This is a genomic window from Buttiauxella massiliensis (genome assembly GCF_902500225.1).
Taxonomy (GTDB): domain Bacteria; phylum Pseudomonadota; class Gammaproteobacteria; order Enterobacterales; family Enterobacteriaceae; genus Buttiauxella; species Buttiauxella massiliensis.
This window is the reverse complement of sequence record NZ_LR722654.1, coordinates 1-57671: the sequence shown is the minus strand read 5'-3', so window position 1 is coordinate 57671 and position 57671 is coordinate 1. Positions and strand designations below refer to the sequence as shown.

Genomic DNA, 57671 nt, shown 5'->3' with positions numbered 1-57671 from the left:
AATATTCATCATCCTGAAATCATCTACATGAATACCCATACAAGTCCAGAGGATAGGACCGAGATAGGGGGTATATTAATTAGCATCCTTACTATCCTCTCTGTACAATCACTTCCGACCTGAAGTTCGCTCCAACTAATAACGACAAACCTGCAAAGACAAACTATGACCACAAATCAAACTGAAACACATCGTCGGGAAAACTCTCTCGCCTCGGTTTTACGTAGCCCGCGTTTGCTCGCTCGTGAATCCCTTGCTGGAGTGGTAACGGCATTGGCACTTGTACCTGAAATCATTTCATTCTCAGTCATCGCGGGGGTTGACCCGAAAGTCAGCCTCGTCGCCTCTGTTGTGCTTTGTTTATCCATGTCACTGCTTGGTGGGCGCCCCGCAATGGTGACAGCTGCTGCTGGCTCAGTAGCATTAGTTATCGGTCCAATGGTGCATCTGCACGGCGTTGAATATATTTTCCCGGCGGTGTTGCTGGCAGGGTTAATCCAGATTTTGTTCGGTGTCACAGGGCTTGCTCGTATGATGCGCTATATACCACTGTCAGTGATGACCGGGTTTGTAAACGCGTTGGGCATTCTCATTTTCTTTGCCCAGGTACCACATATTTGGGGGGATAACCCGCTGGTCTGGGGGCTGTTAGCGCTCACCCTGGCAATAGTGCTGTTTCTCCCTCGGGTATTTAAAATGGTTCCGTCGCCGTTGGTGGCGATTATTGTCATTACAGCGGCATTCATTGGGATGGGGTTATCTGTACCAACAGTGGGTGAGGCGGGACCAATGGCTACTGGATTACCCGGACTGACAGAGTTGTTGGTGCCCTTGAATCTGGATACTTTACGAATTATCTGGCCTTGCGCTTTGAGCATCGCCTTCGTTGGCTTAATGGAATCGTTGTTAACCGCCAAACTTGTTGATGAACTGACTGACACACCTTCGAGTAAACGTCGTGAATGTTGGGGGTTGGGAGTATCTAACATATTCGCCGGTTTTTACGGTGGTATTGCCGGTTGCGCCATGATTGGCCAGACCATGGTCAATGTGGAACTTGGCAAGGGGCGGACGCGCATCTCGACAATTGCTGCCGGCCTGGTGCTGTTGCTGTTAGTCACCGGTTTAAGCGAATTGATGGCAAAAATCCCGATGGTGGTTTTAGCCGGAATTATGGTGATTGTGGCGGTGAAAACGCTCAACTGGCACAGTGTTAAACCTGCTACCTTGAAAAGAATTCCATTTCCAGAAACTTTAGTGATGGTAAGCACTGTCGCAGTGACCGTTGCGACCGGGAACCTGGCGTTGGGTGTCGTCGGTGGCGTGGTTTTTGCGATGATCTTGTTTGCTCGCCGTATTGCCCACGTAGTACGCGCGGAAAGAACATTATCTGAAGACGGGCAATCTGTAAGATATACGGTAACCGGGCCGTTGTTTTTTGCCAGTAGCAACGATTTGGTTGAACATTTCCAGTATGCCGACGATCCGCAAAACGTGATTATTGATTTGTCTCAGGCTCAAATTTGGGATGTATCGACAGTTGCCGTGCTTGATGCGATCGAAACCCGCTATCAACGCTATGAAAGCAAGGTACAAATTGTCGGTCTCGATTTACGCAGCAGCGACTTCCACGAGCGGCTGAGCGGCAAAATTTGAATACCACTCACGCGTTAATCCAGATTTATTTGATGAGAAAATGGCAAAACTGTGAATCTGCCGTTACTTTTACAATGTTAAGGCTGCTAGATTAGCCTTAGTTCCAGAGTGAAACGGAGGTGCCAGATAGTTTTGAAACTGATCCTCAAAAGTAAACTGGTGGGTTCGTGGTAGGTTTAATGACCACATTCCCTTGGGGCGCAAGCCATATTTCATCGCTTTAAGAAGCGTAGTATTTACCAGATAACTCGTATCACCTCTCTAAAGGCTGCATTTATGCAGCCTTTTCTATTTGTGGCTCTGACTCGCTTTTCCTTCAATTTCCATACTTTCGAATGCAGTGTGCTGATTGTGTCTCAAACCGTATGGCGGCAAAATAAGTAAAAAATCGTACGCCAATAATACGTTTGAAGGATATGAGCATGGTTAATGCAGCACCTCGTCTGGAAACTGAACGTCTAATTCTCCGCCATTTTACGCTGGATGATTTTCCGGCATTAGCTGCCTGTTGGGCGGACCCAGAAATGGTGAGGTTTATTGGTGGTGGACAACCGCAAGGCCCAGAAATGACCTGGGGAAGATTGCTGCGTTACATCGGTCATTGGCAGGCGATTGGTTACGGCTATTGGGCTGTCTTTGAAAAAGAGACTGAGCGTTATATTGGTTCGTTTGGTTTTCAGGACGCACAACGTGAGTTAACTCCGGCGCTTGAACTTCCGGAAGCGGGATGGTCACTGATTCCCGCTGTGCACGGTAAAGGCTATGCCAGCGAAGCGCTCAACGCGGTTCTGCAATGGGCGGACCGTGAGTTAGCGACACCAGTTTGTTGCATTATTGATGATGACAACCTGCGTTCTATCTATCTGGCTGAGCGATTTGGTTTCCAGTTCCAGCATTTTGTTGAATACCACGGTAAGCAAATCAAAATGTTCATTCGTCCTGCCCGCTAATCATTGCCCCCACTGGTTTATAATTAAGCAATAAATAAACAAAGTGGGGGCGGTATGTATCAGCGAATAGACGGCGAAGAGTGGCGGCATGTGTTTATTGTTGGTGATTTACACGGCTGCCTCTCTGAATTGATTAGCCAGCTTAAACTTCATCATTTTGATTATCATCAGGATTTACTTATCTCGGTGGGTGATCTTATTGATCGCGGTGCAAACAGCCCTGGATGCCTGGCACTGCTCGGTAGTAAGTGGTTTAAAGCAGTGAAGGGCAACCATGAAGCGATGGCTTTAGAGGCGCTCGACGAAGGTGAGGGAATGCTCTGGCAGATGAACGGTGGTGAGTGGTATCGGGAATTGCCAGAACAGCGTCAAAATAATGTGCAGCTAGCCTTACTGAAGTGCCGCGATTTACCGTTGGTAATTGAACTTCATACGCATGACAAGACGCTGGTTATTGCTCATGCAGACTACCCTTCAGGGCATTACAGTTGGAATCAGCCCGTCGATGAACATTTACTGGTCTGGAGCCGGGATAGGCTTAATAAGAATTTACAGGGGCGAGGCGAGGATATCGACGGTGCTGATGAGTTCTACTTCGGCCATACGCCGCTCAAAGAAGTGAGTCATTTTCATAATCAATATTATATTGATACCGGCGCAGTGTTTGGTAATAAGCTGACTATGGTGCAGGTTCAGTAACACTACAACGAGCTGTATTCTTGCGCCGGACGCCAGAAACTATCAATAAAATCTTCCACCGGGAAACAGCCACCGTAGCGTATCCGCTGCTCATCCATAGCGAACAGGCACTGCTGTTCAGTATTAAAGACATCTACCACAATATCTTCGCAGCCGCCGTCCAGGTAGCAAACAAATAAAACCAACGCAAACATGATTGCCTTTGAGTTGCACCGTTTGGCTTAATTGTAGGGGAAGTCACGAGAAGAGGGTAATCAGTGCCAATTAATTAACCCGTCTGGGCGACGGGTCACTTTGAGTTATGCAAGACGCATGACCCAGGCATCAGATTTTTGGTCGTAATGTTGACGGTAGAGGACTGAATGTTCGCCATCGAGGACGGCGGGAATACTTGTTTCATCATCCCAGGCATCAAGTTGCATGCACAGGTCCGGGTCGGATTTACAAGGGATGCTCAACGTGCGGTCCCCTTGCTGCTCGCCATGTAATTCAGCATCATCAATTTCGAAGATGCCTATTCGTACGCTAGTTTTCGTCATCACGCTCTCCTTGGGTCTGGGTACATGTGGTATGACCAGTAAGGTCTCCCACAGTAGAGCGTAGACAAACGTACAAAAACTGCAAACTACATGGCGACTATTTTTTTACGCATCAGCCCCTGGCGGCAAACAGTTTTCCGTCGCGAACCAATTCACGTGGATAGCTATTTTTCAGGCGAGATCCAACTTTTCTTGCCAGACCAAGAGGTTGTCCCTGGTATGTCACGACAACCTCATTTAGCTCGGGGGATACATCTGGGTAAATATCGCGACCGTGATACCACTCGTCCGCTTCAAATTCAGTAAGCGCAAATCCTAGCGGTGAATCGCCAGGCACCAGGGCTATGACGGCTTCATGCTGCCAGCGATAGCCTTTGTTGTATTGCTCAGCAAGGCGTAAACCAATACGTGAAAATCGAACCTGGCCAAATAGCGGAATAATCTCTTTGGGGAATAGCCAGATTTCTTTATCTCTCAACCAAAGTTGTTGGTCATCTTGCCAGGCGATCCCAGACTGTTTTGCAGCTGCGGTCACTTCCGCAGCTTGTTTTCCATGCATTGGTACAAACGGGAATTTCCCCACTTTGTAGCCTGGGGCCGGGAGCGCTTCTACGGATGCAGTTTTGCGCAGGCGCGCAACGAAGAATCCTTCACAATCGTAAATTTGCGGGAAAACATGCAAGTAGCCTTCGGCAGTAATAGCTTTATCCGCCTCCGGGAATAAATCGTTAAGCGGGGCGATTTCCACAGCATCAGGCCACTCATCCAGTAACCACTGGCAAATCTGCTGATTCTCTTCACGATTTAAAGTGCAGGTGGAATAGATCAACGTACCGCCTGGACGCAACGCATGAAAAGCGCTGGCAATCAGCTCACGCTGCGTATCGGCGATGCTGGCGGTGCTTTCTGGCGTCCAGTTGCGCAGGGCGTCAGGGTCTTTACGCACCACACCTTCACCTGAGCATGGGGCATCCAGCAAAATTGCATCGAAACACTCCGGTAGTGCAGCACCAAATACTCGGCCGTCGAAATGCGTCAACGCGACGTTGCTGATACCGCAGCGGCTGATGTTAGCGTGTAGCACTTTAACGCGACTGGCGGAATATTCATTGGCGAGGATTGCACCATGATTGCCCATACGCGCTGCAATTTGCGTGGTTTTGGAGCCTGGAGCCGCTGCGACATCCATAATTCGGTCCGGTTGATTGCCGTCAGCAAACAACGCCGCAACGGGCAGCATTGAACTGGCTTCCTGAATGTAGAACAGGCCACTCAAATGTTCGGCACTACTACCCAGCGGCAGGCTTTCTTCATCATCACGTTCAATCCAGAACCCTTCTGCGCACCACGGAATCGGTGTCAGATGCCAGTCATAAGAGGCGACAAGCGCAAGAAAATCATTGACCGAAATCTTGAGGGTATTAACACGCAAGCTGCGACGCAGTGGCCGCTGGCAATACTCGATAAAGCTCTCGATAGATTGATCTGCCGGGAGTGCATCGCGAATAACATCAAGAAAAGCTTGCGGGAGAAAGGCGGTGTGAGAATGAGCCACTAAGGAAGTCCAGAAAAAAATGAAGGAGGGATGGTAACACAAACGCCCCGGTGAGGCACCGGGGCGAAGGTATTAGCGAGGCAGTGCGGTGCCCCATTGACGCCACTCTTTAGGCTCACTTTGCTCTAACAGGAAATGTTTACCCGTTTCTGCTTTCGGTGCCAGTGGTGTACCAGGCGGCGTGGCGAAGGCGATACCACCGCGGATGAACTGGTTGAAGGTGCCGGTTTTCACTACACCACCCGTCAGACCGAAATCGAGACTATAACCAGAGGCCAGCCAGAATACTGAGCTATCACGCACCAGATGCTGGAAGCGCTTGCTGATACGCAGGCCAACCATCACGCGGTCAGAGAGGTTGCCGAGGGTTAATCCGGTCACCGTACCCACTTCGATACCGCGGAATAGCACTGGCGTACCGATGTTTAATGCGCCCGCTTCAGTCACTTCTACTACGATGTTCAGGCCGTCTGAGTAGCGGGAGTCAGTAATAGAGGCTTCCTGCAATTCGAAGTCACGACGTGCTGCGCCGCGGCCTGGTTCAACGTTGATATAAGGCTGGAGAATAGTATCGAGATTATCCACGCCGGAGGCCGAAATTTTCGGGGTGACGACAGAGAAGCGCGTGCCGCTGCGGGCAAATGTCTCAACAAACTCAGGGTAGAGTACTGCTTTGGCTTCTACTTCACTGCGTGAAGCTGTCAGATTCAGTGACTCAAGTTGCCCTATATTTATGCCCAGATAACGGATTGGCATACCGGCAGAAAGTTTACCAGCATCGAAAGTGTGCAGCGTTATCTGACTGCCTACCGCACGAGCGGCAGTTTCAGAGGCGTACAGCATTCGCTTGTCGCCTTTTTTCAGGCCGACGCTGGCGCCGCTTAAGTTGTCGAAACTGATAGCACCTTTTAAGGCACGCGAAAGAGGGGAAGCCTGAACGGTAAGGCCACTGCCATTGAGTTGCACACGAGCGCCACCCTCGGCCCAGAACACGCTATTGGAGGTCAGCAGGTTACGGTATTCCGGTTTGATATTTACATCAATGTCAAAACTGTTAGCACGAGGACGTACGCTGATGATTTCCCCGACCTGGAATTTACGATAAAGCACCACGGAGCCGGTCTGAATATCTGGCAGGCTGGCCGCGGTTAACGTCAACGTGGTTGTTGGTAGGTCGCTCAGGCTGTTTTCCACCGCCTTTTCAAGGTTGGCATAGAGTGGATAGCTATCTTTCATAGCACCTTTGTTACCTGGAATGACTCTGACACCGCCGTTGACCCATTCGCTGGCGCTGGCACCCAGGAATTCAACGCCATCAATACCCAGCTTTACATCAATACGGCTGTTGACGACGAATTTGCTGTCGCCCTGAATCAAATGCCGATATTCAGGATCAATGGCTGCGGAGAAGGTGACGCCTTTGGCCGACAATTTGCGCTCAAGAATCTGCCCCACCTGCACACCATGCAAAATAATCGGCTGGCCTGCATCAATGCCATAACTTTCCGGTGCCGTCAGGTTCAGGGTCAGAACATCAGGCTGCTGCAAGAGAGTTTTATCGCTCGGGAAAACCACAAAATGGTTTTGCGGTTCACCTTCACCGGGTACCAATTCAAACGTACTTCCCGTTAACAGGCTGCTGATATTCGGGTTGCTGAGGGAAATCTTAGGGCTGCGCAACTCAATGCGCGTCCCGCTCCGCATCAGATTGACCACGCTTGGGTCCACCGTCATTTGGCCGGTTACCGTGCTGCCCGGATTGAGGTTTAGTTTGGTCAGTGTTCCGACTTCAAGCCCTTGATACATCAGCGCAGTTGAACCGGCGTTTAAACCTTGTCCGCTCGGCAAATCAAGATCGATGATTACGCCACGCTGGCTATGCGCCAGATCTTCATACAGGCCAAACTCATCATCAGCTTTGGCTTCGGCTGAGTTTTCCGGCGAGTCAAAGGCGATAGCGCCGTTGACCAATGCCGCCAGGCTTTCTAGCTGAACTTGCGCACCGGAAAGACTGACGTTGGCTTTAACGCCGGATACGTTCCAGAAGCGGCTGCCTTTTTTCACCAGTTTGGTAAAGCGGCGGTCAACCAGCACGTCAATCGTCACGCCCTGCTGGTTCTTGTTGATGGTGTAGTCATACACTCGGCCTACCGGAATTTTGCGGTAATAAACTAGCGACCCACTGTTGAGCGAACCTAAATCCGGTGCGTGCAAGTGAATCATCAGCTCGCCATTGTTAAGGCGATATTTCGGCTGGGTATCGAGCGCGGAGAAGTGATCTTTCGGCTCGCCTTTGCCCGGCATCATGCCGATATAGTTGCCGCCAACCAGCGCATCCAGGCCGGAAACACCCGCAAGAGACGCCTTGGGTGTGACCAGCCAAAACTGGGTATCTTCACGCAGCGCGTCTTTCATATCGCTTTTCACGCTGATTTTTACTTCGATTTTGCTCAGGTTTTTACTGAGGCTGACGCTTTGTACCGTGCCGACTTCAACACCCTGGTAACGTACAGGCGTGCGCCCGGCAACGATGCCGTCAGCCGAAATAAAATCAATGGTCGCAGTCGTGCCGCGTTCTTCCCAGGTCGTCCACATCAGCCAGCCGGCAATCATCAGTGCGATAATTGGCAGTAACCAGAAGGGCGAAATACGGCGTTTAGTTTTAATTCGCGCTTCAGTCGGTGAAGCGGGCATTTCCTGACTCATGTGCGTCCCAAAGTAGTCGGCTATCAAGCCATTCGACTGCAAGAATAGTTAAAATAACCGCCGCGCCAAAATAAAACGCAGCCGGTCCCATAGTAAATGCCAATAGCTGGTCACGATTAACCAGCGACATCGTAAGCGAGATTACGAAGAGATCGAGAATGGACCAGCGCCCAATCCAAGTAATAAAGCGTAGCAGTGTTATCCGCGTCTTAAGCCCTTTCTCACATTTAAAATGAATGCTGACCAGCAATGAAATCAAAACGATAACTTTGATAAAAGGCACCAGGATACTGGCAATGAAAACCACAGCGGCGACGGCAACATTACTGCTGGCGAGGGAAAGAATACCGGAAAGAATCGTATCTTCCTGGCGGGAACCATTGACGTAAAGAATCGAAATTGGCAACAGGTTGGCCGGCAGGAGGAATATTAACGAACCGATTAATGCTGCCCAGGATTTTTGTAAGCTGTGGCGACGACGAGCTCTTAATGGCACATGGCAACGAGGACAACGCCCACGGTTGTCAGGCACCCCAGTGAAGTGGCAGCCCAGGCAAACGCGTAACTGGGGACCCCACGCTCGAGGAGGTCGCTGGGGATAAAAACGAGCCCATAGCTGTTCTACATTAAGGTGAATTAGCGTCAACAAGCTCAGCACCACTAATGCAATAAACGCCACGAGACCTACGCCCGGTTGGATAAATGCAAACTCTCTGACTTTGATACAGGCCACACCGATAGCGACCAGGTAAATATCTAACATTACCCACTCTTTGAGCTTATCAAGCATGAGTAAGACCGGGCGTAAATTCATCCCAAGAATATTACCAAAGTAGAGGTAAGCAATTGAGGCAACTAATGTTGCTGGCGCGCCCACAGCACAGAACAACACCATTGCGGCTGTCAGGGGATCACCCTGGCTAGTCATCTGCCATATGCCCTGGAACAAGTTGGCATCTATTCGCGTACCCAATAAATAGATGCGCACCAGAGGCTCGGAAAAAGCGACAGGCATAAGCAGTAGCATGGCAATTGCCATCGCCGCCAGACGAGTAAGTGACCAGTCGCGTCCATGGTAAACTTTGGCATCGCAGCGTGGGCAATACGCGCTCTGCGAGGATTTAACCGACGGTAACGAGAAAAGTGTATCGCATTGGGGGCAACGCTGATAACGTGCCTGCGGTACAGCATGGCTAATGGCGTGTATTTTCATGTGTTATCGTAAACAGGGAAAACCGCTGGCGCATGGGGTATCTCAATGGGTTATGAAATATTCGTTAAGCGTATAGTAATTCATTGAATGATACACCTTGTGGCATAAGGCATTTAATGCTTATTTTACTATGCTATGCAGTTGAGTAAGACAACATACTATGGTTAATCAATGAACAAAGAACAATTTTACGCGGACTTGAACCGCGATTTCAGTGCGTTAATGGCAGGTGAAACAAGCTTTTTGGCGACGTTGGCAAATACCAGCGCGTTGTTGTTCGAACGTCTCGAAGGCGTTAACTGGGCAGGCTTTTACCTATTAGAAGGCGAGACTCTGGTTCTGGGACCTTTCCAGGGCAAGATTGCTTGCGTTCGTATCCCGGTAGGAAAAGGTGTTTGCGGTACAGCGGCTTCCACTAAAAGCATCCAGCGCGTCGAAGATGTGCATGCTTTTGATGGTCATATCGCTTGTGACGCTGCCAGCAACTCCGAAATTGTCCTGCCGCTTACGGTAAATGGCGAGCTAATAGGTGTTCTGGACATTGATAGCACGGAGTTTGGGCGCTTCACACCTGAAGACCAACTCGGCTTATCTCAACTGGTGACGCAGCTTTCGCTGATGCTTGCCGACACGGATTTTAAAAAATTCTTCACTCGTTAGCATGATAAACAACGGATAACGTGGCATTTGCTGATAGCGTCATTATAATGTCGCCTGTTCATGCCTGCGGATTGTTGGCAACTCCGTTGTAATCAGGAAATTTCATGGAAAATCAACCTAAGTTGAATAGTAGCAAAGAAGTCATCGCCTTTTTGGCAGAGCGTTTCCCACAGTGCTTTAGCGCTGAAGGTGAAGCCCGCCCCCTGAAGATTGGTATCTTCCAGGATTTGGTCGCGCGCGTTGAAGGGGAGATGAGTCTCAGTAAAACTCAACTTCGTTCCGCGTTACGTCTTTACACTTCAAGCTGGCGTTACCTATACGGTATTAAAGTCGGCGCAACCCGTGTTGATCTCGACGGTAACCCTTGTGGTGAACTCGATGAGCAGCACGTAGAGCATGCTCGCAAGCAGCTTGAAGAAGCAAAAGCTCGTGTTCAGGCACAGCGTGCAGAACAGGCAGCGAAAAAGCGTGAAGCGGCTATTGCTAACGGCGAAACCGTTACCGATAAACCTCGTCGCGAACGCAAGCCTCGTCCTGCTCCGCGTCGTCCAGAAGCTACAGAACGTAAACCTCGTGTAGAAAAACCGGCGCCGCAAGCTCCGCGTGAAGAAAAACGCACTCCGGTTACAGACATTTCTGCTTTGCAGGTGGGTCAGGCAATCAAAGTCAAAGCGGGTAATAACGCGATGGATGCCACAGTACTGGAAATTACCAAAGATGGCGTCCGTGTACAGCTGACTTCTGGTATGGCAATGATCGTACGCGCAGAACACTTGCAGTTCTGAAACGGAGGCCAGACCCGGGCATGAACAAATTCTTTAAGCGTACGGCTGTCGCTAGTCTGTTGTTTCTTGCAGGTAGCGCACTGGCCGTCGAAAATATCACGCAAGCTTCTCAAATCCCGCAATTAAAGGAAGAGACACAGCATGCAACGGTGAGTGAGCGTGTAACTTCACGCTTCACTCGCTCGCATTATCGTCAGTTTGACCTGGATGAAAATTTTTCCGCAAAAATTTTCGATCGCTATCTAAACCTTCTCGACTATAGCCACAACGTGCTGCTAGCCAGTGACGTTGAGCAGTTTGTGTCGCGGAAAAAGCAGATTGGCGATGAATTGCGCACCGGTAAACTGGACGTATTTTACGATCTCTACAATCTGTCCCAACAACGTCGTTTTGAACGTTATCAATACGCGTTGAAGGTGCTGGAAAAACCAATGAATTTCATGGGTAACGATACCTTTAACGTTGACCGCAGCAAATCGCCGTGGCCTGCAAACGTTACAGAGTTGAATTCCCTGTGGGATAGCAAAGTTAAGTTTGACGAACTGAGCCTGAAACTGACCGGTAAAACCGATCAGGAAATTCGTGAAACGCTGACCAAGCGTTATCAGTTCGCCATTCGCCGTCTGGCTCAATCCAATAGCGAAGATGTTTTCTCGCTTGCGATGACCGCCTTTGCCCACGAAATCGACCCGCATACCAATTACTTATCGCCACGCAACACAGAACAATTCAATACCGAAATGAGTTTATCTCTGGAAGGTATTGGTGCTGTGCTGCAAATGGACGATGACTACACGGTTATCAACTCGATGGTAGCGGGTGGTCCTGCTGCGAAAAGCAAAACGATTACCGTTGGTGACCGTATTGTTGGTGTTGGCCAAACAGGGAAATCTATGGTTGATGTGATTGGCTGGCGTCTTGACGATGTCGTTGCGCTGATCAAAGGGCCAAAAGGTAGCAAGGTTCGCCTGGAAATCTTACCGGCAGGTAAGGGTACTAAAACACGAGTGGTTACGTTAACCCGTGAACGCATTCGTCTTGAAGATCGCGCCGTCAAATTGACGATTAAAACGGTCGGTAAAGACAAAGTGGGTGTCCTGGATATCCCAGGCTTCTACGTTGGTCTGACAGATGATGTCAAAGTCCAGCTTCAGAAGATGGAAAAACAGAACGTGAAGGGCGTGATCATTGATTTACGCTCTAACGGTGGCGGTGCATTGACCGAGGCTGTCTCACTTTCTGGCCTGTTTATCCCAAGTGGCCCAGTTGTTCAGGTACGTGATAACAACGGTAAAGTGCGTGAAGATAGCGATACTGACGGCGTTGTCTACTACAAAGGTCCACTGGTGGTGATGGTTGACCGTTTCAGTGCTTCGGCTTCTGAAATCTTTGCAGCAGCAATGCAGGACTATGGTCGTGCGCTGATTGTGGGTGAGCCTACCTTCGGTAAAGGCACTGTTCAACAGTACCGTTCTTTGAATCGTATCTATGATCAGATGCTGCGTCCGGAGTGGCCTGCGCTTGGTTCAGTGCAATACACCATCCAGAAGTTCTACCGTATTAATGGCGGAAGTACTCAGCGTAAAGGTGTAACGCCTGACATCATGATGCCTACCGGTACTGAAGAGACTGAGACTGGCGAGAAGTTTGAAGATAATGCCCTCCCTTGGGATAGCATTAACGCCGCTACTTACGTCAAGTCAGGCGATCTGACTCAGTTTGAGCCGCAATTGCTTAAACTGCACCAGGATAGAATAGCAGCCGATCCTGAGTTCCAGTACATCATGAAGGATATTGCTCGCTTCAATGCCCTGAAAGATAAACGTAATATTGTTTCCCTGAATCTTGCTCAGCGTGAGAAAGAGAATCAGGAAGATGATGCTACGCGTCTGGAGCGGATTAATGACCGCTATAAACGAGAAGGAAAAGCACCGTTGAAGAAACTCGACGACCTGCCGAAGGATTATCAGGAACCTGATCCTTATCTCGATGAAACGGTTCATATCGCGCTGGATTTTGCAAAAATGCAGCAAGATAAACCAGCTGAGCAACCCGCTCCTGCTAAGTAACTCCTCCAACGGGCACAAAATTTTGTGCCCGTTTTTTTTACCTCTATCAAGCCGCGTAAATCAACCTCCTCTTAAATGTAAAGTTATGTATTATTAACTACTTGGCAACGATGAATGCTTGAAAATAGCAAGCTTGCCCCTACGATGTGGGGTAACGCAGAATGCGTATTTTTAACCGAGGTAAAAAGAAAATTATGATGCGTATCGGGCTTTTCCTGTTGACCAACCTTGCAGTCATGGTCGTTTTCGGGCTAGTGCTAAGCCTGACGGGGATCCAGTCGAGCAGCGTACAGGGTCTGATGATCATGGCGGTGTTGTTTGGCTTTGGTGGTTCAATCATCTCATTACTGATGTCCAAATGGATGGCATTGCGTTCAGTGGGCGGGGAAGTGATTGAGCAACCGCGCAATGAAACAGAGCGCTGGCTGATGGAAACAGTGCGCCAACAGTCTCAGCAAGCGGGTATCGCCATGCCGCAGGTGGCTATTTACCATGCGCCAGATATTAATGCATTTGCCACTGGTGCACGTCGTAATGCATCGCTTGTTGCTGTTAGCACCGGTCTTCTGCAGAACATGAGCCGTGATGAAGCAGAAGCGGTTATCGCACACGAAATCAGCCATATCGCGAATGGCGACATGGTAACCATGACGCTGATTCAGGGCGTGGTGAACACCTTCGTAATCTTTATTTCTCGTATCATCGCGCAAGTCGCTTCTGGCTTCTTGTCTGGTAATCGGGATGAAGGTGAGAGCAACAACGGCAACCCGTTTGTCTATTTTGCCATTGCGACTGTGCTGGAACTGGTATTTGGTATTCTGGCGAGCATTATCACAATGTGGTTCTCACGTCACCGTGAATTCCATGCTGATGCCGGGTCTGCAAAATTGGTCGGTCGTGAAAAAATGATTGCCGCACTGCAGCGCCTGAAAACCAGCTATGAACCGCAAGAAGCCAGCAGCATGATGGCGTTTTGTATCAATGGTAAGGCGAAGTCTATGAGCGAACTGTTCATGACTCACCCACCTTTGGACAAACGTATTGAAGCACTGCGTAACGGCGAATACCTGAAGTAGTCGTAAAACGTAGTAAAAAAGCGTGCCATCGCTGGCACGCTTTTTTTATGCCTGCGAAGTCGTAGGTTGGGACATGCGTAAACTGCTTACAATGGCGGCGATGGTCGCAAAACTCCCTGCCAGTAAAAGCGATGCATGCGTTCCGTGAATCGCGAAAAGGTTGAACATCAAAGCCACCAGAGCTGCACCGCAACTCTGTCCTAACAATCTAGCCGTGCCTAACATGCCACTGGCACCGCCGCTGCGGTTACGCGGTGCTGAAGAAATGATGGTGTGGTTATTAGGTGACTGGAACAAACCGAAACCAGCGCCGCATAAAAGCATGCGCCAGATGATATCGATATCGGTAGGGTTGTGAGGTAACAAGGCTAAAGCAAATAAACCGAATGCCATAACAACAAGCCCGAGCCCACCCAGCAGCCCTGCATGCACTCGCCCAATCAAATGACCAGCAACCGGTGCCATTATCATTGTTGCAATTGGCCACGGTGTGAGAAGCAGACCCGTTTCGACTTCGCTGCGTCCTAGTGTTGATTGCAGAAAGAAGGGAAGTGAAACCATCGCTAGCATTTGAGCAGCGAAGGAACAAACAGACGTTCCCATAGATAATGAAAATACAGGAATACGTAATAAATCCACGGGTAACAGAGGGAAGGGGAGTTTCAATTGGCGACGAATAAAAAAGAAGCCAATCACAGCTAATGCAACGAGCTCGGAAATGATCAGCCACCCTGACTGCCCTTGGGCAAAACCACTAATTGCCGAGATCAACAGGCCGAACGTCAAGGCATTCATAATCGCACTAGGGATATCGAAGCGTTGTCCCTGCGATTTTTGTTGATTGGGAGGCAGAAAACGAATTGCTAGTAATAGCGCGAGAATACCAATTGGCACATTAATCAAAAACAGCCATTTCCACGACGCGACAGAAAGAATAGCGGCGGCAATAGTTGGCCCGGCAGCTGAGGATACGGCGACAATAAATGAGTTAATCCCCATCCCACGGCCGAGATATTTTTGCGGGTAGATAAGCCTGATAAGAGCAGTATTGACGCTCATTAAGGCGGCACCGCCAAAGCCCTGAAGCACACGAGCAAACGTCAACATGGGCAATGAATTCGACAGCGCACAGAATAGTGATGTCATGCAGAACAGAATTAGCCCGCACTGATATACCCGGCGATAGCCGAAAATATCGCCTAAGAATGACATCGACAGTAACGAAATAATTATCGCGATTTGATAGCTGTTCACTATCCAGATGGATTCTGCCGGACTGGCATTTAGTTCTCGGGCAATAGTTGGAAGTGCTACGTTTGCGATCACGCCATCCAGAACTGCCATTGTGATACCCAACGCAATGGCCAAAATAGCACCATAGCGCTGCGGTATTGGCAGCCCATCAGCAAGGGTTTTATCCATAAGGGAAATTTAACTTCAAGGGTGATTTATTCGAAGAGCAATAATAATAGCACTAAATTTAAGGGATATATCGCAGATTTGTAACGAAATAGAATAGATTTATTGCGATGACATGGTAGTCAACTTATACTAAAAACCAGTTCTGATTTTTATAAAACAAATGCGATCGAGGTGATTTAATGGCTATCGCAGATCTGGATAAACAACCTGATTCTGTCTCTTCTGTCCTGAAAGTTTTTGGCATTTTACAGGCGCTTGGCGAAGAACGCGAAATTGGTATTACTGAATTATCGCAACGTGTAATGATGTCAAAAAGTACCGTCTATCGCTTTTTGCAGACTATGAAATCCCTGGGTTATGTTGCTCAGGAAGGCGAATCTGAAAAATACTCGCTTACCCTAAAGCTGTTTGAGCTGGGTGCGCGTGCATTGCAGAACGTTGATTTGATTCGTAGCGCAGACATTCAAATGCGAGAACTATCGCGTCTGACGAAAGAAACCATCCACTTGGGTGCGTTGGATGAAGACAGTATTGTCTATATCCATAAAATTGACTCTATGTACAACCTGCGCATGTACTCGCGCATAGGTCGTCGTAACCCATTGTACAGCACCGCGATTGGTAAAGTGCTTCTGGCGTGGCGCGATCGCAATGAAGTGCGTGAAATCCTTGCTGATGTGGAATATAACCGCAGCACTGAGCGCACTATCATGAGTACTGACGAATTGTTAGACGTTCTGGATACCGTGCGTGAGCAGGGTTACGGTGAAGATAACCAAGAACAGGAAGAAGGTTTACGCTGCATCGGCGTACCTGTTTTTGACCGATTTGGTGTCGTTATTGCTGGTTTGAGTATTTCATTCCCAATACTTCGTTTTTCTGAAGACAGACTTCATGAATATGTAGCGATGCTTCATGACGCAGCGCGAACTATTTCTGAACAAATGGGTTATCACGAATATCCATTCTGATGAAATAGAAAACGCCGCTATTTAGCGGCGTTTTCTTTATATGTTCCTAGTTTCCTGTATCGATAACTTCATCACTTTTACGCAATACTGGGCAATCGCTAAGTCCGATAATTCCACTACTGGTATGAACAAATTGTGCTGTGGTGACATTTCGAGCAGTTAGGTATTTGCATTGAAGCCCCATACCTGCAGCATTTTCATGACTTCCAATCAAAACTCCATATCCAGAGAGGAGTAAACCGATCCACAAAAGCGCTATTACAATAATAGTGCGGATCACAATACGCATAGGTACCTCTTATTATTAAGTAATTAGACTTCTAAGCGTAGCGGATTGCACTGTAGTAGCAATGTGATGATTCTTAAATAATATACGTGAGAGTTATGTGTCGTTTAGGCTGTCTATGCCAGACTTTACAATAAATAGGAAAGAGGTGGAGAGAGTAGTGAGAAAGTACAGATGGCTTATTCTGATTGCGGTTTTTTTCGTCTGCCTGCTGCTATGGACCCAAATGGTCAACGTAATGTGCGATCAGGATGTACAATTTTTCAGCGGCATTTGTACAATTAATAAATTTATTCCCTGGTAGTGTGTTTTTATCCACATAGTGCTTACCTTAAGACCCGGCAGGTGTAGAATAGCGCGTTTTGCTGAGGTGGTAATATGAACGAATTAAGTGTTGGCGCGTTGAATATCGTGTCCCTGACAGTTTCCCTGGTGGTACTGGTTATCGGCCTCGTAATGTGGTTCTTTGTTAACCGTGCGAGTAGCCGCACCAATGAACAGATTGAGCTTCTTGAAGAGTTGCTGGATCAGCAAAAGCGGCAGACTGCTCTGTTACGACGTTTGTGTGAAGCGAACGAGCCTGAAGTAGCTAAGGAAGAACCAGAAGTAACAAAGGAAGATGACGAAGTGGAAGACGATTTTATTCGTCTGGTCGCTGAGCGTTAATCCGGATAAACCTGTTTGTGTTGCTGTGGAGTGACCATGCGGTGGAAAAATCCTTGGTTTGATCCCCTAAAATCTCATCACCTAATCGACGGTTTTCGTAATCTGGAGTCAAGCTTACGAAAACCGGGTGATGTTGAACGTTGGCGAAAAGAGCGAAAAGCGCAGGGATTGCCCCATCCTCCGAGTAATGGTTATGCCGCTTTCACTGAACGTTGGTGGCAAAAGGCTGAACTCCAGGGTAAGGATGATCGGCTATGGTGGTTAGGGCATGCAACGGTATTGCTGCGTATCAATGGTCTATATTTATTGACCGACCCCGTGTTGTCCCAGCGAGCTTCCCCATTATCGTTTGCAGGTCCTGAGCGTAGGACTCCATCCCCAATTCATATCAATGAATTGCATCAACTTGATGCCGTTTTGATTTCGCATAATCATTACGATCACCTGGACCGTTCCACCATTCTACAGATTGTCCGTTGTTTCCCCGATACTCATTTCTTTGTCCCGTTGGGCTTAAAACATTGGTTTACCCGTCGAGGTATACGCCATGTGACTGAGCTTGACTGGTGGCAGAGCATTACCCTGCAAGGAATGACTTTTACAGCGGTGCCGGCACAGCACTGGAGCATGCGTTCATTCTGGGATCGTAACCGGAGTTTGTGGTGCGGGTGGATTATAGAAAGCAGCCACTTAAGGATATGGTTTAGCGGCGATACGGGCTATACAGCAGGAATTGCTGATATTGCTTTGTTCAGAGGCCCCCTGGATGCGGCATTGATACCAATAGGTGCTTATTCTCCGCGCTGGTTCATGAGTAGCCATCATATGGATCCGCAGCAGGCGGTTACGCTTTGGCAGCAGTTGGGCAGGCCTTTTACGGTTCCTATCCATTGGGGGGTATTTGAACTGGCTGATGAATCACTGGACATGCCACCGCAAGAGCTACTAACCGCACTTGATGATGAAGGCGAGGAAAGCCGACTCTTTTCGCCGTTGTGTATTGGTCAAAGTTCACACTTATTTAAAATTAAGATTTAAACATTATTAAAAAATTTTAAGACGCTATTACGAGCTATCTTTTGGTTACTTTATTACATCGAAAATATAGCGAAACGTTTTATTGCCTCATCATGAAGCAAGGGTTGATTAAACTTTCATTCTTTTGGTGCAATATAATCAGACAACCGCTCAAGGTTTATTCATTTTTCCATTCTCGCTATTTCTGATACCAATTCTATTGTTTTCGTAGCAATGTGAGGTTGTTCATTTTTTGCATAGCTATGCTAAAAAAATCATAAGCATAATGCCGATGATCTCGACTTTTTCGCACTTCACCTGGACGAAAAGATATCTTTGGGCTATGGTAAAAACGTTGTCTGCGGTCGTCATATAAATGCACGGAATCATCTTTGTTTACTGTTAATCTATGCACAAATTGTGCATTTCATTTTCATTACAATATGAGTTTCGGAATTTGTGCGACAGATCGATACACACCGAAAAATGGCTTGCCATTGATTGCGTTGTATGTGATAACACGTTGGGTTAAACGAGGTACAGTTCTGTTTATGTGTGGCATTTTCAGTAAAGAAGTTCTGAGTAAACACGTTGTCGTTGAATACCGCTTCTCTGCCGAGCCTTATATTAGTGCCTCATGCAGTAATGTCTCTGTTTTAGCTAAGTTATGCCTCCGGGCAAAGAAAACAATCTAAGGAATTTTGCAAAATGGCAAAGATTAAAGGTCAAGTTAAGTGGTTCAACGAGTCTAAAGGTTTTGGCTTCATTACTCCTGCTGACGGCAGCAAAGATGTGTTCGTACACTTCTCTGCAATCCAGGGTAACGGCTTCAAAACTCTGGCTGAAGGCCAGAACGTTGAGTTCGAAATCCAGGACGGCCAGAAAGGCCCTGCAGCGGTTAACGTAACTGCTATCTAATTCGTCTGAATTAGACCTGGCGCGAATAACGCCAAATTTTGATGAAAGCCTCGCTCTTGTAGCGGGGCTTTTTCATGTCTGAATGTTGACCATTATTTTTCTATGTGTTTCTGGAAAGCTCTCCCAGTTATGTCTTGTAGCAAAGCAGCGCATCTTGTAGCACTGTTCCTGTCTGGTTAGTTTCCCCATTATGTTTAAATTTTCAATCGCTTAGTTGTCGTTAAGGATTGAATGTGAGAAAAACCGCCCCTGGAATCGTGGGTAACTTTATTCAGTGGCGTTTTGCTCTTCTTTGCATCGCTATCTTTATGTGTCTGGTGTTCTTGCTGGGACGTGTTGCCTGGTTGCAAATCATCTCACCCGAAAATCTGGTTAAGCAGGAAGACATGCGTTCTTTACGTGAAGAACCCATTGTCGTACCTCGTGGAATGATAGAAGACCGCAATGGCAGACCGTTGGCGGTGAGCGTGCCGGTAAAAGCAATCTGGGCTGACCCGAAAACAGTAATGGAAAAAGGTGGCGTGCAAATCAGTAGCCGCTGGCAGGCCCTGGCAACAACCTTACACATGCCACTTAATGAAATTGCTGCACGCATTCGCCGTAATCCAGCCGATCGCTTCATTTACCTCGCCCGCCAACTTGATCCACAGCAAGCGCAATACATCGAGAGCCTGAAACTGCCAGGAATTTCATTACGGGATGAATCACGTCGGTTTTATCCCGCAGGCCATGTTGCAGCAAACTTGCTCGGTTTTACCAACATTGATGATCAAGGTATTGAAGGCATTGAGAAGAGTTTTAATCGCCAGTTGACGGGCAAAGCGGGTGAGAGACTGGTTCGTAAAGACAGGCATGGGCACGTCATAGAAAATATCACGGAAACTGCAGCAAACCCTGCTCACAACCTCATGCTAAGCATTGATGAACGACTGCAAACGGTCACGGAAGACGCACTGAGTAACGCTGTCTCCTGGAATAAAGCTGAGTCAGCCGCAGCAGTTATCCTGGATGTTAATACTGGCGAAGTATTAGCGATGGCGAGTTGTCCGACGTTTAACCCAAATAATCGTGATGGTGCCACGCTGAACGATTTCCGTAATCGGGCAATTAGCGACACTTTCGAGCCAGGTTCAACCGTTAAACCGATGGTAGTCATGACCGCGCTGCAGCAGGGGATTGTTCAACCTGATAGCGTGGTGGACACCCATCCTTATACCATTGATGGTCACCGTATACGCGACGTGGGTTACTACCCGCAACTTACGCTGACAGGAATCCTGCAAAAATCGAGCGACACAGGGGTTTCACGCCTTTCTCTGGCGATGCCAATCCAAAAGTTGTTGGATACCTATAAGAACTTCGGTTTTGGAATGCCAACAGGATTGGGGCTGACAGGGGAGAGCAGTGGCCTGTTACCGCACCGTAAGTTCTGGGGAGAGTTGGATCGCGCCACATTTTCCTTTGGTTATGGTTTGATGGTCACACCTCTGCAACTAGCGCATGTTTACGCCACTATCGGCAGCTATGGCATTACCCGCCCACTTTCTATTACCCGTGTTGATCCGCCTGTAGTTGGGCAAAGGGTGATGTCTGAAACCATTGCCCATCAGGTTGAACATATGATGGAAAGTGTGGCACTGCCTGGCGGAGGCGGGATTAAAGCCGCAGTACGTGGCTATCGAGTTGCCATTAAAACCGGAACGGCCAAGAAAATTGGCGATGATGGCAAATACATCGACAAATACATTGCCTATACCGCAGGTGTCGCTCCTGCGAGTAATCCGCGCTTTGCGCTGGTGGTGGTAATTAACGATCCGGAAAATGGCGCTTACTACGGCGGTGCAGTTTCGGCACCGGTCTTCAGCCAGATAATGAGCGATGTATTGCGTCTGGAGAATATTGAACCTGATGGTTTGCCACAAGGGGATACCAATTTAACGGTGTTAAATAAGGCTGTTGTCGAGGGTCCGGCAGGTTAGTGGCTTTTCGAAGCGGGGCGTAAGCGGTACACTTGCGCCCTTTACGATTGCCTGGAGTTCTTATGTCTTATCTTTGCCCGCTTTGTCATGCACCGCTTGATCCCGAGGGGAAGAGCTTTGTTTGCCCGCAAGGCCACCAATTCGATAAGGCAAAAGAGGGATATGTGAATTTGCTGCCGGTTCAGCATAAGCGTTCAAAAGACCCGGGCGATAGCAGCGAAATGATGCAGGCCCGCAGAACATTCCTTGATGCCGGGCATTATCAGCCGCTGCGCGATGCTATCTGCCTTATTTTAGAACAGGCTGCCCCGGCTACTTTGTTGGATATTGGCTGCGGGGAAGGGTATTACACTGCTGGTTTTGCACAGATTGTCGCAAAACATGGAGGAATGACCTGGGGATTAGATGTTGCAAAAGTAGCGATTCGCTACGGGGCAAAGCGCTATCCGCAGGTGCAGTTCTGTGTGGCATCAAGCCACCGTTTGCCGTTTGATGATAATAGTCTGGATGCCGTGGTGCGTATTTTTGCCCCGTGCAAAGCTGAAGAGCTAGCGCGGGTGGTGAAACCCGGCGGCATCGTCATCACCGCCACGCCGGGCCCACGTCATTTAATGCAGCTGAAAGGTTTAATTTATGACAATGTGGTGCTGCACAGCACCGAGTCCGAGTCTTTACCTGGTTTTATAGCAGAACAGACGCAGCGCATTGGCTGGCCGATGACGTTACAGGGAAATGAAGCGGTTGCGCTATTACAAATGACGCCGTTCGCCTGGCGTGCCCGCCCGGAAGTGTGGCAGGCTTTGACGGCTGAAACGGCATTCGCTTGTGAGACAGATTTTGTCATTCGCGTCTGGCGACGCGAATCATCAGTTTAATGCGCTAAAGTGGCTGTAAAGAATCTGACAACCAATCCCAATTAGCACCACACCGCCGAGGATCTCGGCGCGCTTACCGAGCAGCGGGCCGATAAAGCGGCCCAGCATCATACCCAGCGTGGACATAATCATGGTCGCGCAACCAATAGCCAGTGCGGTTTCGATAATATTAACTTGCAGGAAGGCAAGACCAACACCCACTGCCATAGCATCAAGGCTTGTGGCGATCGCGGTGGTCACTAATAACCAGAAACCATGGCGCTGTAATTTTGGTGCTTCTTCACCATCGTCGCCACGAATTCCCTCATAAACCATGCGGATACCAAGGAACACCAACAGAACAAATGCCACCCAATGGTTCCAGTCGAGAACGACCTGACTTGCCAAAAGCCCAAGGCACCAGCCGATCAACGGGGTGATGGTTTCGATGACGCCAAAGATAAGTCCGGTACGTAACGCTTCGGAAAACTTAGGTTTATGGAGAGAGGCACCTTTCCCGATTGATGCAGCAAAAGCATCCATCGACATGCCAAAAGCGAGAATAATAGTAGCGGAGAGATTCATGCAAATGCCTCAGTTGGGAATATCCATATACACGTCAACCATCCCCAACTTAAATGATGGTTACGTGCCTATGGTCTCGCCTACTCAGTATTTGAGTCGTACATGCCACGTTATAAATCTTGCTTAAACAAGTAACGAGTATGTTGACATGTACATTTTCGCAATCGCGAAAATCGGCTACTCCCCAACGACGGGCGCAACCTTAACATATTCTTTAAAGATAAAACAATAATTGAAGCTATTATTCTCAACGCTTAAATGATAACGATTTTCATTATCTTTAATTGATAATAAAATCGTTAAAATAAGAGCACACTAATTGTGCGAAATAGCAGCGGCTATATTTTAGAGATCGTACAAAAAATATAGGAATATAGACTTTGCTATGTTGTTAACCTATTGAGTCACAACCATTAACTTATAAATCTTCTCAAGGTCATCAATGTTTTTCACCCGGATGAGCAAGCGGCGTTGTTCTAATTGCAACACCAGAACACCATCCTCAGATAAATTCATTTCTTTAATTCGGGAATATAAAACCCATACATTTGCGAAGAAGAAACCTTCTGTTTTAAACAGTAATTTAGGTTGTCTAATCCACGAAATATAAATAGCAATGAGTGCCAGCGCAGATAATAACCAGGTGGTGACCGGAGCGCCGCCAGAGGTGACGTTGTTGTAGATGAGGATAGCAACCAACCCGAAGAAAATGGTTGCGTCGATACGGTTGCGCCGCAGAAGGGGAACTTTTAGCAGGGTTTTGCCTTTGAGCTTATCCATGATGAACTCATCGTAAACCGCCCAGGCAAGCAACAGCACAATAAATACCAGCAGAACTACATCCGTCAAAGTCATAACACTACCTTCACTCTAAACAATAAAAAACCGGGGCAAGGGCCCCGGTTCGTATCCCAAACTAATTACAGACCTAGCAGGCCGATAGCATAACCGACAATACCAATAACGAAGAAGCCCATGATGATCCACAGCGCGTTGACTTTCTTACGCAGCAGCCACATACAAGCAAACGTTAACAGCAGTGGCACAAGACCCGGCATCAACTGATCAAGAATAGTTTGAACAGTGGTCACTTTCACAGCGCCAGTCTGGTCGGTAATCTTCGACACGACTAGCGGTATATTAACGTGTGTCCACTTGTTAACCAGCGCCCCCATGACAAACAGGCCGAGAATTGACGCCCCCTCAGTCAGTTTTTGCAGGAAGCCGCCGCCCATATCCTTAACGATATCGATCCCTTTACGGTAACCGTAAGCGACACCGTAATAACGAGTCAGCAAACGCACAGCGTTAAACAAGATGAAGAACAACAGTGGGCCAAGCAGGCTACCGCTCATTGCGATACCAGCACCAAGTGCTGCAAATACTGGACGTACGGTACCCCAGAAGATAGGGTCGCCTACACCAGCCAGCGGCCCCATCAAACCAACTTTGATACCGTTAATGGCACCATCGTCAATCTCTGCACCGTTTGCACGCTGTTCTTCCATCGCCAGCGTAACGCCCAATACAGGAGCCGCAACGTATGGATGGGTGTTAAAGAATTCCAGGTGACGCTTAATTGCTTGTTTACGAGCATCGTTATTTTCAGGATACAGGCGTTTAATTGCCGGAATCATTGAGAAGCAGAAGCCCAACGCTTGCATACGTTCGAAGTTCCAGGAACCCTGGAAGAGGTTTGAACGCAGGAACACGCCACGAATATCACCTGGGGTGAGTTTCTTCTCGGTAGTCGTTGTTTTGGTGGTATCAACCATTTCGCTCACCTATTAATCTAATTCGTTATCGAGATCGTTAGCACCGGCAGCAGGTGCTGGAGCACCGGCAGAACGGTTGTATTTCGGGCTCAACTGGATGTACAAAATTGCCATCACAGCACCAATCACACCCAGTGCTACCAGGTTGAAGTTGGTGAAAGCCGCGGTAACGAAGCCCAGATAGAAGAATGGCATCAGGTAGCCTGCGCGCATCATGTTGATGACCATCGCATAACCCACAACAACAATCATGCCACCGGCGATGTTCAGACCGCTGGTTACCACTTCAGGAATGGCATTCAGCAGGTTCTGTACTTCACTAGTGCCGACGGAAACTGCGACGATAACGGCAGGGATTGCGATACGCATTGCTTGCAAGAACAGGGAAGAAACGTGAATCCAGGAGAGCGCCGATAGGTTGCCACTTTCGGCGGCCTTATCTGCTGCGTGCTGGAAGCCCACTGTAATAGTACGAACGATAATGGTCAGTACCTGGCCTGCTGCTGCCAGTGGAATGGCCAGAGCGATACCAGAACCGATGCCCTGATGCCCGGCTATAACCAGTATGGTTGAAATAATTGACGCAAGTGCTGCATCGGGAGCAACTGCCGCACCAATGTTCATCCAACCCAGCGCGATCATTTCAAGCGTACCACCGATAATAATACCGGTTTTCATATCACCGAGTACCAGACCGATTAAGGTACAGGCGACCAGCGGACGGTGGAACTGAAATTCATCGAGCACCGACTCCATACCGGCAATACAGGCTACGACAAACACCAGCACAATCTGAAGAGTGGTAATCTCCATTGTACTTCTCCTTAAACGTATGACTTATGTGTGAAAACTGAGCAAAACGTAGAATTAAGCAAATCACATCAGTAATTAGCTTTTCACCTTCGCGATCAGATCCATCATTTTCAATTTTTGATCGGTTGAAACTTTACGGGCTTCGAGCTCAATGCCGCGCTCGTTAAGTTTCTTGAAGGCTTCAATATCTTTTTCATCGACAGAGATCGCGTTGTTAACCTGGGTTTTACCCTGGCGGAACGCCATACCACCGATATTGACTGACTTAATGTCTACTCCACCTTCCACGACGCGTTCAACATCGGTTGGGTTGGTGAACAGCAGCATCACACGGTCGCCTGCATATTTCGGGTTATTCCACACGCGAATCATTTTAGCGACGTCAACGACGTGAGCTGTCACACCCGGAGGAGCAACTTGCGTCAACAGTGTTTTACGCACGGTATCGGCTGCTACTTCATCGCTGACAACAATAATGCGTGTGACGTTAGTTTCTTTGGTCCAGCGGGTTGCAACCTGGCCATGAATTAAACGGTCATCTATACGTGCCAGACCGATATTCATGTAGTCCTTCGGACCCATTGGCTTGAGCGGTGCTGCGGCTTTAGGTGCAGCAACAGGCGCAACAGGTACAGCCTTTTCAACAGGTTTAGCTTTCAGGGCTTTAACCCCTTCACGACCTGTTTCAACAGCGATTGCCACTAACTCATCAAAGGAAGGGTTATCATCACGAGCCATCAGGGTTTCAACCAGCATCGGAATATTGACCCCGGCGACGACCTCGTAATGCTCTTTATCGACGACAATACGGCTGGCTGCATTAAACGGGCTACCACCCCAAGTATCGACAAGAAACAGCACACCTTTGTCGGTGTTCAGGTTTGCCAGTTGAGCGTTATATTTTTCAATAAGAGTTTCGGCGTTTTCACCGGGAACGAAATCTATCCAGCCAACGTTTTCTTGTTCGCCCAATAGCATTTCTGCGGTTTTCAGCAATTGTTCTGCTGCCCAGCCATGCGTGCCTATGACAATAGCAATAGTCACTTGCTACCTCCTGTGTTGGTATAGCCACACCCTTAAAAGGTGTTTTGTAGATTATCCGTTTCTCAAGCGAATCGATTCAGATAACGGTATGAGTAAAGATGTGTAACTTAAGACCGATTTATTTTAGTCAGTGAAAAAAATATTTTATGTGATGAAGATCCGTAATTTAGGTTTGCTAACAACTTAATGATTCGCCGGGCAAATAATGAACGAGGTCAATGACAGTAAAATTGCAAAATCAGGTAAATCTTTGCAAAAGGGTATTTTGCTCTGATATTGTTTGCATCTCGTTTAATTGCTTAGGAGTAAAGGGCAGTAGCCCACCGTATGGACCGTCATCGACGTCTTTTCAATTTCAGGTCTGAAAACTCAGTCCTTCACATTGGCGTTTCACGCCCCGTTAATACCTCAATTTGCCTCTTTGCGTCCGCCTTGCGCGCGATGCCGATGAGTTATTCCCAAAGCAGGAGCTTGTCATGGAACTCTTAATGGATCCCCAAATATGGGTGGGTTTACTGACGCTGATTGTGCTGGAAATAGTGCTGGGTATTGATAACCTGGTCTTTATTGCCATCCTTGCGGACAAACTTCCACCAAAACAACGAGATAAAGCCAGACTTATCGGTTTATCCTTGGCTTTGGTGATGCGACTGGGCTTATTGTCGTTAATTTCATGGATGGTGACGCTAACGCAACCGCTGTTCAGTGTTGGCGAAATGACGTTCTCCGGGCGCGATCTCATTATGCTATTTGGTGGCCTGTTCTTGTTGTTTAAGGCAACGACGGAGCTACATGAGCGGCTGGAAAACCGCCAGCATGATGATGGGCATGGCAAAGGTTACGCCAGTTTCTGGGTTGTGGTTTTACAGATTGTTATACTGGATGCGGTGTTTTCACTGGATGCGGTTATTACCGCGGTGGGCATGGTAAATCACCTGCCAGTGATGATGGCGGCAGTAGTTATCGCGATGGGTGTGATGTTGTTGGCGTCCAAACCGTTAACGAATTTTGTTAACCAACACCCTACGGTCGTCGTGCTGTGCCTGAGCTTCTTGTTAATGATTGGTCTGAGCCTGGTAGCAGAAGGTTTCGGTTTCCATATTCCGAAAGGTTACCTGTATGCGGCAATTGGTTTCTCGATAATCATCGAGTTTTTCAACCAGATTGCGCGCCGTAACTTTATTCGCCATCAGTCAAATGTGCCGTTACGTGCCCGTACGGCTGATGCGATTTTGCGTTTGATGAATGGCAAACGCCAACAGCGTTCGTCAAATGAAGACAACAAAACCATCACGCCAATTGAAGCAGAATCTTTTGCTGAAGAAGAGCGTTACATGATTAACGGTGTGCTGACTTTGGCATCTCGTTCGCTACGCAGCATTATGACGCCGCGTGGTGAAATATCATGGGTTGATGCCGATAAAACCACCGCTGAAATTCGTGAGCAGTTACTGGAGTCACCGCACAGCTTGTTCCCGGTTTGTCATGGGGAACTTGATGAAATCATCGGCATCGTGCGTGCCAAAGAGTTGCTGGTAGCGCTGGAAAACGGTGGTGATGTGGTTTCTATTGCTGCACGTTCACCTGCAATTGTGGTTCCGGAAACGCTGGACCCGATTAACTTGCTGGGTGTGCTTCGTCGTGCTCGCGGTAGTTTCGTTATCGTTAATAACGAGTTTGGTGTGGTTCAAGGCCTGGTAACACCGCTGGATGTTCTGGAAGCTATCGCCGGTGAATTCCCTGATGCCGACGAAACACCCGAAATCGTGCGTGATGGCGATGGTTGGTTAGTTAAAGGTTCAACCGACCTGCATGCGATTCAGCAGCATCTTGATATCAACAATCTGGTGAATGATGAGGAAGACATTGCCTCTATCGCCGGTTTGGTTATCGCGGTGAATGGCCAAATCCCTAAAGTGGGCGATGTTATTGAACTGGCTCCGCTACGCATCCAGATTGTGAAGGCCAACGATTACCGTGTGGACTTGGTTCGTGTGGTAAAAGAACGCTCTGAACATGAAGACGAAGAAGAGTAAATTAGCGTAGCGGGATAATGGGAATAACGTGACCATTCCTGCGTGGGGGCGGCGTGCTGCTCCCCAGCCAGCGCGGAAACTCTTTCAAAGGCATTGGCCGCGCATACAAAAATCCTTGTAGTACATTTACGCCGTGGTTACGCAGATACTCTGCTTGCTGCGGCGTTTCAACACCTTCCGCAACTAAACCAATTTCTAACCGCTGCGCCAGCGCAATAATAATGTCAGTTACTGTCGAATTGACCGCGTCGGTCCCAATCGCTGCAGTAAACGACTTATCGATTTTCAGCACGTCTGGATTTAATGTTTCGAGATAAGCCAGTGAACTTTGACCTGTACCGAAATCATCTATAGCCAAATCGACTCCCATGCGATGTAAATCGCGTATCACCCGAAGATCGACATCTGGTAAGGCATCACGCTCCGTAAGCTCAAGGGTCAGTTTCTGTATAGGGTGGACTGGGAACCAGTAGTGGCGCAAATCTTCGATAATCTCGCCATTATGGAAATGACTTGCCGCGATGTTGATCCCGATATTGAAATCAGGGGCTTTCGGAAAGATATCAAGATTACGTACTGTTTCTGAAAGTACAAATCGTGTTAGTGGTGCTATCAAATTTTGCTGTTCAGCAAGTGGGATAAATACATCAGGTGAAATCCAGCCCTGGCGGGGATTATTCCACCGCAAAAGTAACTCCACGCCAACACATTGAAGATTACGTGAGCTGACTAGCGGCTGGCAAAAAACTTCGAACTCATGTAAGGCAAGCCCAAGATTAATCTCCCAGGAAAAGCTCATTCGGTTCGCGGTGGCAAGCCACGTTATATAGCCAATCAACATGCTTAAGATCAGTGCCAGCGGCAGTTGCGTTGGCATATTTTGTAATGCCAACTGACTGGAGGATGGGCCAATAATAGTGACGGAAAAAGGAAATATATCGGATTCCAGTTCATGGCTGACTTGCCCGTCGTCAACGGTAATTCGGGGCAGTAACCCTTTCCCATATTCATAATGCGAACCGGCGACATTTAACATCGCACGGGAGACCCAGGGGCGTCTGGGTTCAAGCATAAATCCCGATAGCAACTCAATATTAATAATTTGCATAACACCTTCATGCTGACTATTGCGCAGAGGATGCCAGGATAGAAGAATCGGCGTGCCTTTAAGTAACGTATGGTCTATCGAGAGGAATAAGAGTGGTAATGATGATGGCAAGCGGGGTTGCACCAGATCAATGGGTATTGAGCGTGGGCCAAAAATACTTGAGCAATAAAAGATATCATCCTTAATTAGGCCAATATCGCGTACTGTTTGCATACGCGCCACTAATTCCCGCATCCTCAGTTGCGCGGCTTCACATGATAACCCTATTAGCTGCATCGCATCTTTGCTTGCTAAATCAAGCGGTATCAGAACGTTTTCAAGTGAACTGACAGCTCGTTGGTTAAATGCGTGCATACGTTGTTCATTCGAATCACGATCGGCAATGTAGCGCGCACTGAGTGTCAGCAGCAGCACTAATACGGCTAACGCAACGCAGACAATCAATCGTCTGCGGCGATAATCTCTTAATATGTGTTGTGCCGTCTGCATCCGCGACCACCTTGTTTTGAACCGCGACCGAAATCGGCACACAGAACATTCCAAGTGTAGTGGGGGATCGGACATCCGAAGGGAAAATCATACTTTTAGATGAGCGCTAATGGAGTCTTTCGTGCAAGCGCCGCAGACACGACGCTTGCTATTTTAGTGAATATTTAAACAAACATTTGGCTTATCAGACTCAGATGAGTTTTAACCCCCACTTTCATAGCATCTTCATCCAAAAGGAAGTGTGGATTGTGGACATTCCAAACAGCGCCTTTGTCGGGATTTCTACAACCGACGAAAATAAAGCATCCCGGAACATGTTGCTGATACGAAGAGAAATCTTCACTCCCAAATAACGGTGTTGTTACCGTGTGCAGCGTTTGAGGCGGGAAATTTTCTTCGATAACTTTGCGCGCAATCTCGCAGGCAGAAGCATGATTATTCCCGACGGCATAACCCGCTTGCCACTGAATATCAAAACTTGCTCCGTGAGCGGCAACAACCCCTGCAATCACTTGCTGCATGAGTTGCGGAACCTGTTCACGCACTTTTTGGTTGTGTGTACGCAGTGTACCGGCAAGATGGGCACTATTCGGGATGACATTGTAGCTTTCACCCGACTGGAAAGTGGCGATGGTTAATACTGGTGCGTGCAGAGGGTCGAGCTTGCGGGCAACAATTTGCTGCAATGCGCTGACAATTTCTGCACCGATAACAATTGGGTCAATACACTGGTGCGGCATTGAGCCATGACCGCCTTTCCCGGTTATCACAATATCGAAATTATCGCTTGATGCGCTGAACACGCCTTCTTTCAGTGACAAGGTTTGCGTGGGCTTATCTGGCATCACATGCAGGCCAAAGATGTATTCGACATCTTGCAGCACGCCCAAATTTACCAGCTCTTGAGCACCTCCCGGCGGCACTTCTTCTGCATGCTGGAAAATAAAACGTACCGAGCCTTTGAGCCTGTCCTGGAAATGACACAGCACTTTTGCCGCACCCATTAACATCGCCGCATGGGCATCATGCCCGCAGGCATGCATCACACCTGGTTTACATGAGGAGAAAGCTTCGCCGCTCTCTTCCTGAATCGGCAGGGCATCAATATCCGCACGTAGCGCCCATACTGGGCCAGGGAGTTTTCCCTTCAATTCAGCCACAACGCTGTTTGGTGTCAGACGACGCAACTCAAGCGGCCCAAAGCTTGCTAACTCTGAGGCGATATAATCAGCGGTGGCTTGCTCCTGAAAAGAGAGATCCGGGTTGGCATGAATATGCTGGCGCCAGCGAGAAACGTCATGGGCCACTTCGTCAGTCAGAATATCGATATTGAAAGTCATAATAGCTCCGTTATTCGGTCACAGTGTTCAGCGCGGTTCTTTTTGCCATCAATGGTAAGACGGCTAGCGCTGCGCAGATCATCGACAAGGAAAGGAAGATAAACGTGGTGTAGTAGTCCTGGCTTGTGCCAATGAGGTAGCCCATCACGATAGGAGAAACAAAACCGCCCAGGGTGCCACCGGTATTAATCAGGCCAATCGCGGCCCCCATGGTTTCTACCGGCAGGCGTTTCATCGGCAAGGTGAAAGCCGTGACAAAACTGCCCATCAAAAAGACTTGTCCAAGAAACAAGAACACACTGGCGGTGACGGGCGAAGGCATGTGGTAAATGGTGAAGATGCACAGAGCACTGGCTATAGAGCAGGCAACAATCACCAGTGGCTCGCGTCCCTGAAAATATTTACCGACCAACCAACCGGTGCCAAGCGATGAAATCCAGATACCTACGCCTCCGGCAGCAATCACAAGCCCTGAGGTTTCAAGCGGCATATGGCGCTGTTGTACCAAAAACTTTGGTAGCCAGGCCATCAAACCATAACTTGGAATATTGATGCAGAAGATAGAAACGAATAGCAGTATCACGGTTGGATTTTTCAACAGCGTGCGATAACTGGTGGTAGAGGTGGCTTTCGTCGTGACGGGTGGTTTACTCACCAGCATAAAGATAACTATGGCAACTGCGCATGCCATCAAACCGAGCCCGGCAAACGAGCCGCGCCAGCCAATATGCGTTAATGCGCTGACTGCCACCATCGGGCCAATGGTCATTGCAAGCCCGGCGGATGAGAGCAGGATTGATTGGGCGAATGTTCGTTTTTCAACGCTAAAGTTACTGACCACCGCTTTGGCGCAGGAACATGGGTATCCAGAATGACCGATTCCCGCCAGGAAGCGGAAGACTATCAACATACCAAAGCTTAACCCCAGAACACCGAAACAAAGCGCAAATCCACCGAGCAGGCAGAGTGAAGCAACCAGCATGCTACGAAAACCAATGCGGTCATTTAGCCAGCCTGCCGGTATCTGAAACAGTGAGTAAGAGAGGAAGAAAATGCCGGTGATGTACCCTAGTTGCTGTGTGGAGACGCCAAACTCTTTTTCGATAGGCAATAATGCGAAGCCCATCACCGTTTTATCTATATAGACAATGACATAGCCCAGAAATAACAGGAAAATCATCAAGGAGTGACTTTTTTTCATCGTGCGGACCCTTATGCGGAATTCCGTTCCAGGAGCGAATCGCCCCGTTGGTTGCAGCGTTCATATGGATAACTCTGATAGCTATATAAGCAGTGCGGGTATTCTCGCAAAAGATGCAATTTTGTTTGGGGTGATGCTTTTTATTGATAGGGGTGTGCATGAAGTATTTGCCGAAAATGCAGCAGTTACATGTCTTCAGACAAGTGGTGCGCAGCCGCAGCATCCGTGGAGCTGCGCGAGTAATGGGGCAATCTCAGCCAGCGGTGAGCAGGACATTACGAGAGCTGGAGCAAACTTTATCAGCGCAACTATTTCTGCGCGGAAACGAAGGCATCACCTTAACCGAGGCAGGAGAGGCATTTTCCCGTCGGGCTGAGTGGATTCTGGAGGAACTACAGCGTGCGGCCGAGGAAGTGGAACAAATTAACCACTTTTCACAAGGCAAACTGACCATTGGTTTTTCATCATTGATTGCATTAAGTGTTTTTCCGGCCGTAGCCGACAGCTTTAAATCACGCTTGCCGCAAGCAAGTTTGCATATCAAAGAAGGGCAACTGACAACATTGCTGCCGCTGTTACAACAAGGAGAGCTCGATCTGGCTATTGGGACAATCAATCCTGCCAAAGTGCCTGAAGATGTCATTGTTGAGCCGCTGTTTAGTGCGCCTTTTTGTGTGATTGCCCGGGGTGGGCATCCACTGGAAGGGGCCACATCGTTGGCTGAATTGCGCAGGGCAAAGTGGTTGCTGCCGGAAGCAAATATCGGTTATTACCAACAGTTGCAAGATGAACTCAATGAGTTTTATGGCCAGATGCATGAAGCACCGATTCGAACAGATTCAGTGATTTGTGGGCTCAATATGGTCCTGCATTCGGATTATTTGACGATAGTCGCCCGAGCGATGAGCACACCATTATTCTTACAAGACCGGCTGACCGTATTACCAATAACGACGCTGCCGTCGGCACAGTATTGCGTTATCTGGTCACAGAAGTCGGACTTAACAGCAACTGCGCGGCAATTTTTATTAGCGCTGCGTCAGCAGTGTCAAAATTACCCGTGGTAGATTTGGCAGAGTAGGTTGGCCCTCTTTGCAGAGGGCCAGAAAGGATTAGTCACACTGTACTTTGATTGCCAAGCCGCCACGTGAAGTTTCACGATATTTGGCGTTCATGTCTTTGCCTGTCTCGTACATGGTCTCGATAACCTTATCGAGAGAGACACGCGGTTCACTGGTACGGCGCATCGCCATACGAGTAGCATTAATCGCTTTTACCGAGGCAATGGCGTTACGTTCGATACAAGGCACCTGAACCTGGCCTGCAACCGGGTCACAGGTTAAACCCAGGTTATGTTCCATACCGATTTCCGCGGCAACACAAACTTGCTCTGGGCTTGCGCCTAAAATTTCAGCAAGACCTGCGGCAGCCATAGAGCAGGCCACGCCTACTTCACCCTGACAGCCGACTTCTGCACCAGAAATAGACGCATTCATCTTGTAGAGCGCGCCAATTGCACCTGATGCGAGGAAGTAGCGGATATAGGTATCCGGGCTGACTGACTCGATAAAGTGGTCATAGTAAGCAAGAACAGCAGGAACGATACCGCAGGCACCGTTAGTAGGTGCAGTTACCACACGCCCACCAGCAGCGTTTTCTTCGTTAACGGCCAGCGCAAACATGTTCACCCAATCGACCACATTCATTGGGTCGTTAGACAGTTTATCGCTAGAAACCAGCATACGGCGCAATGCAGAAGCACGGCGTGGCACACGCAATGGACCAGGCAGAATGCCTTCGGTGTTCACACCACGGTCGATACAGGCACGCATGGTCTGCCATACGTTGGCAAAATACTCTTCAATTTCTTTACGGCTATGCAAAGCCAGCTCGTTCTGCATGATCACGCCGGACAGAGACATGCCAGTTTCTTTGCAGTGCTTAAGCATCTCTTCGGCAGAATTGAACGAGTAAGGCACGACGATTTCGTCGGTCGCTTCTTTGCCGAAATGTTCTTCATCAACGATAAAACCACCGCCGATGGAATAGTACGTTTTGGTGTAGATCTCTTGATCGCCACTGAACGCGTGAATAGTCATGCCGTTTTCATGCAGCGACAGGTTGTCGTTGCGGAAACACATACCTGAATCTTTCGGGAAATCGACTTCATGTCGTCCCTGGGCCAGCCACAAACGACCACGGGTTTCAACATCACGGATAAACGCCGGGATTGAATCAATATCGACGGTAGCAGGTTCGTTGCCTGCAAGACCCATGATAATAGCGATGTCGGTATGGTGCCCTTTACCTGTCAGCGACAGGGAACCGTAAACATCGACAGCGATACGCGTCGTGCTTTCCAGTAATCCTTTTTCGACCAGATCATCGACAAACAACTTACCGGCCTTCATCGGACCGACGGTATGGGAACTGGATGGCCCAATGCCGACTTTGAACATGTCGAATATGCTAATCACACAAAACTCCTTCCAAGGCACCAGATAAATAAAATTTGCTGCTGCAAAATCGCAGTCAGCTAGTTTAAAAATTTATTGCTCACTGTAGTAAACTATTCACATGAATTAAACTAATGGTTAACTGTAACTTGACTAATCCGGCCTGAAAATGCGGTTGTCGGGGGATAAGTCCAGAGTCATTCACCATTTCTTTTACCCATGATGCAAATAAGGGAATAAAACCTCAGCAAGACACTCTGCTAAATATAGCTGTTTTTACAGGATTAAAGAGTGATCAGGGTTCCACACTTATCTGCAAGGCTAATTCACGGATGATTCCGGCCGTCATGCCCCAGACAAAATAGTGCTGATACCAGGAAAGCCAAACCCTGTGGGCGTTGCCACGACGGTGAATATCCAGCGGATGGTAACGGCCAAGTGTAAGGGCCTCCATCAATGGCATTTCAAATACTGCCGCGACTTCATCCTCGCTGGCGTGGTAGGGCAAGTTGGGCGGAATAATGCCTACAACCGGCGTGACCTGAAATCCCGTAACGCTATCAACCGGTGGCAAAGTACCAATCACTTCGACACTTTCAGGAGAAATGGCGACTTCTTCCCAGGCTTCGCGCAGCGCGGCCGCAATTAACGACTCGTCCGTGTCATCAACCGCCCCACCGGGGAAGGCCACTTGTCCGGCATGTTTGCGCATCATGGCAGAACGCTGTGTCAGCAGCAGTCCGGGTTGCGGGCGGCGGACGATAGGGATCAATACGGCGGCCTGGCGTTTATTACCGCTCATCCGCGTTGCTGGCGGTTGTAGCAGTTGAAAACGCGATAAAAAATCGTTCATGGTCAAGGAGGAACCAGACATTCATCAACTCTCTAATTGCGGCAGAATACGATTAACTTTATCAAAGGTTTCCTGATATTCCGCAGATTCAACACTATCGGCAACTATGCCACCACCTGCAGAGCAGTACAGTTTGCCGCCTTCGGCAGTGAGTGTCCTGATGGTAATACTGGTGTCCATATTGCCGCAGAAGCTCAGATATCCAATGCTGCCACACCAGGCATTGCGCCGTTGCGGCTCCAGTTCTTCGATGATTTCCATGGCGCGGACTTTTGGTGCCCCGGTAATAGAACCACCCGGGAAGCACGCACGCAGTAAATCTGTTGCCTGTAGATGTTGTGGCAACTTTGCAGTGATCGTACTAACGAGGTGATGAACTGCCGGGAAGGGCTCGACAACAAACAGTTCTGGTACTTTTACGCTGCCTGGCACGGCAACCCGGCCAATGTCATTCCGCAGTAGATCGACAATCATCAGGTTTTCGGCCCGATCCTTTGGCGAGTTGGCAAGTTTTTCAGCTTGCTGCGCATCGTCAATCGGATCGGCAAGGCGCGGCAAAGTGCCCTTAATCGGGCGTGTTTGGATATTCTTGCCTTCGAGCAAAATAAAACGCTCGGGAGACAGGCTAAGAATTACGCTTTCAGGCAGACGAATAAAGGCACTAAATGGCGCACGATTAGCGGTGTTCAGTTGTTCGAATGCTTGCCATTCATCACCTTGATAACAGGCGTTAAAGCGTTGCGCGAGATTGACCTGGTAACAATCGCCGCTTTTGAGATATTCCTGTACCTGCCGGAATTTAAGTCCATACTGCTCGCGGGTCATACTCGAGCGCCACGCGCTCGTCAGGCGAAACGGCTCAACAACCGGAGCTATTTGCGCTTCCAGCCAGTTAAGTCGTGCAGAACATTCACCCCAGCAAATAAGTGTGAGTTTTTTTAGTTTATGGTCGGCAATCAAAGCCCAGTCATAAATGCCAATTGCCATGTCCGGAGTGTTGAGATCGGCCTGTGCAATTTCTGGTACTTTTTCGAAATGACGACCCAGATCATAACCAAATAATCCCAACGCACCGCCTAAGAAAGGTAATTCCGGGTGAGTTGCTGGCTGGTAGCCAAAATTGTCCAGCGTTTGCTGCAACAGTTGTAGTGGGTCGCTATGATGAGTCGAGCTGACTCCTCCCACGCAGATTGTCGTTTGAGCACCATGGGTTACTAAAGTTGCACGCGGCTCGGCCACCAGAATATCAAAGCGATTATGGGGATGTTCAGCAAAGCCGGAATGCAGCAGCATCGCCCATGGTTGCTGTGCAATAGCTTTGAAAGTGTGTTGAACGGCATTCGAATGCCATGGCAAAGTGCGAAAAGTTAGAGTTTGCAACGTCATAAACCACAACTAAAAAAGAGACAGATCATCCTGCTTACCTGGAAACCCTCTGGAATCAATGAAAGCAGCGTGAAATAATTAACCCAGGCAATGTAACAGGAGTCGAAAATGTTTTCAGGATTACCCTCATTATCCCACGAGCAACAGCAAAAAGCCGTTGAGCGAATTCAGGAACTGATGGCTAACGGCATGAGTAGTGGTGAAGCCATCACTATGGTCGCAGCAGAAATTCGTGCCAATCATACCGGTGAAATGGTCGCAGTCCGTTTTGAGGATGATGATGTCGGCGACGCAGAAAGTGATGAAGAAAACGAAAATGACGACGAAGAAGAACACTATGTCGATCATTACGAAGAAAATGACGACGATAAGTAACGCGGGCCGAAACCCGCATTTCTTCACACTGCCGCGATAATCTTAATTTCTACTTTGTAACGCGGGTTCATCAATTTTGCCTGCACGGTACAACGTACCGGTGCATGACCCGCAACAACCCACTCGTCCCAGGCTTTATTCATGGCTGCAAAGTCAGTACTTTCTGGCAGGAAGATCGTGGCATCAAGAATTTTACTCTTATCGCTGCCTTGTTCGAGCAGCATTGCGTCAATCTGCGCAAGGGTGTTTGCGGTTTGTTCGTAAGCATCCGCATCCAGATTTTCCGGCACACCGGTGTAGTACAGGGTGTTGTTATGAATCACTGCATCTGACCAACGTGCTTCCGGTTTTATACGCACAATACTCATCACTGTTTCCTTTTCAGCTCACTTATATTTGCGCTACAGCCTGCCACAATCTGCAGATGGCTTCCACAGGCTTGCTGGATTAACACCGCTCACACTGACATAATCACTGTCAATAAACCCAGGGGGTATTGTGACAGACGATTTTGCAGCAGATGGCCAACTCGCCACGGCGATAAAAGGTTTTAAACCGCGTGAACCGCAACGCCAGATGGCACAAGCCGTCACTAAAGCTATTACTTCCGGACGAGAGCTGGTGGTGGAAGCAGGTACAGGCACCGGTAAAACCTACGCTTACCTGGCCCCGGCTCTGCGTTCAGGCAAAAAAGTCATTATCTCGACTGGATCAAAAGCTTTGCAAGATCAGCTTTTTTCCCGTGATTTACCCACCGTTGCAAAAGCACTCGATTTCAAAGGGCGGCTGGCGCTACTTAAAGGGCGATCTAACTATTTGTGTCTTGAGCGCCTGGAGCAAAATGCGTTGGCGGGTGGTGATCTTCAAGTCCAGACGCTGAGCGATATCGTTAAACTGCGTGGCTGGGCGATTGAAACCGTTGATGGAGATATCAGCACTTGCGCAAGTGTTGCTGAAGACTCAGCCGTTTGGCCAATGGTCACAAGTACCAACGATAACTGTCTTGGGCAAGATTGCCCGCTCTACAAAGATTGTTTCGTAGTTAAAGCGCGTAAAAAAGCCATGGATTCGGATGTGGTGGTAGTGAACCACCATCTCTTTCTGGCCGATATGGTGGTGAAAGAGGGCGGTTTCGGTGAACTTATTCCCGAGGCCGAAGTGATGATTTTCGATGAAGCGCACCAAATCCCCGATATCGCCAGCCAATATTTCGGCCAATCAGTCTCAAGCCGCCAGTTGCTCGATATAGCCAAAGACATCTCAATTGCCTATCGCACAGAAGTGCGTGATGCGCAGCAATTGCAAAAAAGCGCTGACCGTCTGGCGCAGAGCACACAAGATTTTCGTCTGCAAATGGGCGATCCCGGCTATCGCGGAAACTTACGTGAATTACTGGCTGAACCGTCAATTCAACGGGCCTTGCTGCTACTTGATGACGCGCTTGAACTTTGCTACGACGTCGCAAAACTTTCACTTGGCCGCTCCGCATTATTGGATGCGGCATTTGAGCGGGCAGTGATTTTACGCGGGCGTATCAAGCGACTCAAAGAGGTTGATACACCCGGCTATAGCTACTGGTATGAATGCAATGCGCGTAACTTCACACTTGCTCTGACACCGTTGTCGGTGGCCGATAAATTCCATGAAGTGATCAGCCAGAAAGCAGGAACCTGGATCTTCACTTCGGCAACGCTTTCAGTAAATGATCAACTTAGCCACTTTACTGAACGTCTGGGGATCGCTAACGCAGATACGCTGTTACTAGCCAGTCCGTTTGATTACGCCAGCCAGGCATTATTGTGTGTGCCACGCGGGCTACCGACCCCCAACCAACCGGCAGCTGGCAGGCATCTTGCCAAAATGCTCAAGCCGCTAATTGAAGCCAACAATGGTCGTTGCTTCATGCTGTGCACATCTCACTCGATGATGCGCGATTTAGCAGAACAATTTCGCGCCACCATGACGCTGCCAGTTTTACTGCAAGGTGAGACCAGCAAAGGACAGCTATTGCAGCAGTTTGTCGATGCCGGTAATGCCTTGCTGGTGGCAACCAGTAGCTTCTGGGAAGGCGTTGATGTGCGCGGTGATGCGCTCTCCCTAGTGATTATCGACAAACTGCCGTTTACCTCACCTGACGATCCGCTGCTGAAAGCGCGCATGGAGGATTGCCGTCTGCGTGGTGGAGATCCCTTTGAGGATGTGCAACTTCCTGATGCTGTTATCACCTTAAAACAGGGCGTAGGCCGCTTAATTCGTGATGTCGATGACCGCGGTGTGTTAGTGATTTGCGATAACCGTCTGGTGATGCGTCCCTACGGTGCAGTATTCCTCAATAGCCTGCCACCAACGCCGCGCACGCGGGATATAAATCGGGCAGTTGAGTTTCTTAACTTCCGTCCGGCGCAGTAATTTGTGCCAGGCTATGGTATGATGCGCGCCGATTTTTGACCCTACTTATTACCGCCAGAGGTTGGCAAATCATGCGAATTTTAGCCATCGACACCGCGACAGAAGCTTGTTCGGTTGCCCTGTATAACGAGGGGACTTCCTGTGCCCGTTTCGAACTCTGCCCACGTGAACATACCCAACGCATATTGCCGCTTGTCCGCGAAATTCTCAATGAAGGGGGCGTTGGTCTGACCGCATTGAACGCCCTTGCTTATGGCCGTGGTCCTGGTAGTTTTACCGGCGTGCGCATAGGTATTGGTATTGCGCAAGGGCTGGCCTTGGGTGCTGAATTGCCGATGATTGGCATATCAACACTTGCCACCATGGCGCAAGGTGCATGGCGTGTGACGGGCGCTACCCGTGTGCTGGCCGCAATTGACGCACGTATGGGGGAGGTTTATTGGGCTGAATATCAGCGTGATGAAAATGGTGTCTGGCACGGTGAAGAAACTGAAGCGGTATTAAAACCTGAAGCGGTTGCTGAGCGGTTGAAACAACTACAGGGTGAGTGGGCTACTGTTGGAACGGGTTGGCAGGCCTGGCCGGATATGGCTCAGGGCAGTGAACTGGTCATCCATGATGGAGAAGTCACCTTGCCTGCGGCGGAAGATATGTTGCCTTTGGCGATTCAGGCATTGAATGCCGGACAGACAGTTGCGGTTGAACATGCCGAACCGGTTTATCTGCGCAATGAAGTGACCTGGAAGAAACTGCCTGGCAGAGAGTAGTTCCCGACGTTTTCGTGAAGCGAAATTGCGTTAAGGAGAAAGGATATGGCTGGTTTACATGTCAGGATTGTTACCCGGGTTTTAGCCATCGCGGCAGTCATTGTGCTTAGCGGTTGCGTCAGCATACCTGATGCCATAAAAGGCACCAGCGCCATGCCTCAACAAGATTTAGTCCGGGTGATGAATGCACCACAGCTCTATATCGGGCAAGAAGCACGCTTCGGTGGGCGAGTGGTGAATATTGATAACAAGCAGGGCAGAACAAGGCTGGAAATTGCCACCGTTAATCTCGATGAAGGTGCGCGTCCGGAGTTAGGTGAGCCTTCCAAAGGGCGTATCTACGCGGATGTAAACGGTTTCCTCGACCCTGTAGACTTCCGCGGTCAGTTGATAACCGTGGTTGGCCCAATTACTGGTGTAGTTGAAGGTAAAGTGGGTGAGAGTGCGTACAAGTTTATGGTGATGCAGGTGAATGGCTATAAACGCTGGCGTGTCACTCAACAAGTGGTAATGCCACCACAACCGATAGACCCGTGGTTCTGGGGCGGGCCGTATCCTTATCGTGGTCGTTACGGCTATGGCGGTATGTGGGGCGGCGGATGGTATAATCCAGGCCCTGCACAGGTGCAGACAATCGTAACTGAGTAACAAATTGCTTTACTGAAACGAAGAGGCAGCGGCATGTCCGCTGTCTCTTCGTTTTATCATGGAATAAAAATAATTAGTGATGCGCTTCGCAACCTTAAATCAGTCTAATTAATAAACTGGTACGCTGAGTTAATATTATGTTAACGGCGTGTTTATATATTGGGGTTGTGATGACGACGAATATTAAATTCAGAGGTGGATCCTTGAAGAAGGTTTGGCTTAACCGCTACCCAGCTGATGTTGCGGCTGAGATAAATCCTGACCGTTATCAGTCCCTGGTTGATATGTTTGAGCAAGCAACGGCACGTTACGCCGATCAGCCTGCATTCATGAACATGGGCGAAGTGATGACGTTCCGTAAACTGGAAGAGCGGAGCCGTGCGTTTGCTGCGTATTTACAACAGGGTCTGGGCCTGCAAAAGGGCGACCGTGTTGCGTTAATGATGCCGAACCTGTTGCAGTATCCGGTCGCGCTGTTTGGTATTCTGCGCGCGGGTATGGTGGTGGTGAATGTTAACCCACTTTACACACCGCGTGAGCTTGAGCATCAGCTTAATGACAGCGGTGCCAGTGCGATTGTGATTGTCTCGAACTTCGCTCACACCCTCGAAAAAGTAGTCGAAAAGACCCAGGTTAAGCACGTTATTTTGACGCGTATGGGCGATCAGCTCTCTGCGGCAAAAGGTACGTTGGTTAACTTTGTTGTTAAGTACATCAAACGTCTGGTACCGAAATACCATCTACCTGATGCCATTTCATTCCGTAGTGCTTTGCAACATGGCTACCGTCTTCAGTACATCAAGCCTGAAATAATCAACGATGACCTCGCATTCCTGCAATATACCGGCGGGACGACGGGGGTTGCCAAAGGGGCGATGCTGACACACCGCAATATGTTAGCGAATCTTGAACAAGTTAGAGCGGCCTACAGCCCGCTACTATTTGAACGCAAAGAGCTGGTTGTTACCGCATTGCCGCTCTACCACATCTTCGCTCTGACGATGAACTGCCTGCTATTTATTGAACTTGGCGGACAGAATTTGCTAATTACCAACCCACGTGACATTCCGGGGCTGGTTAAAGAGTTGGCTAAATATCCATTTACCGCAATGACTGGTGTAAACACGCTGTTTAATGCGCTGCTGAACAACAAAGAATTCCAGCAGCTCGATTTTTCAAGCCTGCACCTTTCCGCGGGTGGCGGTATGCCTGTGCAGCAAGTGGTAGCCGAACGTTGGGAAAAACTAACAGGGCGCTTCCTGCTTGAAGGGTACGGTCTGACCGAGTGTGCCCCATTAGTGAGCGCCAATCCCCACGATATGGATTACCACAGCGGCAGTATCGGTTTGCCAGTACCTTCCACCGAAGTAAAACTCATCGACGATGAAGGTGAAGAAGTCCCGGCAGGAGAACCAGGGGAGCTGTGCGTCAAAGGTCCACAGGTGATGTTGGGTTACTGGCAACGTCCGGATGCAACGGATGAAATTCTGCAAGACGGCTGGTTGCGTACCGGTGATATTGCGGTGATGGATGACGAGGGCTTTATGCGCATCGTCGATCGCAAAAAAGATATGATTCTGGTCTCAGGCTTTAACGTCTATCCGAACGAAATTGAAGATGTCGTTATGCAACATAGTGGTGTGCTCGAAGTTGCCGCTGTTGGTGTTCCGAGCGGTGCTTCTGGTGAGGCGGTAAAAATCTTCGTCGTGAAAAAAGATGCATCGCTCACCGAAGAAGCGCTGATTGTTTTTTGCCGCCGCCATCTTACTGGCTACAAAGTGCCTAAGCTGGTGGAGTTCCGCGAAGAGCTGCCAAAATCGAACGTTGGCAAAATATTACGACGAGAACTACGTGACGAATCGGTCAGTAAAGGCAACAATAACGCCTGAGCTCCGAGTCAGTCGCCCTAACGCCGGTTCAGCCGGCGTTTTTTATGGGCGCAAACCTAAGAGAACTGAATTTGACTTACCAAATGATTACTACCGACGAAGGCCTGGCTACCGTTTGTGAGGCTGCACGTCAATTTCCGGCTATTGCGCTGGATACTGAATTTGTTCGTACTCGGACATACTACCCGCAACTGGGTTTGATCCAGCTGTACGACGGGGAAACCGCTTCACTTATCGACCCGCTGACGATTTCTGATTGGTCGCCATTCAAAACGTTGTTGCAAGACACTGCGGTGATTAAATTCCTGCACGCTGGCAGCGAAGACCTTGAAGTGTTCCTCAACGCGTTCGGCATGTTGCCTGACCCGTTTATTGATACACAAATTCTGGCGGCCTTTAGCGGGCGTCCACTCTCTTGTGGTTTTGCCACCATTGTTGAGTCGTTTACCGGGATTGCGCTGGATAAAAGTGAATCCCGCACCGACTGGCTGGCACGTCCTCTGACTGAACGTCAGTGTGATTATGCTGCCGCTGATGTACTCTATCTGTTGCCTATTGCGCACAAGTTGATGGAAGAGACACAAGCCGCGGGCTGGATGGAAGCGGCCCTGGATGAATGTAATCTGATGGCCTCACGTCGTCAGGATGTTCTCGACCCTGAAGAAGCCTGGCGTGAAATTGGTAACGCATGGCAGTTAAGAACGCGCCAGTTAGCTTGCCTGAAAAAACTGGCATCGTGGCGTCTGCGTAAAGCGCGTGAGCGTGATATGGCGGTTAACTTCGTCGTACGCGAAGAACACCTCTGGCAGGTTGCACGCTATATGCCGGGATCGTTAGGTGAACTTGAACATCTTGGCCTGAGCGGCAGTGAAATTCGTTTTCATGGTAAAACGCTGTTGGGGTTGGTTGTTGAGGCCCAGGCGTTATCTGATGATGAACTACCTGAACCACTGACTAATCTGGTTGATATGCCGGGTTATCGCCGCGTATTTAAAGCTATCAAAGCGCTGGTTCAGCAGGTGAGTGAAACTTGTGGTTTAAGCGTAGAGTTACTCGCTTCACGCCGACAAATTAACCAGTTGCTGAATTGGCATTGGCAATTAAAAACCCAGACTACACAGCCGGAATTAATCAGTGGCTGGCGTGGACGTGTAATGGGTGAAGCTTTAAAAACGTTGCTAGCTGATTTTTAATATTTGCTGAAGGTTACTGGGAATAATTACAGGGTTTTTACCAGGTGATAATTGAATATACCCACTAACCTTTAAGAATAGTCTGCATTAAAAATTGTCATTGCGTAAAAATAAATAAGCCTCCGGGATAATTCCAGGAGGCTTATTACGTAAAATGTATTACGCGGATTTGGTTGTTGCTTCCTGAGTTTCTGGCAATGTGACGTTAAGCTCCAGAACAGAAATATCGTCATCCTTTTGATCGAGAACGACTGTTAACATCTCAGGATCGATTTTTACATATTTGCAAATGACTTCCAGAATATCGCGTTTTAGCTGCGGCAAATAATGAGGTTCACTATCACCACGGCGACGCTCTGCGACGATAATTTGCAGACGTTCTTTTGCAATGTTGGCTGTGTTCTTTTTCCGTGAGAGAAAAAAGTCTAGTAATGCCATAACTTATCCTCCGAACAGGCGTTTGAGGAAGCCTTTCTTCTCTTCTTCAATGAAGCGGAAAGGGCGATCTTCGCCAAGCAGACGCTCAACAGTATCTGCATAAGCCTTACCAGCGTCAGCCTCCTGGTCAAGAATGACCGGCTCACCCTGGTTTGAAGCACGCAGCACAGATTGATCTTCAGGAATAACTCCGACCAATGGAATGCGCAGTATTTCCAGCACATCTTCCATGCTTAGCATGTCGCCGCGGTTTACACGGCCCGGGTTGTAGCGAGTTAACAGCAGGTGTTCTTTAATTGGCGATTCACCGTTTTCGGCACGACGAGATTTTGAAGAAAGAATGCCGAGGATGCGGTCTGAATCGCGCACTGATGAAACTTCAGGGTTAGTCGTGATAATTGCTTCATCAGCAAAATATAGCGCCATTAATGCGCCTGTTTCGATACCTGCAGGTGAATCGCAAACGATAAACTCAAAGTCCATATTTTTCAGATCTTCGAGTACCTTCGCCACACCTTCGCGGGTAAGGGCATCTTTATCGCGGGTCTGCGATGCTGGAAGAATGTAGAGTTGCTCGGTGCGCTTATCTCGGATCAACGCCTGATTTAATGTGGCATCGCCTTGAATAACGTTAACGAAGTCGTATACCACGCGGCGCTCGCAACCCATGATTAAATCCAGGTTACGCAGGCCAATATCAAAATCGATAACGACGGTTTTTCTTCCCTTTTGGGCCAAGCCCGTAGCGATGGCCGCGCTGGACGTGGTCTTACCGACGCCCCCTTTACCCGACGTAACAACAATAATGCGTGCCATAAAGGAATTCCTTGTTAAAAGGGCTTAATTCAAAGATTGAACGGAGAGAGCACCGCTCGCCAAACTCAGGCGCGCCGCTTTCCCATAATAATTGGCTGGTATTTGTTCACTTAGCCAGTATTCTCCCGCTATTGAGACCAGCTCAGCAGCAAGATTAGTACAGAATATTTGTGCATCACGATCGCCATTGGCGCCCGCCAGAGCACGGCCACGCATCATGCCGTAAACATGAATATTACCATCTGCTATAAGTTCTGCACCGGCACTGACGTGATTGGTGATAATCAAATCACAGTTTGGCGCATAAATGCGCTGACCGGAACGAACCGGGGCATCAATCAAACGCGTTTTTGTGATCAGATTAACAATTGGTTCTACTGGCGCCGCAACCTCAGCGGGAGTGGCCCTGGAACGCGAATTCTTTTCTTTCCCTTCAGTCAGAAGTGGCAAGCCAGCGAGTTCAATTTCCCTCTTCAAAGCTTCGTCTTTACAACCACTTATACCGACTACTCGCAAACCGGAAGAAACTACCGCTTGCTGGACTTTCTTCCAGTTAACTGAACCATCGAGGCTGGCAACATTCACCACCACTGGTGCATTTTTCAGAAAGGCCGGAGCCTGGGATACTTTGTCCTGAAGGGCCTGGAGAATGACTTCGGGTTGTGCATCATGTAAATGAAGCACTGATAAGGTAAAACTGCTGCCTTTTAACTCGATTGGCGTGTTTGACATCCTGGCCTTACTCAATTCAGTTTTAATCCCCACCTGTGTGGGACGATATTCCGAAGTACATCTGGCATGTTATAGTCACAGATATATTCAGGCAAGCCACCATCTGGCGAAAATAGAGTAAAAAAAATGTTTTGTGTGATCTACAGAAGTAGTAAACGTGACCAAACTTATCTTTATGTCGAAAAAAAAGACGATTTCTCACGCGTACCTGAAGAATTGATGAAAGGTTTTGGTACCCCACAATTGGCAATGGTATTACCGCTTGATGGGAGTAAAAAACTGGCTAATGCTGATTTTGATAAAGTAAAACAAGCTCTCAAAGATGTTGGCTATTATTTACAATTGCCACCACCGCCTGAAAGTTTGTTAAAAATGCATCTCGAAAACAGTCCGAAAAAATAAGTTTCAGACTACTGCCAAATCTTTCCTGAACATAAAGGTAGATGATATTTAGAACAAATAACCGCGGGGAAAAAGATGAACACTCCAGCAATTTGTTTAACCGTCATCACCTTTATGTTGACTAGTTTTAGCGCGCTATGTTCTGACGAGCAGGCGCAATCCATTGTTAATCCCTCAGTTGCGACGCAGCCAGAGACTACACCTGCGCCTACAACGCTTGCGCAGCAAGGGCGAAACCCCGCCGAATTCCCAGCCTTTGTTGAGACACTAAAAGAACAAGCCCGCCTCCAGGGAATTAGCGATAGCACCATCAGCAACGCATTCGCTAGCATTCATTTTGTTGATCGGGTCATCAAATCCGACCAGAGCCAGCTCGAAAAGAAAATCATGCTGGATGAGTATTTGTCTCGGGTCATTACGCCACAAAAGATTGAACAAGCACGCGCGCAGTATCAGCAGCACCGAAATGAATTAGAAGCCATCAGCAATCGTACTGGCGTACAAAGTCAGTACATCGTTGCTTTGTGGGCGATGGAAAGCCATTTTGGTGAAATTCAGGGTAAAGAGGACATTATTTCTGCGCTGGCAACGCTGGCATTTGAAGGGCGGCGTGAAGCGTTCTTTACCAAAGAGCTGATGGCTGCATTAAAAATTCTCGACCAGGGCCATATTACCGTGCAAGAGCTGAAAGGTTCATGGGCGGGGGCAATGGGGCAAAGCCAGTTTATGCCAAGTTCCTATTTGCGCTATGGCGCGGATGGCGATGGTGATGGGAAAGTTGATATCTGGACTAACACCAGTGACGTTTTTGCTTCAACCGCTAATTATCTGGAGACTGAAGGCTGGAAGGCGGGCGGAGAATGGGGCAGAGAAGTCACGCTTCCCGAAGGTTTCGATAGCACGCTTGCCGGAACCAAAACAGATCAGGGTAAAACAGTCAGCCAATGGCAAAAATTAGGAATCACGTTAAAAGACGCAACCAAACCACCTCCACCTACGCAAAAAGCCTGGATTATCACGCCTGATGACAATTTGGGGCGCTCGTTCCTTGTCTACAATAACTTTCGTACCATCATGCACTGGAACCGCTCTTACTACTTTGCGATAAGCATCGGTACTATGGCAGATGCGATTGCACAATAACTCTTACACGTCGGTATTCAGCCGCGATTTTTTTCTCTAGTATCAAAGGTAATTAACACAACGACGCAGAGGAAAGGCATGTATCAGCATCATAACTGGCAGGGTGCGCTGCTGGATTTTCCGGTCAGCAAAGTAGTGTGTGTAGGCAGTAACTACGCAAAACATATCAAAGAGATGGGCAGTGCAACGCCGGAAGAGCCGGTGTTGTTTATTAAACCCGAAAGCGCGTTGTGTGATATTCGCCAGCCGCTGGTTCTACCCCAAGGTCTGGGGTCGGTGCATCATGAAGTTGAGCTTGCGATTCTGATTGGATCTACGCTTAGACAGGCTACAGATGAGCATGTTACTAAGGCCATTGCAGGATATGGTATAGCGCTTGATCTCACGCTTCGTGACTTGCAGGGGAAATTAAAAAAAGCGGGCCAACCCTGGGAAAAAGCGAAGGGGTTTGACAATTCCTGCCCGATTTCTGGGTTTATTCCAGCCAGCGAGTTTAACTGCGATGCGCAAAATACGCCTATTGCATTAAAGATCAATGGCGAAGTTCGCCAGCAGGGCAGTACTTCAGACATGATCCATAAAATCGTGCCTTTGATTGCTTATATGAGCCGCTTTTTCACCTTGCGAGCCGGTGATGTGATCCTGACCGGAACACCGGAAGGTGTGGGGCCGCTTGTGAGTGGCGACGAACTCGAAGTCAGCTTCGCAGACCGCAACTTGACCACCCGCGTTCTATAATCAATTTGCCGCCTGAGGGCGGCAAAACTTGCATCTGCGGCTCAGACTGTTTATAAGGTGCGCTTGTTTTTTTATTACCGGACAAACATCATGACTACAGCACCGTTCTGGCAGCGCAAAACTCTTGACGAAATGAGTGACACAGAGTGGGAATCACTTTGTGATGGCTGCGGCCAGTGCTGTCTGCATAAATTGATGGATGAAGACTCGGATGAAATTTACTTCACCAACGTCGCCTGTAAGCAATTAAACATCAAAACTTGTCAGTGTAAAAACTACGAACGCCGCTTTGAGTATGAGCCAGACTGCATCAAGTTGACTCGTGATAACTTGCCAACCTTTGAGTGGTTACCGCACTCATGCGCGTACCGCCTATTGGCTGAAGGCAAGGACTTACCGGTATGGCATCCCTTGTTGACAGGTTCAAAAGCCGCAATGCATGGTGAACGCATTTCTGTGCGCCATATTGCAGTGAAAGAGTCAGAAGTGACTGACTGGCAAGATCATATATTAAACAAACCTGAGTGGGCAGACTAAACCACCAGCTTCGAGAAAGATCACAAAAATAAATCGTACAAAACGAAATCTTTATGATACGGTGTTCTTTCAATAACAAATAAAAGTAGGTTTTTATCCAGTATTTAACATTTAAGTGTCCGTCATGTGGCGGTTCACAGTATCGCACCTCCCCTTACGATGTCCGAGAAACAAATCCCCATGGCGCTGTTTGTATCTTCTGTAAATCAGGGATGCACCTTCTTCATCGTCCGATGAGTGCGATTCATCAATATAGTGTAGCTGCTCGCTAAGAGCGAATTGCGCTGGTTTTGCTTTCCCCACTTCTGCACTGTTAACATTCAGCCTCCATAACGGAGGAATAATGAAAAAAATAACATTACTAATTGGGGCAATCATCCTCAGCGGCTGTTCATCGCCTGAGCCCGTGGCACCTAAACCGCCGCAGGTTATCGGCATGCCGAACCCTGCGTCAGTTTACTGCAAAGACAAAGGCGGTGAATTGAGAACGGTGAAAACCGATCTGGGTGAGCGTGGCGATTGCATATTGCCAAGTGGCGAGCGAATAGATCAGTGGACGCTTTATCGTCGCGACCACTAATAATAAAAAAAACCGCCGAGGCGGTTTTTTTATTTCTGCAAGATGAGATTAGCGGCCGAACAGATCGCGACGTTTTGGCTTGAAAGGTTGAGCAACTAACACCAGAACGGCAATCAGCAGGAAGACAGCAAAAATCCCCACTAACCACTGCACCATATCCAGCGACAGAAATGCCCACTGACGTACAGAACAGTCACCTGTTGCCACAAACACTGACGGCATCCACTTATCAAGCGGCAACCAGCTAGGGAAACGTGCTGCAAAGTCACAAGTCACAAACGGGGAAGGGTGAAGCTGAAGCATGGTGTGTTCCCACGCTAATTGCAGACCTTTCCCTGCACTGTAGATCCAAAGCGCAATTCCGGCATAACGCAGCGGTGTTTTAGGCGCAATGGCACCGACTATCCCTGCACCCATAATGCCAAACAGTGCGCAACGCTCGTAAATACACATAACACAAGGTTTCAGCATCATTACGTGCTGGAACCACAATGCCACTATTTCCAGGGCAAAGGCTGTTAATGCCAGTAGAAGCCAGGCACCGCGCCCACGGGAGCATTGGTTTAAATATCGCAACATAATCAGTATCCCTGCAGCATGCGTTGAGTCGGCAGTGTAAACGAATTCGATTTCTGCGCCAGTACGCACATCAAAATAACACGCTAATTGAATGTTATTCAGACAAATAAGGTAAACGGGCGCTATACCGCCCGTTAGAATAACTTAATGCGGTATGGCGTTCATCAACGGTGATGAAATCCAGCCGGCATGCAGCATCCATTCGGTTGCGGGTACCAGGCTAAATTCAACACCTAACAATCCAACGATGGTCAATACCAGCGTATACGGTAGAGCCATCAGCACCATACGGCCATAAGAAAGCCGAATCAGCGGTGCCAGCGCGGATGTGAGAAGGAATAAGAAGGCTGCCTGGCCATTTGGTGTAGCAACTGACGGCAAGTTAGTGCCGGTGTTAATCGCCACTGCCAGTAACTCAAACTGCTTGAGGTCAATAATGCCGCTGGTTAGTGCAGTTTTCGCTTCGTTGATATAGACGGTGCCGACAAACACGTTATCGGAAATCGATGAAAGGATGCCGTTAAATAAATAGAACAGCGCCAGTTGCGAATGTGGTTCGGCCTGCAATACAAACTGAATAACAGGTGTAAACAGATGCTGGTCAATTATCACGGCGACTACGGCAAAGAACACGGTAAGCAGGGCGGTAAACGGCAGCGCTTCGGTAAAGGCTTTGCCTATCTGGTGCTCATCAGTCACACCACATAATGAGGTGGCAAAAATAATCACTGATAGGCCAATTAACCCTACTTCGGCTAAATGGAGTGCCAGAGCAATCACCAGCCAGAAACCAATCAGTGCCTGAACGATCAGTTTTACACGATCCTGACGGGTGCGTTTTTGCGCACTTTTAGTGTCGTAGTCTTGCAAAATCCCACGTACCTTTTCTGGCAGTTTCTCACCGTAACCGAGTATTTTAGTGGACTCCAGCAATACACAGGTGAGTAAGCCGCAGATAAGAACCGGAATGGTCACCGGAGCCATACGCAGGAAGAAATCGCCAAAGTGCCAGCCAGCATTTTTCGCAATAATCAGGTTTTGCGGCTCGCCGACCATCGTCATCACACCACCCAGCGCGGTGCCCACACCGGCATGCATCATCAGGCTACGTAGAAAAGCGCGGAATTGCTCGAGTGTGCTGCGAGTGTCGGAATCAAGTTGGGTGTCATCCTGAATACCATCTTCAAGATCACCAGCCGACGCGACGCGGTGGTAGATGTCATAGAAGCCAACCGCCACGCTGATGATAACAGCGACAACGGTAAGAGCATCGAGGAAGGCCGATAAAAATGCGGCTGCGATACAAAATGCGAGGGAGAGCAGAATCTTTGAGCGAATGCCGAGCAGGAGTTTGGTAAACACCAACAGCAGGAGCTGTTTCATGAAATAGATGCCCGCAACCATAAATATCAGTAGCAGCAACACTTCAAGATTTGATGCAATTTCTGTGCGTACATGGTCTGGCGTTGTCATTCCAATGAACACGGCTTCAATAGCCAGCAACCCGCCAGGTAGTAGCGGATAACATTTCAGAGCCATTGCCAGAGTGAATATAAACTCGGCAACCAACATCCAGCCTGCAACGAATGGACTAACGAACCAGAATATTAAAGGATTTATGACTAAGAAAGTCAGTAAAGTCAGCTTATACCAATTAGGTGACTGACCTAAAAAGTTGCGAAAAAGCGCACGCCCCGTAGACATTTCCATCGTAGAATTTTCATGCTCCAGTTATCCGTAATATCTCACAGTGCTGGCGAGGTGATGCTTTCTCCCCAAAACTTAAAACAGAAATATTTCGGATAAAGATAAAGTTGCGTCAATTGAGTTGTTTCAGGTTACCTGCGCATAAGATATCAATCAAGGTATAGGAATATTCTTTGGTTGTGCGATGCTCTGCAAAATTAAACCATGATTCCAAATTTGGCGGCCCTCGCTGCTACCTGCGCCGCATGGCATCTGGTATGATGAGTCTCTTTAGCAAAACCTGTGTAATGGAAAGCATACTATGGTCATTAAGGCGCAGAGCCCGGCGGGTTTCGCGGAAGAATACATCATCGAAAGTATCTGGAATAACCGCTTTGCTCCGGGAACAATTCTTCCTGCTGAGCGTGAGTTATCTGAGCTAATCGGTGTGACCCGTACCACATTGCGCGAGGTGCTTCAGCGCCTGGCGCGTGATGGCTGGTTAACGATTCAGCATGGCAAGCCGACCAAAGTGAATAACTTCTGGGAAACCTCCGGTTTAAACATTCTGGAAACTTTGGCGCGTCTCGATCATGACAGCGTGCCGCAGTTGATTGATAACCTGCTGTCAGTGCGAACTAACATTTCCACTATCTTTATTCGTACTGCTGTTCGCCAGCATCCGGATAAAGCGCAAGAAGTGTTGGCTACCGCAAACAGCGTTGAAGATCACGCTGATGCGTTCGCTAAGCTTGATTACAACATTTTCCGTGGTCTGGCTTTTGCTTCCGGGAACCCGATTTACGGGCTGATCCTCAATGGAATGAAAGGGTTGTATACCCGCATCGGGCGTCACTACTTCTCAAGTCCGGAAGCGCGCAGTCTGGCGTTAGGTTTCTACCATCGTCTGGCGGAAATTTGCCAACAAGGTTTGCACGATCAGGTATTTGATACTGTTCGTACCTACGGGCGTGAAAGTGGTGAAATCTGGCATCGGATGCAGAAAAACCTACCGGGTGATTTGGCAATGCACACCCGTTAATCTGGCCATGTCATCACCATCTGTAAAATGAAAAACGCTTCCTTTGGGAAGCGTTTTTTTATGCTTACAAGCTATTGAGTCGCGGTGGGCAACGTTCCAGTAACTCGACGCTGCCATCTTCGTTTTGCTGTTCAAGCGTTACGTCAAAGCCCCACAAACGATGTACATGCTTGAGAACTTCGCGACGCCCTTTATCTAGCGGAGCACGGTTATGCGGGATATAGCGCAACGTCAGCGAACGGTCGCCGCGTAAATCAACGTTCCAGACCTGAATATTAGGTTCAAGGTTACTGAGATTGTACTGTGCAGAAAGCTCAGCACGAATCTTGCGATAACCCTCCTCATTGTGAATCGCCGCTATTTCCAGATAGTTATTGCGGTCGTCATCCAGCACGGTAAACAGGCGGAAATCACGCATCAGTTTTGGTGATAGGAACTGGCTAATAAAGCTCTCGTCTTTGAAATCACGCATCGCAAAATGCAGTGTCTCTAACCAATCTTTACCCGCAATATCCGGGAACCAATAGCGGTCTTCTTCCGTTGGCGACTGGCAAATTCGCTTGATGTCCTGGAACATGGCAAAACCGAGTGCATACGGGTTGATGCCGCTGTACCAAGGGCTATTGTACGGTGGCTGGAATACCACATTGGTATGGCTATGCAGGAACTCAAGCATAAAGCGGTCAGTCACTTTTCCTTCATCGTACAGATGGTTAAGGATGGTGTAGTGCCAGAACGTTGCCCAGCCTTCGTTCATCACCTGTGTCTGTTTTTGTGGATAGAAGTACTGGCTGACCTTACGCACAATGCGCAAAATCTCACGCTGCCAGGATTCCAACAACGGCGCATTCTTCTCCATAAAATAGAGCAGGTTTTCTTGCGGCTCAGAAGGATAACGACGCGCTTCAGCGACCGTTTTTTCTTCTTCACGACGTGGCAACGTGCGCCACAGCGTGTTCACCTGGCTTTGCAGATACTCCTCGCGGCTTTTCTGCCGGGCAGTCTCTTCTTGCAGCGAAATTTTTTGCGGGCGTTTATAGCGATCAACACCGTAATTCATCAGCGCATGGCAGGAGTCGAGCAGGCGCTCCACTTCGTCCACGCCATAACGTTCTTCGCACTCAGTAATGTATTTACGCGCGAAAATCAGGTAATCGATAATCGAGCTGGCGTCAGTCCAGCTACGGAACAAATAGTTGTTTTTGAAGAAGGAGTTATGCCCATAACAAGCATGCGCAATCACCAGCGCCTGCATAGTGATGGTGTTTTCTTCCATCAAATAAGCGATACACGGATTGGAGTTGATCACAATCTCGTAAGCCAGGCCCTGCTGACCATGCTTATACAAGCGCTCCGTTTCAATGAATTTCTTACCAAACGACCAGTGCGGATAGTTAATCGGCATCCCGACGCTCGAATACGCATCCATCATTTGTTCGGAGGTAATCACTTCAATTTGATGAGGATAAGTCTCCAGCCGATAGAGTTTGGCAACACGGTCTATCTCTGCGAGGTAGACATCAAGCAGCTCGAACGTCCAGTCAGGTCCATCACTTAGACGTTTAGAATCCTTTGTGGCGGAATCAGTAACAATAGCCATCAGCGCGCCCTCATTGTTGGCGGCTCTCTCTGGATGGAAAGCCTCACTTTCAAGAATAGACAACTCCTGAAACTTAGCAGCGGCAAGCAAAATTTTTTCGACGCGATTAACGTATTTCAATGCCCCGCGTTTAACTCAATAGGCAGCATAATATTTTGTAGAAAATATTTTACCAGGCAGGAGATTCTAATTATCGATATGCGGCGATAACGGGGCAGGATGTGAGGAAAGTCACTATAACAAAGCCATATGTTGAATAACATTTTCATCTGAGTTATCAATTTGTAATCAGAAGATTATTCTTTTAGCTAAATGGTGGAATGGATATGCGAGTTGTGGTGCTGGGTAGTGGTGTAGTGGGTGTCAGCAGCGCCTGGTATTTACGCCAGGCAGGGCATGATGTCACTGTTATCGACAGGGAGCCGGGTCCTGCTCAGGAAACCAGCGCGGCGAATGCCGGGCAAATTTCACCGGGCTACGCTGCCCCATGGGCGGCTCCCGGTGTGCCGCTTAAAGCGATTAAATGGATGTTCCAGCGCCATGCACCGCTCGCTATTAGCCTTGATGGCACGCAATTTCAGCTTAAGTGGATGCTGCAAATGCTGCGCAATTGCGATATGCGCCACTATATGGAAAACAAAGGTCGCATGGTGCGCCTTGCGGAATACAGCCGTGATTGCCTGAAGGAATTGCGCCACAGCACCAATATCCAGTACGAAGGCCGTCAGGGTGGCACGCTACAACTGTTCCGTACCGCCCAGCAGTATGAAAATGCCGCCAAAGATATAGCAGTACTCGAAGATGCGGGTGTGCCATATCAATTGCTTGAGGCAAGCCGTTTAGCCGAAGTTGAACCCGCCCTGGCTGATGTAGCTCATAAGCTCACGGGCGGCTTGCGCTTGCCGAATGATGAAACTGGCGACTGCCAGCTGTTTACACAAAACCTGGCTCAGATGGCAGCAGAGGCTGGCGTTGAGTTCCGCTTTAATACTTCGGTTGATCGTCTGTTGTACGAAGGCCAAAGCATTTACGGCGTGCAGTGCGGCAAAGAAGTCGTAAAGGCCGATGCTTACGTCGTTGCTTTCGGGTCATACTCCACCGGCCTATTGAAAAATATCGTTGATATTCCTGTCTATCCACTCAAAGGTTATTCGCTGACTATCCCCATTGCTGATGAGCAAGGCGCACCTGTTTCGACTATTCTCGATGAGACATACAAAATTGCTATCACGCGTTTTGACAAGCGTATTCGCGTTGGCGGGATGGCAGAAATTGTCGGTTTCAACACCGAGTTGCTGCAACCACGTCGCGAAACCCTGGAAATGGTGGTTCGTGATTTGTACCCGCGCGGAGGGCATGTTGAGCAAGCTACGTTCTGGACGGGTCTGCGCCCGATGACGCCAGACGGCACGCCGATAGTCGGGCGCACGCCGTTTAAAAACCTGTGGCTCAACACCGGCCATGGCACGCTGGGTTGGACGATGGCCTGTGGCTCGGGCCAGATGCTCAGCGACTTAATTTCAGGAACAACGCCCGCCATTCCCTTTGACGATCTCGCGGTTGCGCGTTACTCCCCAGGTTTTAGCCCGACGGGCTCGCAGCGTTTGCATAACGCTCATAATTAAATTTAAACAAGGAGAGGACAATGCCCCGTCCTGTTGTTGCGACGCTGAATCTTAGCGCGCTACGTAACAATTTAAATGTTGTTCGCCAGGCCGCTCCTCATTCGCGTGTCTGGTCGGTGGTTAAAGCGAATGCGTACGGTCATGGAATTGAGCGTATCTGGTCGTCGTTAAGGGAAACCGATGGTTTCGCGATGCTTAATGTTGAAGAGGCGATCCTGCTGCGTGAGCTAGGTTGGAAAGGACCGATTTTGATGCTGGAAGGGTTCTTCCATGCCGACGAGTTGCCGCTATTTGACCAGTATCGTTTGACCACCAGCCTGCATAGTAACTGGCAGGTAAAAGCTTTAGCTAATGCCAAACTCAATGCACCGCTGGATGTTTACCTGAAGATGAATAGCGGAATGAACCGCCTCGGGTTCAGCCCTGACCGCGTGCATTCTATCTGGCAGCAACTGCGTGTTATCCCGAACGTCGGTCAACTTACGTTGATGGCGCACTTTGCTGATGCAGAACAACCTGATGGCATTGTTGAACCAATGAAGCGGGTAGAGCAGGCGGCTGAAGGTTTAGATTGCCAGCGTTCACTCTCCAATTCGGCGGCAACGCTGTGGCACCCGGAAGCGCATTTCGACTGGGTGCGTCCAGGGATCATCTTGTATGGCGCATCGCCGAGCGGGCAGTGGTGTGATGTTGCCACCAGCGGCCTGCAACCGGTCATGAGTCTACAAAGTGAAATTATTGGCGTTCAGAATCTTAAACCGGGCGATACAGTGGGTTATGGCAGCCGTTATCGGGCAAGCGGTGAACAGCGCATTGGTGTAGTGGCCTGTGGTTATGCCGATGGTTATCCGCGTATCGCGCCGACGGGCACGCCAGTGCGCGTTGACGGCGTGCTGACTCACACTGTTGGTGCCATTTCCATGGATATGTTGACCGTAGATCTCACGCCTTGCCCGAATGCCGGGATTGGTAGTCCGGTCGAACTGTGGGGCAACATGGTGAAAATTGATGATGTGGCTCATGCCGCGGGAACGGTGGGATACGAATTAATGTGTGCTCTAGCGCCGCGCGTACCAGTAGTTACAACATCCTGATTATTGTTGCATTAACGCTCTTTAGCACATCGGTATTGGTATGGCGGGGAAGTTACATTACCCCCCCCATTTTTTTTTTTTTTAACTTCTTTCCTTTTCCCCCGCCCACCCCTTTTTTTGTCTCTTTTACACATCTCCCCGCCCCCGAGACCGCACCAGATCTCGTATGCCGTCTTTTTCTTTTAAAAAAAAAAAAAAAAAACAAGTACTCGCAACGCCTCCCGACTCACCCTCTAACACACATGTCAACACCCCCTTCATAGTCCAATCC

At 48.7% G+C, this 57671-nt stretch carries 56 protein-coding genes, 1 pseudogene and 1 riboswitch; of the genes and pseudogenes, 32 read left to right on the top strand and 25 right to left on the bottom strand.

Features of this window, described 5'->3' with window-relative positions:
• The first annotated feature begins 165 nt into the window (after nt 1-165).
• From GC128_RS12485 to GC128_RS12475, 3 genes are all read left to right on the top strand, one after another.
• A complete protein-coding gene (locus GC128_RS12485) occupies nt 166-1656 on the top strand; it encodes a SulP family inorganic anion transporter (RefSeq protein WP_151994571.1) in 1491 nt (496 codons plus the stop codon).
• Between the two features lie 422 nt (nt 1657-2078).
• Nucleotides 2079-2606, top strand: coding sequence for a GNAT family N-acetyltransferase (locus GC128_RS12480; protein WP_151994570.1), 528 nt, complete (start codon nt 2079-2081; stop codon nt 2604-2606).
• A 54-nt stretch (nt 2607-2660) separates the two neighbouring features.
• On the top strand, nt 2661-3305 hold the full coding sequence (locus GC128_RS12475; RefSeq protein ID WP_151994569.1) for a metallophosphoesterase: 645 nt from the start codon (nt 2661-2663) through the stop codon (nt 3303-3305).
• A 2-nt stretch (nt 3306-3307) separates the two neighbouring features.
• Here the strand turns inward: GC128_RS12475 and GC128_RS12470 are convergent, their stop codons facing one another.
• From GC128_RS12470 to yebS, 5 genes are all read right to left on the bottom strand, one after another.
• Nucleotides 3308-3499: a YdfD/YebW family protein gene (locus GC128_RS12470; protein WP_064511919.1), complete on the bottom strand. Its 192-nt coding sequence runs from the start codon at nt 3497-3499 to the stop codon at nt 3308-3310.
• A 105-nt stretch (nt 3500-3604) separates the two neighbouring features.
• Nucleotides 3605-3844, bottom strand: a complete 240-nt coding sequence (locus GC128_RS12465; protein ID WP_034455162.1) for a YebV family protein — start codon at nt 3842-3844, stop codon at nt 3605-3607.
• 112 nt (nt 3845-3956) lie between these two features.
• A complete protein-coding gene (gene rsmF, locus GC128_RS12460; protein WP_151994568.1) occupies nt 3957-5399 on the bottom strand; it encodes a 16S rRNA (cytosine(1407)-C(5))-methyltransferase RsmF in 1443 nt (480 codons plus the stop codon).
• 72 nt (nt 5400-5471) lie between these two features.
• Nucleotides 5472-8105, bottom strand: a complete 2634-nt coding sequence (locus tag GC128_RS12455; RefSeq protein WP_151994567.1) for a PqiB family protein — start codon at nt 8103-8105, stop codon at nt 5472-5474.
• A complete protein-coding gene (gene yebS, locus GC128_RS12450) occupies nt 8074-9318 on the bottom strand; it encodes a membrane integrity lipid transport subunit YebS (RefSeq protein WP_151994566.1) in 1245 nt (414 codons plus the stop codon). Before yebS ends, GC128_RS12455 begins: the two co-directional genes overlap by 32 nt.
• A gap of 171 nt (nt 9319-9489) precedes the next feature.
• Here yebS and GC128_RS12445 point away from each other — a divergent pair, with 171 nt between their 5' ends.
• The 4 genes from GC128_RS12445 (at nt 9490) to htpX (ending at nt 13908) form a co-directional block, all read left to right on the top strand.
• Nucleotides 9490-9978, top strand: a complete 489-nt coding sequence (locus tag GC128_RS12445; RefSeq protein WP_151994565.1) for a GAF domain-containing protein — start codon at nt 9490-9492, stop codon at nt 9976-9978.
• Nucleotides 9979-10082: 104 nt separating this feature from the next.
• On the top strand, nt 10083-10763 hold the full coding sequence (proQ, locus tag GC128_RS12440; RefSeq protein WP_151994564.1) for an RNA chaperone ProQ: 681 nt from the start codon (nt 10083-10085) through the stop codon (nt 10761-10763).
• A gap of 20 nt (nt 10764-10783) precedes the next feature.
• Complete coding sequence (gene prc, locus GC128_RS12435; RefSeq protein WP_151994563.1) at nt 10784-12832, top strand: carboxy terminal-processing peptidase; 2049 nt, start codon at nt 10784-10786, stop codon at nt 12830-12832.
• Nucleotides 12833-13026: 194 nt separating this feature from the next.
• On the top strand, nt 13027-13908 hold the full coding sequence (htpX, locus tag GC128_RS12430) for a protease HtpX (protein ID WP_034457026.1): 882 nt from the start codon (nt 13027-13029) through the stop codon (nt 13906-13908).
• A 45-nt stretch (nt 13909-13953) separates the two neighbouring features.
• Here htpX and GC128_RS12425 read toward each other — a convergent pair whose 3' ends face one another.
• On the bottom strand, nt 13954-15330 hold the full coding sequence (locus tag GC128_RS12425; protein ID WP_151994562.1) for an MFS transporter: 1377 nt from the start codon (nt 15328-15330) through the stop codon (nt 13954-13956).
• Nucleotides 15331-15509: 179 nt separating this feature from the next.
• On the opposite strand from GC128_RS12425, the gene kdgR reads away from it, so the two are divergent.
• Nucleotides 15510-16301, top strand: a complete 792-nt coding sequence (gene kdgR, locus GC128_RS12420) for a DNA-binding transcriptional regulator KdgR (protein WP_151994561.1) — start codon at nt 15510-15512, stop codon at nt 16299-16301.
• Nucleotides 16302-16347: 46 nt separating this feature from the next.
• On the opposite strand, the gene GC128_RS12415 is transcribed toward kdgR, so the two are convergent.
• On the bottom strand, nt 16348-16590 hold the full coding sequence (locus tag GC128_RS12415; protein ID WP_034455179.1) for a YobH family protein: 243 nt from the start codon (nt 16588-16590) through the stop codon (nt 16348-16350).
• Nucleotides 16591-16747: 157 nt separating this feature from the next.
• Here GC128_RS12415 and mgrB point away from each other — a divergent pair, with 157 nt between their 5' ends.
• The 7 genes from mgrB to rlmA all read left to right on the top strand — a co-directional run bounded on the left by mgrB (nt 16748) and on the right by rlmA (nt 22042).
• Nucleotides 16748-16891 carry a PhoP/PhoQ regulator MgrB gene (gene mgrB, locus GC128_RS12410; protein WP_072009397.1) on the top strand — a complete coding sequence of 48 codons (144 nt, stop codon included), beginning with the start codon at nt 16748-16750 and terminating at the stop codon, nt 16889-16891.
• Nucleotides 16892-16965: 74 nt separating this feature from the next.
• Nucleotides 16966-17253, top strand: coding sequence for a YebO family protein (locus GC128_RS12405; protein ID WP_151994560.1), 288 nt, complete (start codon nt 16966-16968; stop codon nt 17251-17253).
• A 36-nt stretch (nt 17254-17289) separates the two neighbouring features.
• Nucleotides 17290-18291, top strand: coding sequence for an MBL fold metallo-hydrolase (locus GC128_RS12400; RefSeq protein WP_151994559.1), 1002 nt, complete (start codon nt 17290-17292; stop codon nt 18289-18291).
• 530 nt (nt 18292-18821) lie between these two features.
• Nucleotides 18822-18965, top strand: coding sequence for a DUF2627 domain-containing protein (locus tag GC128_RS12395; RefSeq protein ID WP_072009398.1), 144 nt, complete (start codon nt 18822-18824; stop codon nt 18963-18965).
• Between the two features lie 13 nt (nt 18966-18978).
• The gene (gene cspE / locus GC128_RS12390) at nt 18979-19188 is read left to right on the top strand and encodes a transcription antiterminator/RNA stability regulator CspE (protein ID WP_001062678.1); all 210 of its coding nucleotides are present in this window, start codon (nt 18979-18981) and stop codon (nt 19186-19188) included.
• A gap of 233 nt (nt 19189-19421) precedes the next feature.
• On the top strand, nt 19422-21167 hold the full coding sequence (gene ftsI, locus GC128_RS12385; RefSeq protein ID WP_151994558.1) for a peptidoglycan glycosyltransferase FtsI: 1746 nt from the start codon (nt 19422-19424) through the stop codon (nt 21165-21167).
• 62 nt (nt 21168-21229) lie between these two features.
• Nucleotides 21230-22042 (top strand): 23S rRNA (guanine(745)-N(1))-methyltransferase, encoded by an 813-nt coding sequence (gene rlmA, locus GC128_RS12380; RefSeq protein ID WP_151994557.1) that lies wholly within the window; start codon nt 21230-21232, stop codon nt 22040-22042.
• On the opposite strand, the gene mntP is transcribed toward rlmA, so the two are convergent.
• From mntP to manX, 5 genes are all read right to left on the bottom strand, one after another.
• Nucleotides 22034-22606 carry a manganese efflux pump MntP gene (gene mntP / locus GC128_RS12375; protein ID WP_151994556.1) on the bottom strand — a complete coding sequence of 191 codons (573 nt, stop codon included), beginning with the start codon at nt 22604-22606 and terminating at the stop codon, nt 22034-22036. The genes rlmA and mntP overlap by 9 nt on opposite strands.
• Nucleotides 22607-22616: 10 nt before the next feature.
• Nucleotides 22617-22804, bottom strand: a riboswitch (yybP-ykoY riboswitch).
• 198 nt (nt 22805-23002) lie between these two features.
• On the bottom strand, nt 23003-23461 hold the full coding sequence (locus tag GC128_RS12370) for a DUF986 family protein (protein ID WP_151994555.1): 459 nt from the start codon (nt 23459-23461) through the stop codon (nt 23003-23005).
• Between the two features lie 65 nt (nt 23462-23526).
• On the bottom strand, nt 23527-24381 hold the full coding sequence (locus GC128_RS12365; protein WP_034495941.1) for a PTS mannose transporter subunit IID: 855 nt from the start codon (nt 24379-24381) through the stop codon (nt 23527-23529).
• A gap of 12 nt (nt 24382-24393) precedes the next feature.
• On the bottom strand, nt 24394-25194 hold the full coding sequence (locus GC128_RS12360; RefSeq protein ID WP_151994554.1) for a PTS mannose/fructose/sorbose transporter subunit IIC: 801 nt from the start codon (nt 25192-25194) through the stop codon (nt 24394-24396).
• A gap of 75 nt (nt 25195-25269) precedes the next feature.
• On the bottom strand, nt 25270-26238 hold the full coding sequence (manX, locus tag GC128_RS12355; RefSeq protein ID WP_064511860.1) for a PTS mannose transporter subunit IIAB: 969 nt from the start codon (nt 26236-26238) through the stop codon (nt 25270-25272).
• A gap of 476 nt (nt 26239-26714) precedes the next feature.
• Between manX and yoaE the strand changes: the two genes are divergently transcribed.
• Nucleotides 26715-28274 carry a CNNM family cation transport protein YoaE gene (gene yoaE, locus GC128_RS12350; RefSeq protein WP_064511859.1) on the top strand — a complete coding sequence of 520 codons (1560 nt, stop codon included), beginning with the start codon at nt 26715-26717 and terminating at the stop codon, nt 28272-28274.
• A 1-nt stretch (nt 28275) separates the two neighbouring features.
• Here yoaE and GC128_RS12345 read toward each other — a convergent pair whose 3' ends face one another.
• The 3 genes from GC128_RS12345 to GC128_RS12335 form a co-directional block, all read right to left on the bottom strand.
• The gene (locus GC128_RS12345; RefSeq protein WP_151994553.1) at nt 28276-29871 is read right to left on the bottom strand and encodes an EAL domain-containing protein; all 1596 of its coding nucleotides are present in this window, start codon (nt 29869-29871) and stop codon (nt 28276-28278) included.
• A gap of 164 nt (nt 29872-30035) precedes the next feature.
• Nucleotides 30036-31211, bottom strand: coding sequence for an amidohydrolase (locus GC128_RS12340; protein ID WP_151994552.1), 1176 nt, complete (start codon nt 31209-31211; stop codon nt 30036-30038).
• A 10-nt stretch (nt 31212-31221) separates the two neighbouring features.
• Nucleotides 31222-32412 carry an MFS transporter gene (locus GC128_RS12335; RefSeq protein WP_151994551.1) on the bottom strand — a complete coding sequence of 397 codons (1191 nt, stop codon included), beginning with the start codon at nt 32410-32412 and terminating at the stop codon, nt 31222-31224.
• A gap of 158 nt (nt 32413-32570) precedes the next feature.
• On the opposite strand from GC128_RS12335, the gene GC128_RS12330 reads away from it, so the two are divergent.
• Nucleotides 32571-33479, top strand: a complete 909-nt coding sequence (locus tag GC128_RS12330) for a LysR substrate-binding domain-containing protein (protein ID WP_151994550.1) — start codon at nt 32571-32573, stop codon at nt 33477-33479.
• Between the two features lie 45 nt (nt 33480-33524).
• Here the strand turns inward: GC128_RS12330 and sdaA are convergent, their stop codons facing one another.
• The 3 genes from sdaA to pabB form a co-directional block, all read right to left on the bottom strand.
• Nucleotides 33525-34889 (bottom strand): L-serine ammonia-lyase, encoded by a 1365-nt coding sequence (gene sdaA, locus GC128_RS12325; protein ID WP_151994549.1) that lies wholly within the window; start codon nt 34887-34889, stop codon nt 33525-33527.
• 274 nt (nt 34890-35163) lie between these two features.
• Complete coding sequence (locus GC128_RS12320) at nt 35164-35742, bottom strand: CoA pyrophosphatase (protein WP_151994548.1); 579 nt, start codon at nt 35740-35742, stop codon at nt 35164-35166.
• A 3-nt stretch (nt 35743-35745) separates the two neighbouring features.
• Entirely contained in the window at nt 35746-37107 is a 1362-nt protein-coding gene (pabB, locus tag GC128_RS12315) for an aminodeoxychorismate synthase component 1 (protein WP_151994547.1), read from the bottom strand.
• Between the two features lie 108 nt (nt 37108-37215).
• On the opposite strand from pabB, the pseudogene GC128_RS12310 reads away from it, so the two are divergent.
• Nucleotides 37216-37389 (top strand): annotated as a pseudogene (locus tag GC128_RS12310) (YoaH family protein); the annotation flags it as partial.
• A gap of 116 nt (nt 37390-37505) precedes the next feature.
• On the opposite strand, the gene GC128_RS12305 reads toward GC128_RS12310, so the two are convergent.
• Nucleotides 37506-37850: a RidA family protein gene (locus GC128_RS12305; RefSeq protein WP_064511850.1), complete on the bottom strand. Its 345-nt coding sequence runs from the start codon at nt 37848-37850 to the stop codon at nt 37506-37508.
• A 130-nt stretch (nt 37851-37980) separates the two neighbouring features.
• Between GC128_RS12305 and GC128_RS12300 the strand changes: the two genes are divergently transcribed.
• From GC128_RS12300 to rnd, 5 genes are all read left to right on the top strand, one after another.
• Nucleotides 37981-39891 (top strand): ATP-dependent DNA helicase, encoded by a 1911-nt coding sequence (locus tag GC128_RS12300; protein ID WP_151994545.1) that lies wholly within the window; start codon nt 37981-37983, stop codon nt 39889-39891.
• 71 nt (nt 39892-39962) lie between these two features.
• Complete coding sequence (tsaB, locus tag GC128_RS12295; protein WP_151994544.1) at nt 39963-40658, top strand: tRNA (adenosine(37)-N6)-threonylcarbamoyltransferase complex dimerization subunit type 1 TsaB; 696 nt, start codon at nt 39963-39965, stop codon at nt 40656-40658.
• 45 nt (nt 40659-40703) lie between these two features.
• Nucleotides 40704-41306: a Slp family lipoprotein gene (locus GC128_RS12290; protein WP_064511847.1), complete on the top strand. Its 603-nt coding sequence runs from the start codon at nt 40704-40706 to the stop codon at nt 41304-41306.
• A gap of 203 nt (nt 41307-41509) precedes the next feature.
• Complete coding sequence (gene fadD / locus GC128_RS12285; protein ID WP_151994543.1) at nt 41510-43195, top strand: long-chain-fatty-acid--CoA ligase FadD; 1686 nt, start codon at nt 41510-41512, stop codon at nt 43193-43195.
• A gap of 71 nt (nt 43196-43266) precedes the next feature.
• Nucleotides 43267-44388, top strand: coding sequence for a ribonuclease D (rnd, locus tag GC128_RS12280; protein WP_226812116.1), 1122 nt, complete (start codon nt 43267-43269; stop codon nt 44386-44388).
• A 159-nt stretch (nt 44389-44547) separates the two neighbouring features.
• Here the strand turns inward: rnd and minE are convergent, their stop codons facing one another.
• Genes minE through minC form a run of 3 tightly spaced genes read right to left on the bottom strand, consistent with a single transcriptional unit; the run spans nt 44548 to nt 46374 of the window.
• A complete protein-coding gene (gene minE, locus GC128_RS12275; protein WP_034455225.1) occupies nt 44548-44826 on the bottom strand; it encodes a cell division topological specificity factor MinE in 279 nt (92 codons plus the stop codon).
• Nucleotides 44827-44829: 3 nt separating this feature from the next.
• On the bottom strand, nt 44830-45642 hold the full coding sequence (gene minD / locus GC128_RS12270) for a septum site-determining protein MinD (protein ID WP_064511844.1): 813 nt from the start codon (nt 45640-45642) through the stop codon (nt 44830-44832).
• Between the two features lie 24 nt (nt 45643-45666).
• Nucleotides 45667-46374, bottom strand: coding sequence for a septum site-determining protein MinC (gene minC / locus GC128_RS12265; RefSeq protein ID WP_151994542.1), 708 nt, complete (start codon nt 46372-46374; stop codon nt 45667-45669).
• A 126-nt stretch (nt 46375-46500) separates the two neighbouring features.
• Between minC and GC128_RS12260 the strand changes: the two genes are divergently transcribed.
• The 6 genes from GC128_RS12260 to GC128_RS12235 all read left to right on the top strand — a co-directional run bounded on the left by GC128_RS12260 (nt 46501) and on the right by GC128_RS12235 (nt 49774).
• A complete protein-coding gene (locus GC128_RS12260; protein WP_034455230.1) occupies nt 46501-46776 on the top strand; it encodes a YcgL domain-containing protein in 276 nt (91 codons plus the stop codon).
• Nucleotides 46777-46851: 75 nt separating this feature from the next.
• Nucleotides 46852-47919, top strand: coding sequence for a lytic murein transglycosylase (locus GC128_RS12255; RefSeq protein ID WP_151994541.1), 1068 nt, complete (start codon nt 46852-46854; stop codon nt 47917-47919).
• Nucleotides 47920-47997: 78 nt separating this feature from the next.
• A complete protein-coding gene (locus GC128_RS12250; protein ID WP_151994540.1) occupies nt 47998-48657 on the top strand; it encodes a fumarylacetoacetate hydrolase family protein in 660 nt (219 codons plus the stop codon).
• A 90-nt stretch (nt 48658-48747) separates the two neighbouring features.
• Nucleotides 48748-49194 carry a YcgN family cysteine cluster protein gene (locus GC128_RS12245; protein WP_064511840.1) on the top strand — a complete coding sequence of 149 codons (447 nt, stop codon included), beginning with the start codon at nt 48748-48750 and terminating at the stop codon, nt 49192-49194.
• A gap of 95 nt (nt 49195-49289) precedes the next feature.
• Entirely contained in the window at nt 49290-49466 is a 177-nt protein-coding gene (ymcF, locus tag GC128_RS23365) for a cold shock small protein YmcF (RefSeq protein ID WP_134183199.1), read from the top strand.
• Between the two features lie 71 nt (nt 49467-49537).
• Nucleotides 49538-49774: a putative hemolysin gene (locus GC128_RS12235; RefSeq protein ID WP_151994539.1), complete on the top strand. Its 237-nt coding sequence runs from the start codon at nt 49538-49540 to the stop codon at nt 49772-49774.
• A gap of 48 nt (nt 49775-49822) precedes the next feature.
• Here GC128_RS12235 and dsbB read toward each other — a convergent pair whose 3' ends face one another.
• Both dsbB and nhaB read right to left on the bottom strand, forming a co-directional pair.
• Nucleotides 49823-50353 carry a disulfide bond formation protein DsbB gene (gene dsbB / locus GC128_RS12230; protein WP_151994538.1) on the bottom strand — a complete coding sequence of 177 codons (531 nt, stop codon included), beginning with the start codon at nt 50351-50353 and terminating at the stop codon, nt 49823-49825.
• Between the two features lie 144 nt (nt 50354-50497).
• Nucleotides 50498-52063, bottom strand: a complete 1566-nt coding sequence (gene nhaB / locus GC128_RS12225; protein ID WP_151994537.1) for a Na(+)/H(+) antiporter NhaB — start codon at nt 52061-52063, stop codon at nt 50498-50500.
• Nucleotides 52064-52361: 298 nt separating this feature from the next.
• Between nhaB and fadR the strand changes: the two genes are divergently transcribed.
• On the top strand, nt 52362-53081 hold the full coding sequence (gene fadR / locus GC128_RS12220; protein WP_064511836.1) for a fatty acid metabolism transcriptional regulator FadR: 720 nt from the start codon (nt 52362-52364) through the stop codon (nt 53079-53081).
• Nucleotides 53082-53145: 64 nt separating this feature from the next.
• Here fadR and GC128_RS12215 read toward each other — a convergent pair whose 3' ends face one another.
• Complete coding sequence (locus tag GC128_RS12215; protein WP_064546553.1) at nt 53146-54681, bottom strand: SpoVR family protein; 1536 nt, start codon at nt 54679-54681, stop codon at nt 53146-53148.
• A 326-nt stretch (nt 54682-55007) separates the two neighbouring features.
• Here GC128_RS12215 and GC128_RS12210 point away from each other — a divergent pair, with 326 nt between their 5' ends.
• Together GC128_RS12210 and dadX are read left to right on the top strand one after the other, a co-directional pair.
• On the top strand, nt 55008-56306 hold the full coding sequence (locus GC128_RS12210; RefSeq protein WP_151994536.1) for a D-amino acid dehydrogenase: 1299 nt from the start codon (nt 55008-55010) through the stop codon (nt 56304-56306).
• A gap of 20 nt (nt 56307-56326) precedes the next feature.
• The gene (gene dadX, locus GC128_RS12205) at nt 56327-57400 is read left to right on the top strand and encodes a catabolic alanine racemase DadX (protein WP_151994535.1); all 1074 of its coding nucleotides are present in this window, start codon (nt 56327-56329) and stop codon (nt 57398-57400) included.
• Nucleotides 57401-57671 lie beyond the last annotated feature (271 nt).

Bases quoted from the DNA above. Each gene is read 5' to 3' on its own strand.
- tsaB (WP_151994544.1), top strand. From the start codon at position 39,963: ATGCGAATTTTAGCCATCGACACCGCGACAGAAGCTTGTTCGGTTGCC.
- GC128_RS12250 (WP_151994540.1), top strand. From the start codon at position 47,998: ATGTATCAGCATCATAACTGGCAGGGTGCGCTGCTGGATTTTCCGGTC.
- GC128_RS12360 (WP_151994554.1), bottom strand. From the start codon at position 25,194: ATGGAGATTACCACTCTTCAGATTGTGCTGGTGTTTGTCGTAGCCTGT.
- GC128_RS12330 (WP_151994550.1), top strand. From the start codon at position 32,571: ATGAAGTATTTGCCGAAAATGCAGCAGTTACATGTCTTCAGACAAGTG.
- minD (WP_064511844.1), bottom strand. From the start codon at position 45,642: ATGGCACGCATTATTGTTGTTACGTCGGGTAAAGGGGGCGTCGGTAAG.
- proQ (WP_151994564.1), top strand. From the start codon at position 10,083: ATGGAAAATCAACCTAAGTTGAATAGTAGCAAAGAAGTCATCGCCTTT.
- GC128_RS12335 (WP_151994551.1), bottom strand. From the start codon at position 32,412: ATGAAAAAAAGTCACTCCTTGATGATTTTCCTGTTATTTCTGGGCTAT.
- minC (WP_151994542.1), bottom strand. From the start codon at position 46,374: ATGTCAAACACGCCAATCGAGTTAAAAGGCAGCAGTTTTACCTTATCA.
- rlmA (WP_151994557.1), top strand. From the start codon at position 21,230: ATGTCTTATCTTTGCCCGCTTTGTCATGCACCGCTTGATCCCGAGGGG.
- GC128_RS12245 (WP_064511840.1), top strand. From the start codon at position 48,748: ATGACTACAGCACCGTTCTGGCAGCGCAAAACTCTTGACGAAATGAGT.
- GC128_RS12455 (WP_151994567.1), bottom strand. From the start codon at position 8,105: ATGAGTCAGGAAATGCCCGCTTCACCGACTGAAGCGCGAATTAAAACT.
- kdgR (WP_151994561.1), top strand. From the start codon at position 15,510: ATGGCTATCGCAGATCTGGATAAACAACCTGATTCTGTCTCTTCTGTC.
- GC128_RS12485 (WP_151994571.1), top strand. From the start codon at position 166: ATGACCACAAATCAAACTGAAACACATCGTCGGGAAAACTCTCTCGCC.
- GC128_RS12210 (WP_151994536.1), top strand. From the start codon at position 55,008: ATGCGAGTTGTGGTGCTGGGTAGTGGTGTAGTGGGTGTCAGCAGCGCC.
- GC128_RS12215 (WP_064546553.1), bottom strand. From the start codon at position 54,681: ATGGCTATTGTTACTGATTCCGCCACAAAGGATTCTAAACGTCTAAGT.
- minE (WP_034455225.1), bottom strand. From the start codon at position 44,826: ATGGCATTACTAGACTTTTTTCTCTCACGGAAAAAGAACACAGCCAAC.
- GC128_RS12415 (WP_034455179.1), bottom strand. From the start codon at position 16,590: ATGCGTATTGTGATCCGCACTATTATTGTAATAGCGCTTTTGTGGATC.
- GC128_RS12255 (WP_151994541.1), top strand. From the start codon at position 46,852: ATGAACACTCCAGCAATTTGTTTAACCGTCATCACCTTTATGTTGACT.
- cspE (WP_001062678.1), top strand. From the start codon at position 18,979: ATGGCAAAGATTAAAGGTCAAGTTAAGTGGTTCAACGAGTCTAAAGGT.
- GC128_RS12400 (WP_151994559.1), top strand. From the start codon at position 17,290: ATGCGGTGGAAAAATCCTTGGTTTGATCCCCTAAAATCTCATCACCTA.
- GC128_RS12480 (WP_151994570.1), top strand. From the start codon at position 2,079: ATGGTTAATGCAGCACCTCGTCTGGAAACTGAACGTCTAATTCTCCGC.
- GC128_RS12290 (WP_064511847.1), top strand. From the start codon at position 40,704: ATGGCTGGTTTACATGTCAGGATTGTTACCCGGGTTTTAGCCATCGCG.
- GC128_RS12475 (WP_151994569.1), top strand. From the start codon at position 2,661: ATGTATCAGCGAATAGACGGCGAAGAGTGGCGGCATGTGTTTATTGTT.
- GC128_RS12340 (WP_151994552.1), bottom strand. From the start codon at position 31,211: ATGACTTTCAATATCGATATTCTGACTGACGAAGTGGCCCATGACGTT.
- GC128_RS12425 (WP_151994562.1), bottom strand. From the start codon at position 15,330: ATGGATAAAACCCTTGCTGATGGGCTGCCAATACCGCAGCGCTATGGT.
- GC128_RS12305 (WP_064511850.1), bottom strand. From the start codon at position 37,850: ATGAGTATTGTGCGTATAAAACCGGAAGCACGTTGGTCAGATGCAGTG.
- htpX (WP_034457026.1), top strand. From the start codon at position 13,027: ATGATGCGTATCGGGCTTTTCCTGTTGACCAACCTTGCAGTCATGGTC.
- GC128_RS12370 (WP_151994555.1), bottom strand. From the start codon at position 23,461: ATGACTTTGACGGATGTAGTTCTGCTGGTATTTATTGTGCTGTTGCTT.
- GC128_RS12320 (WP_151994548.1), bottom strand. From the start codon at position 35,742: ATGTCTGGTTCCTCCTTGACCATGAACGATTTTTTATCGCGTTTTCAA.
- GC128_RS12405 (WP_151994560.1), top strand. From the start codon at position 16,966: ATGAACGAATTAAGTGTTGGCGCGTTGAATATCGTGTCCCTGACAGTT.
- dsbB (WP_151994538.1), bottom strand. From the start codon at position 50,353: ATGTTGCGATATTTAAACCAATGCTCCCGTGGGCGCGGTGCCTGGCTT.
- GC128_RS12345 (WP_151994553.1), bottom strand. From the start codon at position 29,871: ATGCAGACGGCACAACACATATTAAGAGATTATCGCCGCAGACGATTG.
- GC128_RS12470 (WP_064511919.1), bottom strand. From the start codon at position 3,499: ATGTTTGCGTTGGTTTTATTTGTTTGCTACCTGGACGGCGGCTGCGAA.
- GC128_RS12395 (WP_072009398.1), top strand. From the start codon at position 18,822: ATGTGTGGCATTTTCAGTAAAGAAGTTCTGAGTAAACACGTTGTCGTT.
- fadR (WP_064511836.1), top strand. From the start codon at position 52,362: ATGGTCATTAAGGCGCAGAGCCCGGCGGGTTTCGCGGAAGAATACATC.
- dadX (WP_151994535.1), top strand. From the start codon at position 56,327: ATGCCCCGTCCTGTTGTTGCGACGCTGAATCTTAGCGCGCTACGTAAC.
- GC128_RS12260 (WP_034455230.1), top strand. From the start codon at position 46,501: ATGTTTTGTGTGATCTACAGAAGTAGTAAACGTGACCAAACTTATCTT.
- mntP (WP_151994556.1), bottom strand. From the start codon at position 22,606: ATGAATCTCTCCGCTACTATTATTCTCGCTTTTGGCATGTCGATGGAT.
- GC128_RS12465 (WP_034455162.1), bottom strand. From the start codon at position 3,844: ATGACGAAAACTAGCGTACGAATAGGCATCTTCGAAATTGATGATGCT.
- yoaE (WP_064511859.1), top strand. From the start codon at position 26,715: ATGGAACTCTTAATGGATCCCCAAATATGGGTGGGTTTACTGACGCTG.
- GC128_RS12445 (WP_151994565.1), top strand. From the start codon at position 9,490: ATGAACAAAGAACAATTTTACGCGGACTTGAACCGCGATTTCAGTGCG.
- yebS (WP_151994566.1), bottom strand. From the start codon at position 9,318: ATGAAAATACACGCCATTAGCCATGCTGTACCGCAGGCACGTTATCAG.
- GC128_RS12235 (WP_151994539.1), top strand. From the start codon at position 49,538: ATGAAAAAAATAACATTACTAATTGGGGCAATCATCCTCAGCGGCTGT.
- nhaB (WP_151994537.1), bottom strand. From the start codon at position 52,063: ATGGAAATGTCTACGGGGCGTGCGCTTTTTCGCAACTTTTTAGGTCAG.
- prc (WP_151994563.1), top strand. From the start codon at position 10,784: ATGAACAAATTCTTTAAGCGTACGGCTGTCGCTAGTCTGTTGTTTCTT.
- GC128_RS12365 (WP_034495941.1), bottom strand. From the start codon at position 24,381: ATGGTTGATACCACCAAAACAACGACTACCGAGAAGAAACTCACCCCA.
- pabB (WP_151994547.1), bottom strand. From the start codon at position 37,107: ATGACGTTGCAAACTCTAACTTTTCGCACTTTGCCATGGCATTCGAAT.